Origin of the sequence: Pedomonas mirosovicensis (genome assembly GCF_022569295.1) — a bacterium.
Lineage (GTDB): Bacteria > Pseudomonadota > Alphaproteobacteria > Sphingomonadales > Sphingomonadaceae > Pedomonas > Pedomonas mirosovicensis.
The window spans coordinates 1,033,326-1,089,806 of sequence record NZ_JAKFIA010000001.1 but is presented as its reverse complement, the minus strand read 5'-3'; the positions used below and the strand labels follow the sequence as shown (position 1 = coordinate 1,089,806).

Here is a 56,481-nt window from a genome sequence, read left to right as displayed (position 1 = left end):
CCCTCAGGATCTCAATCATGCGCTCGAGCGGGCTGCGCGAAATCCGGTTCATGGAGATGCGCGCGTCTCGCCAGATATCATGTCCTTGCCGCAGCTCATGCTGCACCAGGCCGACGAGGGTCGAGAACGCCGGTCCGGTTGCAGCCTCCGGTAATCCCTCAAGTGGCCTAGGCGTCGCAATTTTTGTTTCCCTGCCGAACACGCCTGTGGCGAAATGCGCTATGCCGTTGAGGTCCGCAACGCCGCCCGTCATGACAACGGAACGGCCCACCGCGCGGCGGAAACCCAGCTCGTCGAGCCGCTGCGCCACCTCGGAGAGAATCGCCTCCACCCGCATGCGGATGACGCTGGAAAGCTGCGCCTTGGTGATCCACGAGGCCGGGCCGCCATCACGGAGAGGCAGCACCTCGACCAGATCGTGGTTGTCGCGGCTGGTGGTGATGAGCGTGCCATGGAGCGAGAGCATCCGCTCGGCATGGCTGCGCCGCGTGTTGAAGGCCGCCGCGATGTCATCGACGATGTCCGAGCCGCCCATGGGCACGCAGGCCATGCCCACGACCATGCCGCGCGCCAGCACCGAGACGTTGGTAACGCCCGCGCCCATCTCGACGAGGGCCACGCCCAGTTCGCGCTGCTCCGCCTCGAGGCAGGCCAGGCCGCTGGCCAGCGGCGAGGCGACGATCGCCTGCACGTCGAGGTGCGCCTGGCGCACGCACAGGTCGAGGTTCCGCAAGGGGGCCGTCTCGGCGGAGACGACGAGAATGTCCACCCCCAGCCGCTCGGCATGGAAGCCCAGCGGGTTCACGACGCCGGTCAGCCCGTCGATGGTGTAGATGGCCGGAATGGCGTGCAGAATGGTGCGCCCACCGGGGTCAATCCGCTCGCGGCCTTCGTTCAGCACGCGGTCGATATCCGCCCGCTCGATGCGGTGGCCGGCGATGTCCACGTCCACCTGATGAATCTGGTAGGCCAGCCCGCCCGAGGACATGCTGACGACCACCCGATCGACCGTGGTCTCGGCCATCTTCTCGGCTTGGTCCATGGCAGCGCGGATGGCCCGCTCGGTCGCTTCCATGTCCGCGACCATGCCCTTGCGGACGCCCGTGCACAGCTGATGGCCGAAGCCGAGGATGCGCGGTTCGCTGCCGGGCGTCAGCAGCGCGATCAGCGCCGCCACCTTGGAGGTGCCCACGTCAAGGGCCGCAACGATACGCTCCCCCTTGGAGAGAGCAAGCCTGGCCCCGCCTTTGCGCCGGTTCCCGCTCATATATCAACTCCCTGCGCCGCAACTTCGGCGCGTACGCTACGGGTGTCGCTGCTGTTTTTCATGGTGGCGGCCCGGCGCGTGTAAAGCCGGTCTTCCTGCCGCATGTCGAAGCGGGCGAAACCCCTGCCCAAGAGCCCCGTGTTGCGCTCCATCACCGAGAACCGCTCCAGCGCCTTGCGGCTGGCTTCCTCGCCCTCGGGCAGCATCAGGAGCTCGCCCGAGCGGAAGCGCAGGTCCCAGCGCCGGCCGCCGATCCAGGTGGCCGCGTCCATGCGCGAGCGCAGCTCCGGGTGGATGGAGAGCAGGGAGAACAGGCTCATGGCGTGCTGGTTGGCTTCTGCCCCCACAACGATGGGCAGCTTGGCGAACTGCTTCAACCGTTCGGTCTCCAGCACCCGGCCATAGACGTCGATGACGCTGAGACGGCCCTGGGTCTGCCAGAGGGCGACCGGCTTGCGCTCCTGAACGACGATGTTCAGCGTATCCGGCAGCCGCCGCGAGACGGAAACCTCCTGAATCCAGGGGTTCTCCAGCAGGCGCGCGCGCACATCGTCGAGGTCGATGGTGAGCATGGAATTGGTGCGGCCATCCAGCACGGCGCTGTAGACGGCAAGGCGCGGCGCATGCTTGAGGCCGGTGACATGAAGCGTCGTCACCTCGAAACCGAGGCTGGCCACCCCTTGGGCCAGGCTGAATTTCAGGCGCTGCGGCACGTCGAAATACCAGAGGCAAAGGCCCGCCACGGCACCGGCAGCCGCCAGTCCGCCGGCCAGCATCAGGCCACGGCGCAGGCTCCGCCAGAGCGCACCGGTTTGCTGCTTCTTCGATTTGGATGAGCGTTTGCTCATCGATTGCCCCCTGCCTCCTCAATCAGCATTCCGACCAACGCGTCGAAACTGATGCCCCGGTACGCCGCCTGCTCGGGCACCAACGACAGCGGGGTCATACCCGGCTGCGTGTTGACTTCAAGCAGGTACAGAATCCCCGGCTCGCCCTGAGTATCGTCATAGCGGAAATCGGAGCGGGATACACCCCGGCACCCAAGCGCATTATGCGCTGCAACCGCCATTTCCATCGCCTGCCGCGCTACGTCGGGGTGAATCTGCGCCGGTACGATATGGCGGGTCAGGCCATCGGTGTACTTGGCGTCGTAATCGTAGAAGCCTTGCGTCGGCTGAAGTTCGGTCACGGCCAGCGCTTCGCCCTTCAGCACCGAAACGGTCAGCTCCCGCCCCGGAATGAACGGCTCGGCCAGCAACTCCTCGAACTGCTGCCACGGGCCCTTGGCATCGCGGCGGATCGGGTTGCCGTAGTTGCAGGTGTCGGTGACGATGGCGACGCCGACCGACGACCCCTCGTTCACCGGCTTCAGCACATAGGGGCGCGGCAGCGGGTCGGCCTCGTAGATGCTCTCGGACTTTACGACTCCGCCGCCCGGCATGCGGATGCCCGCCTTCTCCAGCACAACCTTGGTGAGCTGCTTGTCGATGGCGACGGCCGAGGTCGTGAGCCCTGAATGGGTGTAGGCAATGCCCATAAGGTCGAGCATGCCCTGCACCGAACCATCCTCGCCCGGATGGCCGTGCAGCGCGTTGAACACCACGTCCGGCTTCAATTCGGCGAGGCGCTGGGCCACGTCGCGCTGCATGTCGAGGCGGGTGACGCGATAGCCCAGCCGCTCGCAGGCATCGGCCACGGCCTTGCCCGAGGTCAGCGAGACCTCCCGCTCGGCGGACCAGCCGCCCATCAACACAACAACATGACGGCTCATGCCTCATCCTTCCGTACGCTGGTCTTCTGATGACGCCCGATGCGCTGGATCTCCCAGTGGAGATCGACCCCGCTCGTCTCCTTCACGCGGGCACGCACTTCCTCGCCCAGTTCTTCCAGATCGGCGCTCGTCGCCCCGCCGGTGTTGAGGAGGAAATTGCAGTGCTTCTCGCTCACCTGCGCGCCCCCGCGCGTCAGCCCCCGGCAGCCGGCGGCATCAATCAGACGCCACGCCTTGTCGCCATCGGGGTTCTTGAAGGTGCTGCCGCCGGTGCGGGAGCGCAGCGGCTGGCTCGCCTCGCGTTCGCTAGCGATGCGGTCCATCTCCGCGCCCACCACCTTCGGGTCGGCGGGCACGCCCTTGAACACCGCCTCGACGACGATCGCCCCCTCCGGCAGTTCGGAGTGGCGGTAGGTGTAGCCGAGCGCGGAAGCAGGCAAGGTTTCCACCCGCCCGTCCCGATGGACGACCGTGCATTCCACCAGAATGTCCGCCGTCTCGCGCCCATAAGCGCCGGCGTTCATCCGCACGGCCCCGCCGACGGTGCCGGGAATGCCGCGCAGGAACTCCATGCCGCCCAGCCCCGCATCGCGCGCGGCGCTCGCCACGGTGATGCCCATGGCCGCCGCCCCGGCGCGCACGCGATTGTTCGGCTCGACAGCAACCTGCGCGAAGGTCTTCGGCAACCGCACCACCACGCCTTCGACGCCGCCATCCCGCACCAGGAGGTTCGAGCCAACGCCCACCGGCAGCACCGGCACGTCCGCCGGGCAGTTCTTCAGGAAATCCATCAGATCGTCGAGGTCTGCCGGACGGAACAGCACGTCCGCCGGGCCGCCGCAGCGGAACCAGATGAAGTCCGCCAGCGAGCCGCCAGCCTCCAGCGTGCCGCGCGCGGGCGGCAGCCGGTCGATCAGCGCGGGAATGGCCGTGGCCAGCGTCATGCGGCAGCGCCCTCCCGCCGGGATTTGATGGCGTCCGCAAGGCCCGCCGCCCATTTGGTGATATCGCCTGCGCCCAGGCACACCACCATGTCGCCGGGGTGGGCCATTTCGGCAAGCTGCTCGGCCAGATGCGCGGCATCGTCCGCCGCCAGCACGTGGCGGTGGCCGCTGGCGCGCAGGCCCTTGACCAGCGCATCGCGGTCCACACCCTCGATCGGGGCTTCGCCCGCCGCATAGACCGGCACCACGACCACCGTATCGGCGTCGTTGAAGCAGGTGCAGAACTCGCTCATCAGGTCGCGCAGACGGGTGTAGCGGTGCGGCTGGGCAACGGCGATGACGCGCCCCTCGCCGATGCCCTCGCGGGCGGCGGCCAGCACGGCTTTGATCTCGACCGGGTGGTGGCCGTAGTCGTCGATGATGGTGACGCCATCCACCTCGCCCACGCGGGTGAAGCGCCGCTTGACGCCGCCGAACCCGGCGAAGGCCGCCTTCAGCGCGTCATCGGAAATGCCCAGCTTCTGGGCGACCGCGATGGCGGAGAGCGCGTTCTGCACGTTGTGGCGGCCCGGCATGGCCAACTCCAGCCCCTCGATGGTGCGCTGCTCGCCGGTGCGGCGGTTGGTGATGACCGCGTTGAAGCGGTTGCCGCCGGGGAACGGCGTCACCTGATCGCCGCGCACGTCGGCCTGGGCGTTGAAGCCGTAGGTGATGATCGGCCGGTCGGTGACGTGCGGGATGATCGCCTGCACCTCCGGGTGGTCGAGGCACAGCACCGCCGCGCCATAGAACGGCACGTGCTCGATAAACTCGATGAAGGACTGCTTCACCTTCTCGAACGAGCCGTAGTGGTCCAGATGCTCGGGGTCGATGTTGGTGACGATGCCGATGGTCGGCGGCAGACGCAGGAAGGAGCCGTCGGACTCGTCCGCCTCCACCACCATCCACTGGCCCTCGCCCAGGCGCGCGTTGGTGCCGTAGGCGTTGATGATGCCGCCGTTGATGACGGTCGGGTCCAGCTCGGCCTGATCCAGCACGGCGGCGATGAGCGAGGTCGTCGTCGTCTTGCCGTGGGTTCCGGCCACGGCCACGGTATTCTTGAGGCGCATCAGCTCGGCCAGCATCTCGGCACGGCGGACGACGGGGATGAACTTCTCCCGCGCCAGATCCACCTCCGGGTTGCCGTTGCGGATGGCGGAGGAGACCACCACCACCGCCGCGTCGCCCAGATTCTCCGCCTTGTGGCCGATGGAAACCGGAATGCCCCGTTCGCGCAGGCGGGCGACGTTGTAGCTCTCCGCCACGTCCGAGCCCTGCACGCTGTAGCCCAGATTCTTCATCACCTCGGCGATGCCGGACATGCCGATGCCGCCGATGCCGACGAAGTGAATGGTGCCGATGTCGCGCTCGAGGCCACTCATACTGCTGCCTTTGCCTTGCTTGCGACGGCCTTGCCGCCTGTTGTCGTTGATGTGGGCGCGCCCGCCACGCGGGCGATCAGTTGCGCCAGTTCCGCCGCTGCCTCCGGCCTGCCCGCGGCCTTTGCCATGTTTGCCATCTCGACGAGACTGGAGGGAGTTTCGGCGAAGGCGCGGATGCTCGCCGCCAGCGCCTCGGGCGTGAACTCGCCTTGCGGGATCAGCAGCGCGCCGCCCGCGTCCGCCACGTCCCGCGCGTTGGCGGTCTGGTGGTCGTCCATGGCGGTCGGCAGCGGCACGAGGATTGACGGGCGGCCGACGGCCGTCAGTTCCGAAAGCGTCGAGGCTCCGGCGCGAGCGATGACCAGATGGGCAAGACGCAGCTTGTCCGCCATGTCGGTGATGTAGGCGCTGCATTCGGCCGAGACGCCGACGCGAACGTAGAGCTTACGCACCGTCTCCAGATCCGCCTCGCGGCACTGCTGGGTGATGCGGACGCGCCGCTTCAGCTCGGGCGGCAGCAGGTCGATGGCGGCGGGCACCACGTCGGCGAGGATCTTCGCCCCCTGGCTGCCGCCGATGACGAGGATGCGGAATGCCGACCGGTCGTTGAACTCGGGGTAAGGCAGGTCCCGCAGCGCCAGAATCTCCTGCCGCACCGGGTTGCCGGTGACATGCGTGCGGGCGTTGAGCCGCGCCTTCAGCCGCCGGGTGTGGCTGAAGGTGGTGGCGATGGCCGCCGTGAACCCCGCCAGCAGGCGGTTGACCCGCCCCAGCACCGCGTTCTGCTCGTGGATGATGACGGGAATGCCCAAGCTGATCGCCGCCAGCAGGGAGGGCAGCGCCGGATAGCCGCCGAAGCCCGCCACCACGGCGGGCCGGTCCGCCTGCATCAGGCGGCGGGCGGTCTTCGCGCCCTCGTAAATCTTGGTGAGCGCTGTCACCTTGCCTTTGAGGCCGCCACCCAGCGTGCCGGAGGCCAGCACGTGCCGGGGCATGCCCTCGAACAGGCCGGGGTAGCGCAGGCCGCGATCGTCCGTCATCAGCGCGACGCGGAAGCCGAGCGCCTCCAGCCGCTTGGCCACCGCATGGCCCGGCACCATGTGGCCGCCGGTGCCCCCGGCCGCCACCACGATGAGCGGTTTGTTCGGCAACGCGGTCATGCGGCCCTCCCCGCCACGAACGGGCTGGCATCGAGGAAGCGGTTGCGCCGCGTCAGCGCCAGCACCAGCCCCATGGTCATGGCCGTGGCGATGAACGAGGAACCGCCGTGGCTGATGAACGGCAGGGTCATGCCCTTGGAGGGCAGGAGGTGCAGGTTCACGCCCATGTTGATGAAGGCCTGCGCGCCGAACTGTGTGGTGAGCCCCGCCACCGACAGCACGATGAAGGGGTCGTCCTCGTTCACCAGCTGCAGCAGCACGCGCACGATGATGCCAAGGTAAAGGATCGCCAGCCCGAGGCAGGCGAGCATGCCGAACTCCTCGCCGATGACGGCGAAGATGTAGTCGGTGTGTGGCTCGGGCAGCTGCATCTTCACCAGTCCCTGCCCCGGCCCGGTGCCGAACAGGCCGCCCGCCTGGAAGCACTCCATGGCCTTGTCCGCCTGATAGGTGTCACCCTCGGAGAAGATGAACCGGTCGATACGCGACTGGACGTGCGGCACGAACAGATAGGCCAGCCCCATACCGGAGAGGCCCGCCACCGCCATGGTGCCGAAGGCATAGAGGTTCAGGCCCGCCAGCAGCGCCTGGGCGAACCACACGAACAGGATGAGCGCGCTCTGGCCGTAATCCGGCTGGATGACCAGAAAGCCGATGACGAGCACCAGGAGGCCCGCGGCCACCTGAAAGGCGGGCACCGTGCTGTCGTCATAGCGGGCGGAGAGAATCCACGCGGTCGTGACGATAAACGCGGGCTTGAGGAACTCCGACGGCTGGAACTGGAAGCCCCCCAGGCTGATCCAGCGCACCGCGCCGTTGGCGTCGGAGCCGACGAGCGGCACCGCCATCAGCGCCGCCAGGAAGAACAGGAACCCCACGACGCACAGCCGCCGGATCCACTGGATCGGCAGCAGGGAGGTCGCGATCATCACCGGAATGCCCAGCCCCACCCAGAACAGGTGGCGCTGGAAATACATCATATCGTTGAGGCGAACCGACCCGCCCGAGTAGCGGTGCGCCGCCGCCGGGCTGGCCGACATGACCGCCACGATGCCGATGGAGATGAGCAGCAGCAGCATCCCCAGCAGGATCCGGTCGATGGTCCAGAACCAGCGGCTGACGGCGGTGCGGTCGGTACGACGAAAGGGGATCATGCGCCGCCGTCCCCTTTCAGCGCAGCCACGGCTGCGCGGAAGGCGTCGCCACGGGCCTCGAAATCACGGAACTGGTCGTAGGACGCGCACGCCGGGGACAGCAGCACGACCTCGCCTGGGCGGGCGCGGGCAGCTGCCAGCTTCACCGCGTTCTCCAGTGTGCCCGCCTTTTCCACGGCGACATGCGGGGAGAGGAGGCGCGCGAACAGCTCTTCTGCGGCGCCAATGGTGTAGGCGGCGCGCACGTTGCGTAGGTGCGGCAGGCAGGCGTCCAGTTCGTCCGTCTTGGCCTTGCCGCCCGCAATCCAGTGAATGGCAGGATAAGCCGCCAGCGCCGGGGCCGTGGAGGTCGGGTTGGTCGCCTTGGAATCATTGAGGTAGGTGACGCCGCCGATCTCGGCCACGAATTCCATGCGGTGCGGCAAGCCGGGGTAGGTCTCGAACGCCGCCAGAGATCTTTGCAGGCTCCACGCCCAGCGCCCGCGTCGCGGCGAAGGCGGCGGCGGCGTTCTGGGCATTGTGCGGCCCTTGCAGGCGCGGCCACGCGGCTTGCGCGCCCAGCGTCTCGCCGTCCACGATCAGCTTGCCGCCAACAACGGCAACGCCACCCGGCTGCGCCGCCTCGATGGAAATGGGGCGCAGCTGCGCCGTCGCCGTGCGGGCGATGGCGCGGCAGTGGTCATCGTCCACCGAGATCACCGCCGTCTGCTCGGCCGTCTGCATGCGGAACAAACGCTCCTTGGCATGGGCATAGCCCGCCATGTCGCCGTGGCGGTCCAGATGGTCCGGCGTGATGTTGGTCAGCACCGCAACATCCGCCGAGAGGTTGTGAATGAGGTCGATCTGGAAGGAGGAAAGCTCCAGCACATAGACGCCGCCTGCGGGCAGGGGCTCCTCGCCCAGGATCGGCAGGCCGATGTTGCCGCCCAGCCGCGCCTCGATGCCGCTGTGCGTCAGCACGTGATGGATCAGCGCCGTTGTCGTTGATTTGCCGTTGGTGCCGGTGATGGCGATGACCCGGTGCGCCGGCAGCTCAGGCTGCGCCTGCGCGAACAGCTCGATATCGCCCATGATGGCAACGCCCGCCGCGCGCGCTTTCTCCGCCAGCGGATGCGGCACCGGCAGGTAGAGCGGCACGCCCGGCGACAGCAGCAGGCCGTCGAGCCCGGCGAAGTCCGTCTCATAGAGGTTGGCGAGCGTGATGCCTGCCGCCGCCGCCTTCTCGCGGGCGGCCTCGCCGTCGTCCCACGCCAGCACCTGCGCGCCGGACGCCAACAGCGCGCGCGCCGTCGCCAGCCCGGTGCGGGCCAGCCCGAAGACGGCGTAGCGTTTTCCCGTAAAGGCGCGGGCAGTAATCATCTTACCTCAGCTTCAGCGTCGAGAGGCCAATGAGGGCGAGCACGAGCGCGATGATCCAGAAGCGGACCACGACGGTCGATTCCGCCCAGCCTTTTTGTTCGAAATGGTGGTGAATGGGCGCCATGCGGAACACCCGTTTGCCGGTCATCTTAAAGCTGGCCACCTGAACGATGACTGAAACCGCCTCAAGAACGAACAGGCCGCCGACGATCGCCAGCACGATCTCGTGGTTGGTGACAACGGCGACCGCGCCCAGCGCGCCGCCCAGCGCCAGCGAGCCAGTGTCGCCCATGAACACCATGGCGGGCGGCGCATTGAACCACAGGAAGGCGAGCCCCGCCCCCATCAGCGCGCCGCAGAACACCGCCAGTTCGCCCGCGCCCGGCACGTGGCGCACCTGAAGGTAGTCGGCGAAGTTCACGTTGCCGATGAGGTAGGCGATGATGGCGAACGTCACCGCCGCGATGATGACCGGCATGATGGCAAGGCCGTCGAGCCCGTCCGTCAGGTTGACCGCATTGCCCGCGCCGACAACAACGAACGAGGCGACGATCAGGTAGCCCCAGCCGAGGTTGATCCCGGTGTCCTTGAAGAACGGCAGCCACAGGGTCGTGCCGGTGTGGTGGGAGACGTAGGCAACAGCCAGCCCTGCGATGGCGAACTCGATCAAGAGCCGCACCTTGCCCGACAGGCCGTCGTGGCTGGCCTTCGTTACCTTCTTGTAGTCGTCGTAGAAGCCGACCGCGCCGAAGCCCAGCGTCACGCCGAGGCACACCCAGATGTAGCCGTTGGTGAGGTCCGCCCACAGCAGGGTGGAGACGGTCATGGCGATGAGAATGAGGAACCCGCCCATGGTGGGCGTGCCCTTCTTGGTGAGCAGGTGCGACTGCGGCCCGTCCTCGCGGATCGGCTGGCCCTTGCCCTGCTTCAGGCGCAGGTGGGCGATCAGCCTCGGACCGGCGATGAGACCGATGAGCAAAGCCGTCAGAATCGCGCCGATGGTGCGAAACGTCAGATACCGGAAGACATTGATGCCAGGAATGTCGAGGTCGAGGTTGGCCAGCAAAGACAACATTGGAGTTTTATTACGCCCCCTGCCGGTTCAGCGACCGCACGACCCGCCCGAGTCCCACGCTGTTTGAACCCTTGACTAGAATGATATCGTCCGGCCGCACGAGGCCGCGCACCAGCGCCAGCGCCTCTTCGGCCGTGTTCACATGATGATGCGGAATGCGCGCAGGCAGGACCCGCGCCAGCACCGCCATTTCCGGGCCGACGAGAATGGCCTCGGCCACCCCCGCCGCCTCGATGGAACCGGCGAGATCGGCGTGCATCGCCTCGGTCTCGTCGCCCAGTTCTTTCATCGCGCCCAAGACCGCGATGCGCCGCCCGCGCCGCCGGGTTTCAAACCCACCCAGAACGCTGAGCGCCGCCGCCATGGAAGCCGGGTTGGCGTTGTAGCTCTCATCCAAGAGCATGGCCATGCCGCCACCCGCCTCGATGAGCGTGCGCTTGCCGCGCCCTTCCAGCCCCTGCATCTCGCCGAGCGCCAGGCCCGCCAGCCCTAGGTCCGCGCCCACGGCCTTGACGACCGCCAGCACGCCCAGCGCGTTCAGCGCCCAGTGCTCGCCCGGCATGCCGATCTTGAAGGTCAGCCGCTCGCCCTGCACGTCGGCGGTCATGGAGGTGCAGGTCTCGGAGGGCGCGATCTTCAGCGGCCGCACGTCCGCGTCCGCGCTCGCCACGCCGAAGGTGACGATCTGCGCCGCCCCGGCCGCTTCCGCTGCCGCGCGCAGGCGCGCGTAGTGCGGATTGTCCTTGTTGAGCACGGCGGTGCCGCCCGGCTGAAGCCCGGTGAAGATTTCTGCCTTAGCGTCGGCGATCGCCTCCTCGCTATCGAAGAAGGCGCGGTGCGCGCTGGCAATGGTGGTGATGATGGCCACGTGCGGGCGCACCAGGTCGGCGAGCGCCGTCAGCTCGCCCGGATGGTTCATGCCCATCTCGAACACGCCGTAAGTGGAGTCCTCGGGCATCCGCGCCAGCGACAGCGGCACGCCGGTATGGTTGTTGTAGGACTTAACGGACGCATGAACCCGGCCCGGCGCGGAACGCTCCAGGGCGAGGCGCAGCGCTTCCTTGACGCCGGTCTTGCCCGCGCTGCCGGTCACACCCACCACCTTGCCGTTCATGCGGCGGCGGGCGGCCCGCGCCAGATCGTTGAGCGCTTCAAAGGTGTCAGAAACCGCAACGTGCGGCGCGTCCGCGTCCGGCAGGCGCGCGGCATCGGCCACCAGCGCACCCGCCGCCCCGGCGGCGAACGCCTGCGGCAGGAACATGTGCCCGTCCATCTGCTCGCCCTTCAGCGCGATGAACAGGTCGCCCGGCATCACCTCACGGCTGTCGAACGTCACGCCGCCGACCGCAAAGTCGCCGAATGCCGCGCCGCCCGTGGCCATCGCCAATCCTGTGGAAGTCCACAAAGCGGTCATGCCGTCTGTCCTTGCCCTGCCATATCCCGAGCGTTCAGTTCCTGAGAGATCCGGGCCGCCACCTCCACATCATCGAAGGGATGGACGACGCCCTGCACGATCTGCCCCTGCTCGTGACCCTTGCCGGCAACGAGCACGAGATCGCCGGCCCGTGCCGCCTTGAGGGCAGCGCGGATCGCCTCGGCGCGATCACCGATTTCGATTGCCCGCGGCGTCGCGCTGAGAATTTCGGCGCGGATGGCCTTCGGGTCTTCCGAACGGGGGTTGTCGTCGGTCACATAAACCAAGTCCGAAAGACTTGCAGCAATCGCTCCCATCTGCGGCCGCTTGCCGCGGTCACGATCGCCGCCGCAGCCGAACACGGTGATGAGCCGCCCCTGGCAATGCGGGCGCAGCGCCTCGATGGCCGCGCGCAAACCGTCGGGCGTGTGGGCGTAGTCGATGAACACCGGCGCGCCCGCAGGCGTGGTTGCAGCCTTCTGCAACCGGCCCGGCACGCCCTTCACGGCGCCAAGCGCCTCGAACACGCGCATCGCCTGCTCGCCGCAGGCAATGGCGAGACCCGCCGCCACCAGCGCGTTGGCCGCCTGGTAGCCGCCCAGCAGCGGCAGGCGAATCTCGTGGGGCTTGCCCTGGTATTCAACCGTCAGCTTCTGTCCGTCCGGCAGGGCCTGCCGCTCCGTCATCCTGAGGCCCGCGATGGCGGTCGCCCCCGTGCCCACGGGCAAGATGCGGATGCCCCGGCTGGCCGCCACCTCCGCCATGAAGTCGGCAGCCGGATCGTCCATCCACAGCACCGCCGTCCCGTCCTTCGACAGGAGGTCGGAGAACAGGCGCGCCTTGGCGTCGCGGTAGGCCTCCATCGTGCCGTGGTAGTCCATGTGATCGCGGGTGAGGTTGGTGAAGGCGGCGGCCTTCACGTCCACCCCGTCCACCCGGTGCTGGTCGAGCCCGTGGGAGGAGGCCTCGAACACCACGTGGTTGATGCCCGCCCGTTCCATGCTGCTCATGGTGGAGAGGAAGGTGAGCACGTCCGGCGTCGTCATGCCGAGATCCCGCTTGCCGATGGCGGTGATGACGCCAAGCGTGCCCAGGCTCGCCGACGGGCGATTGAGCCGCGTCCAGATCTGGCGCAGGAGGTCAGCAACCGAGGTCTTGCCGTTGGTGCCGGTCACCGCCGCGATCGTGGCGGGAAGCGGCCCGTAAAGCTTAGCGGCGATTTCAGCGAAGCGCTGGCGCGGGTTGGCCGCCACGATGTGCACGGCGCGGCTGGTGTCCACCTTCGCCTCCGGCCGCGCGACGATGGCGACGGCCCCCGCCTCGATGGCGGCCTCGATGAAATCCTCGCCGTTGACCTTCACGCCCGGAAAGGCCCCGAAGATCGCGCCCGGCGTCACCTTGCGATGGTCGATCGCAAGGCCGCTCACCGGCGCCAGCCGCTCCGGGCCATTCCAACCTGTCAAATCGTGCAACGTAACCACCACGGCAACACATCCTACCCGGTTAGGTTCGCCTTCTCCGCGATGTACGGATACAGGGGGGACAGATCGACGTCCTTGCCCACGTTGGGCTCGATGCCGAGAATCGGCCCGACCCGCTGCACTACGGCCTTCACCGTCGGCGCGGCATTCCAGCCGGCCGTGGCGAAGCCGTAAGTCTCCTTGATGCCCTTGGGCTCATCCAGCGTCGCGATGACCACGTATTTCGGATTGTCCATCGGGAAGGCGGCGGCGAAGGTGGTAATCAGCGACTTGCGCTGATAGCCGCCGACGCCTGGCTTTTCCGCCGTGCCGGTCTTGCCGCCGATGCGGTAGCCCGGCGCGTCGCCCTGCTTGCCGGTGCCCGCCACTGCCACCAGGCGCATCAGCATCCGCATGGTACGGGAGGTCTCTTCGCTGAAGATGCGCTCGCCCGTCGCCGGCTCGGTGCCGGCCGGCACCTTCATCAGCGTTGTCGGTCGCCACACGCCGCCGTTGACCACCGTGGCGATGCCATTGGCCAGATGCAGCGGCGTGACCGCAATGCCGTGGCCGTAGCTGATGGTCATGGTGGAAATCTTGCCCCACGGGTTGGGGTAGAGCGGCTGGGCCGATTCCTTCAGCTCGATCTGCGCCGGCTCCAGGAAGCCCAGCTTCCGCATGTACGCCTGCTGCTTCTCCTCGCCCACATCGAGCGCGATCTGCGCCGTGCCGATGTTGGACGAATACATGAAGATTTCCGGCACCGTCAGCCAGCGGTTCTCCGGGTGATCGTCGCGGATGCGGAAGCGCCCGGCCTGGAGCGGCTTGGTGGCATCATACTTCTTCCCCAGCGTGATCGTGCCTTCCTCCAGCGCCATGGCCATGGTGAAGGTCTTGAAGGTGGACCCCAGCTCATAGACGCCCTGCGTCGCCCGGTTGAACCAGGCGCTCGACGGGCTGTGCGACACGGCGTTGGGGTCGAAGCTGGGCAAGGAAACCATCGCAAGCAGCTCGCCCGTGTGCACGTCCATGATGATGCCGGACGCGCCGAGGGCGTTGAACTTCTTCACGGCTGCGTTCAGTTCATATTCCAGCGCATGTTGCACGCGGACATCGATGGACAGTTGCAGCGGCTTGCTCAGCTGATCCTCGGCGCTCAAGCGGTCGTTGAACGCGCGCTCGATCCCGGCCATGCCCTTGCCGTCGATGTTGGTGTAGCCGAGCACATGCGAGGCCAGCTCGCCGTTGGGATAGACGCGCTCCGCCTCGTCCTCGAACTCCAGCCCCGGCTCGCCGATGGCATTGATCCGGCTCACCTGCTCGGGCGTCAGCCGCCGGGTGATGTAGCGGAACTTCGAATGGGAGTAGAGCTGGCGGCGCACGAACGCCAGGTCCAGATCCGGCAGCACGGCGACGATCCGGCGCGCCAGCTCCTCCTTGTCGCCGATGATCTTCTGCGGGCGCACGGCCAGCGCCTGCACCTTGAGGGTGGTCGCCAGCACCTCGCCGTTGCGGTCGATGATGTCGGCGCGCGGCGGCCGCACCGCCGCCAGGATATCCGTGCGACCCACATTCCGATCGATGGCCTTGAGCACCGCCAGATCCATGAGACGCAAGGCAAGAACGATCGCCACGGCCGCAAACAGCAGCACGCCAATCATCAAGCGCTGCCGCGACCGCTCCAGCGCCTGCTGGCGGTGGCCAGCAAGTTGAATCCTGAGCGAGCGCAGCGCGGCCTGGTTCATTGAGTCCCCGCCTCGATGGCAGCCAGGCGCTCGATCGACGCGATGGTCGAGGCATCAAGTCCGCTCAGCGGCGTCGCGCCCTTGGGGATAGCCGGCGCATAGGGCGCGGCAGCCGCCGGAACAGCCGGGGCGCGCATCGCCAGCTCGACATTGTCCTCGCGCGGCTCGGTCTTCGCCGCCACCGGCTTGGAGGCCACCTTGGGCTTCGGCTGCGCGGCAACCGCCGGCTCGGGCGACCACGAGGCCAACTGAACCCGGCCGGACTCCGCCGGGCCGGACCACGACGCCAGGTGCACCTTGGGCGCATCCGGGCCAAAGCCGGGCCGGGGCCGCTGCGCGGCGGCAATGGCCGAGGCGGACGGCAGGCGCATGGCCACCGCCGGCCCGTCGGAGGAAACGGCCACCAGATGCGCCTCGCCGCCCGTCGCCTTGGCGAGGTAGGTCTGGGGCATCTCGTACTGGTTGTCCTGCTGCTCAATGGCCGGCATCACCTGCGCCTTCTGCGGCACCGAGTTGGGATCGGCGGCGAAGGCCACATAGGCGTCGGCCGAGGCGAAATAGCGGTCCGCCGTCGGCGCGGTCAGGCCGAAGTAGGTATCGTTCAGCCGCTGCAACTGGGCCGGGCGCACTCGGATCTGCCATTCGGCCTGAAGGCGGCGCACCTCCCGCATGTCGCTGGCGATCTGCCGCTTCAGCGCCGTCACCTCGTCCCGGCGCTCACCCACTTCCAGGCTGACGGCAAAGCACACCACGGCGGAGACCGCGGTTGCCAGTGCCATGAGGATGCCTGTGTAGTAGCGCATTTCCTAGTTCTCCCAGGCCGGTGCTGACGTTCTGACGGCCGACCGCAAGGTTGCGGACCGGGCACGCGGATTACGGGCGGTTTCCTCGTCGGAGGGGCGAACCGCCTTGGCGATCTTCTCGAAGCTCGGGGCCTTCGTGGGCTGGGGGCGCTCCGGCAGGTGCCGGGAGCCGCCCGCGACCAGGCCGCCGCGCTCGCGCAGGAAGGTTTTGACCACGCGGTCCTCCAGGCTGTGGAAGCTGACGACCGCCAGCCGCCCGCCGGGGCGCAACAGCTTCTCGGCCGCGCGCAGGCCGTCCTTCAGCTGGTCCAGCTCCGCGTTCACATGGATGCGAAGGCCCTGGAAGCTGCGGGTCGCCGGGTCCTTGGGGCCGCGCCGTCCGCCCAGCGCCGCGCGGATCACATCCGCCAGCTGCTCGGTGCGCTCGAACGGCCGCTCCGCCCGCGCCTTCACGATCGCCTTGGCGACGCGCCGGGCCTTGGGCTCCTCGCCGAAGTAATAGAAGATGTCGGCCAGCTCTTCCTCGCTGGCGGTGTTCACCACATCCGCCGCGCTCGGCCCCTCAGCCTCCATCCGCATGTCGAGCGGGCCGTCGTTCTGGAAGGAGAAGCCCCGCTCCGCCTGGTCGAGCTGCATGGAGGAAACGCCGATATCAAAGGCGATAGCGTCCACCTGCGCGACGCCCCGTTCGGAGAGAAGGCGCTCCATCTCGCCGAAGCGGCCGTGAATCAGCGTCAGGCGGCCCTTCGCCTCCTCGACCAGCCCCTGCCCGCCCTGAATGGCGGTGGGGTCGCGGTCGAAGGCGTAAACCTGCGTTACCGGCCTGGCCAGAATCGCGCGGGTGTAGCCGCCCGCGCCGAAGGTGGCATCCACCGCCACGTCGCCCTCGCGCAAATCGAGAGCCGCCAGCACCTCATCGCGCAGAACGGGAATGTGCGGAGCCGTGATGTCGGGCAAGGCGTTCATCAGGCCTCCCCTTCCGGCAACGGCAGCTTCTTCTGCTTCAAGAGGTACATGACCTTGCGGCACAGGGCCTTCTGGTGGGCCTGGGCCTCGAGGAAGGTGTAGGGGTTCCAGATTTCGAAATACCCCTGCGCGCCGAGGAACAGCGCGGTCTTGTCGATGGATGCGTAGTCGATGAAGAAGCCGTCCAGCACGATGCGGCCGGCGTCGTCGAACTTCACCGAATCCGCGGCGCCGAACAGGCTGCGGCGCACGTCTTCCCGGTTGGCGGTGGGATCCTGCGCCAGCCGCGCCTCAGCTTCCTCGCGCAACTCCTTGAGATACGTATGATCGTAGGCCACGAGGCACGGCAGATCCTCGTGCTCGCGAATGAGGAACTCCTCGCCGCCGGTGCGCCCTTTGATGACAGCACGAAACTGTGCAGGAACCGAGACCCGGTTCTTGCTGTCAACGCTGTTCAAAGCGTTGCCATAAAACAGCTGTTCGCCCTGCTCGACCACGCGTGCGCCGTCCTCCACTCGAACAGCGCTCCTCTCTTCAAAGGCTCATGGTTGGCGCGAAATGCGCCCCGGCCCACGGTTTGAAAAAGAGAAGAAAACGCCGCCCACGGCCAAGGTGTACATGCCACTTTATGGGTTTTCAATGGGAAAAAGCCCCACTACGCCCCAAAATGGGGTGGTTTGCCGCCACTTCGCGGCCAAACGGACCCAGGCAGGATCGTTTCGCGGGCGCAAATGCGCCCGAGTGTTAATTTTGTGTTAATTTTCAAGACATTGTTCCGGACACATCAGGGCCGGAATGAACGGGAAATGAATGGAGGACAGAGGATCTGTAAGCCGGGTTCTGTGCGCGTGGGATGAAATCCCACGCCGACGACCATTCCTCTACGACAGACGTTACCGCCTGCCTCTAGCAACCAACCCGGACGGTCATGCCGGATCCGCATTGACAGCCCCAAGGGGCTGCCGCGCCGTCCCTACTCGGTTTTGCTCCCAGCGGGGTTTACCATGCCTGCGCCGTTGCCGGCCCAGCGGTGCGCTCTTACCGCACCTTTTCACCCTTACCGGCGGCAGACCACCGGCGGTTCGATCTCTGTGGCACTGTCCCTCGGGTCGCCCCGGCCGGGTGTTACCCGGCGCTGTTAATCCATGGAGCCCGGACTTTCCTCCCCCCGCTTCACGCGGGCGGCGGCCGTCCGATCCTCTGCCCTCGCGCCTTGATATGGGAATTCTTCGCGTCTTGCCAATGGAGAAACGCCCGCTCGTCTCATGCGTGACCCTTGCCAATTGGCAGGCTGCGCCTTACGGGTGCTTCTCAGCGAGGAGAAGGCAGCCATGCGCTTTGGACTTATTCTGGTTTCCGCAGCCCTCTTGCTGAGCGGTTGCAGCACTGTTCGCGGCATTTTCGGCGCGGCTGAGGAAACCATCGAAGCCAACCAGACCGAACAGGAGGCGGGCCCGCCCGATGCCGAGGCGTCCGAGCCCGGCGTGTTCGGCCGGCAGCAGGCCCAGCGCGCCGCCCCGATCACCGTGGCGGAAGACATCAAGAAGGCCGCCAAGCGCCTGCCGGATACCCTGGCCGGCGATTCGGCCAACAGCGCCCACCTGGGCGATCCCATCCCGCCCCAATAAGCCTGCCGCGCTGGCGCTGTTCTGACAGAGCAGGCTGGCCGATTCGCGCATCGAATCAGCCAGCGCCTGCAAGCGATTGTTCTTGCAGCGCTTATGCCTGAGCGCGCACCTGCGCCAGCAAAGCGGCGAGGCGCCCTTGCGTTTCCGCATCCGCGTGGCCGGTCACCCGTTCCGGGCGGAAATGGCGCTGGAAGGCAATGGTGACCGCCTCGGTTTCGGCATCGAAGGAGCCCGTTGCCGCCAGCCCGTAGCCCCAATCCGCCAACCGGGCCTGATAAAGGCGCACGGCCTCGCCCGACGCGCCCGGCCCCAGCGGGGCGTAGTCTTCCGCCCCCGCCTGCCCTGCCGGCCATACCCCGACGCCTGCCGCGGCCAGCCGCTTCCAGTCGAGCAGCTCGCCGGGGTCGAGCTTGCGCGCCGGCGCCACATCGGAGTGACCAACGATGTTGCGGGCTGGAATGGGATGGCGTCCCACGATCCTGCGCGCCAACTCCGTGAGCGCTTCCATCTGCGCCTGCGCGAACGGGCGGTAGCCGAACGCGTGGCCTGGGTTGACCAGCTCGATACCGATGGAGGCCGCATTCACGTCCGTCATGCCCCGCCACACGGAGACGCCCGCATGCCAGGCCCGCCGGTCTTCCGGCACATGGGCATAAACCGTGCCATCCTCGTCGATGGTGTAGTGGGCGGAAACCTTCGCTGCCGGATCGGTAAGCCGCGCCAGCGCCGCCTCGGCGGTCTCCATGCCGGTGTAGTGGATGACCAGCATGGAAACCGTCAGGCCGCGCCGGTCGTCGTGGTTCGGCGAGGGACGCTCGATGACCTTCATGCCCGCTTGGCCTCGCTCGCCTGCACCTGCTCTTCCTGCTTCTGGGCGCCGCGGAAGGTGATGATGGCAACGCCCACAAGCGCGATCACGCCGCCAATAATCATCTGCTCGGTGAGCACGTTGTCAAACACCCACACGCTGAACAGCACCGCCAGCAGCGGCGAAAGCAGGGTGAAGGGGGAGATGATCGTCACCGGATAGCGCTGGAGCAGCCAGGCCAGCCCCGCGTGACCGACAACGGAGGAGAAGCCCGCCGCGAACAGCAGATAGCCATAGACCCTGAGCGGAATATCCAGCGGGTGCGTGAGCGCCCCCGGCTCGTAGACGAGCGAGAGCAGCGCCAGCGGCGGGATGCTGGAAATCGAGATCCACGCCTGCAGGTTGAGCGGCGAGATGCCGGTCAGCCGGCGCACCATCACCGTTCCCAGCGCCGCCGCGAAGGAGGAAATGACCATCAGCGCCAGCGGCAGCCGCTCGCTGAACACGTGCGGATCGAACGAGAGGTAGGCGATGCCCGAGAAGGCCAGCGCGATACCGACGGTGCGGATCCAGCGGATGCGCTCGCCGAGCAGCGCGATGGCGAGGATGAGGCTGAACGGCACCCACAGCTGGGAGGAGATGGCCAGCGCACTCACGTTGGTGGCCATGCCGTAGGCCACGTTCATGAACGAGAACTGGAGCGCGCCCATGACGAGGCCGGTGGCGATGATCGCGCCCATGCGCCCCGGCACCCAGCGCAGGGCGGGCGAGCAGAGGATGAGCAGGAAGGCGAAGCGGATGACGGCCGCCGCCAGCGGGTCCAGCTCCATGAGCGCCAGCTTGATGGGCACGATGTTGAAGCCCCACGCCACGTTGATGAGCATGAGGAAAGCGAAATGCAACGGCTTCATGCAGCCTCTTCCTGGGCCAGGATTGTACGGTAGGCCGCGTTGATCGCCGCCATACGCTGCTCGGCGACGCGGATGAACTCGGGCGGCACGCCCGCCGCGATGTGGCGGTCCGGGTGGTGTTCCTTGACCATCTGGCGATAGGCCGCCCGCACCTCGGCAAGGTCGGCCCCCGGCTCAACGCCGAGAATCACGTAAGGATCGTCCGGGTGGCTGGGTAGGTGGCGGGAGCGGATGCGGGCGAACGCCCCGCCCCTGAAGCCGAGCAGGCGCGCGACCGTCTCCAGATAGGCCAGCTCCTCGTCGGTCACATAGCCGTCGGACTTGGCGATGAGGAACAGGGCATCGAGCAGGTCCTCCAGCACCGGCGAGCCCTCGCCGAACAGCTGGGCCGCCTGGCGCGCATAGGCCTCGAAGCCGTCGGTCGATCTCTGGGCGAGGCGGTAGAAGCGCACCACGTTGGCCTCTTCCTCCGGCTTCACCCGGAACAGGCGGCGGAAGGCGCAGAACTCGGCCTCGTCCACATGGCCGTCGGCCCTGGCCATCTTGGCGGCAAGGGCGATGGCGGCGATGGTAAAGGCCACCTGGCGGCGCTCCGTCTCGGGCGTGCGCCAGCGCTCCACCGGCACGTCGACCATGGCGTGGCCGATGACAATGCCGATCAACGCGCCGATCGGGCCGCCGATGGCCAGCCCTGCCGCGCCGCCGATGAGTTTACCCCAGATTGACATTCGTTCCGCCAGTGCCCTGCCATCGGCCGCCGGGGCCTTGTCCGGGCCACGGTCTGCCGGGTCCATCCGGACCTCAGGTGAATCCACCCTGTTGCGGGAGGAGAACCCGTTCTAAAAGTTGTTCTTAAGCTTTTCCAGCCACGCTTGGAACTGGCGGCTTGGGCGATGCGGCAAATCACGCCAGCCTAAGGGGCCGCCGCCTTTTCCTGCCCGCCGCAAGGCCGCCTTGCCATTCGTCCCTCGCCTTTTTTACAAGGGAACCCGCGCCATGACCACGCCTCCCCTTCCCCAAACGCCCAGGCTCACCCCGCCGTTCGATCCGCCCTACTATGCCGTTATCTTCGCCTCGGTTCGCACGCCCGTTGACGATGGCTACGGCGAGATGGCCGAGACGATGGTGACCCTGGCCGCGCAGCAGCCGGGCTATCTTGGGCACGATTCGGTGCGAGACCCGGCCACGGGCCTTGGCATTACTGTCAGCTACTGGCGCGACGAGGCGTCGATCGCCCACTGGCGCAGCCACGCCCAGCACCAGATGGCGCGGCATTTGGGGCGGGAGCAATGGTACGAAACCTTCGTCACCCACGTGGCGCGGGTGGAACGCAGCTACGGCTTCCATGCCGCCCGCAAACCGGCGGTTCCGGCCTAGCCGTTGGCGGCCAGCGCCGCCTCCCCGTCCGACGGCACGTAAAGCCCGCGCACGTCGCGCATGGGCTTGAAGGCCTTGGTGAGGCCGAGCACCGTCTCGGCCGCGCCGAGGAACAGGTTCCCGTCAGCGGGCATCTGCCGGCGGATCGCCTCCAGCACCTGGGTCTTGGTCGGCGCGTCGAAGTAGATCAGCACGTTGCGGCAGAACACCACGTCGAACGTTCCAAGCGACGTCAGCGGATGCAGCAGGTTGAAGGTGCGGAATTTCACCTTGCTCTGCAGGCTGGGGGCGATCTGCCACTGCTCACCCACCTTGTTGAAGTAGGTCATCAGGTTCTTGATCGGCAGGCCGCGTTGCACTTCGAACTGGGAGTAGAGGCCCGCCTGCGCCTTGGTGATGGCCTGGGACGACAGGTCGGTGGCGATGATCTCGATGTGCCAGTCCGCCCACAGCGCCCGTTGCTGGTCGAAGATCATGGCGATGGAATAGGGTTCCTGCCCGGTCGAGCAGGCGGCGCTCCAGATCCGCAGGCGCTTGCTGTTGGTGCGCGCGATCCGCAGCGCGGGCAGCACGTGCTGCGACAGGGTATCGAACGGCAGGTTGTCGCGGAAGAAAAACGATTCATTGATCGTCATTGCTTCCGAGATTTCGTGCAGCAGCGTCTCGTCCGGCTTCTGGCGCACCAGCTTCACCAGCTGCGCCAGGTCATCGAGCCCGCGCCGCCGCGCCACCGGTGTGAGGCGCGATTCCAGCAGATAGCCCTTCTCCGGTCCGAGAACGAAGCCGGAGCGCGACTTGAGCAAGTCGGCGAGGAACTGGAAATCCTGCGGCGCCAGAAGGGTCATGGGCAGCGGCCCTCCATGAGAGTGCCGATCGTCAGCCCCATCTTGCTCAGCGGCAAGACGAAACTGGCAAGACCGGCTTGGGTGACGGCGCCGGGCATACCCCAGACCACCGACGAATTTTCATCCTGGGCGATAACGGTGCCGCCGTGGGCCACCACCTCGGCGGCGCCGTCGCGGCCGTCGTGCCCCATGCCGGTCAGCACCACCGCAAGGCAGGCGCTGCTGTAGACCTGCGCGGCGGAGTTGAACAGCGGGTCGACCGCCGGACGGCAGAAGTTCACCGGCGGGTCGTCATCGATGCTGATGACGGGCTGGCTGGCGTTGCCGGCCACCCGCATGTGCAGGCCGCCCGGCGCGATATAGACCCGGCCCGCCCGGATGGGCTCGCCGTCGATCGCCTCGGCAGCCTGAAACCCGGTCTGGCGCTGGATGTGCTCCGCCAGAATCTTGGTGAAGGTGGGCGGCATGTGCTGGGTGATGAGGATGGGCAGCCTGAACGGCTTGGGCAGGCTGCTGAGCAGGCCGAACAGCGCCTGCGGCCCGCCGGTCGACGCGCCGATCGCCAGCACGCTGGGGCGCGACTTGGACGGCTGGGCGCGAACCGTCTTGCCTGCCGGCGGTTTGGCGGCCGCGCGGCTGGCCGGGGCCGGCTGGCCTTCGGGCGCGCGGGTTTCAAGGTCCACCGGCGGTTCGCCGCGCTTGCGGCGGGCCACCTGGCCCATGGCCCGCACCTTGTCCAGCAGCTCGCGCCGGAAATCGATGCCGTTGGTGATGATGCCGGTGCTTTGGGGCTTGGGAATGTAGTCCGCCGCGCCGAGGCCGAGGGCCTTGAGCGAAATGTCCGCGTTTCGCAGCGTCAGGGTCGAGGCCATGAGGATCTGCACGCCCGGCTGCGCGGCAAGCAGCAGCGGCAGGGCGGTCAGGCCGTCCATCTCCGGCATCTCGATGTCGAGAACGATGACGTCGTAGCGCTGATGCTGGGCCTGGCGCACGGCCTCCACGCCGTTGTGGGCGGTGGTGACGACGCGGATCGACTTGTCGTCCTCCAGCCAGCGGGCGAGAATGCCACGGATCATGGCGCTGTCATCCACCACCATGACCCGCACATAGTTCGGCGGGGTTGGTCTGCCCGCCTCGCCTGCCGCACCCAACGCTGATACGCCCATTCGTCAAATCCTCTGGCCGCTTGCGCGGCATCCAACTCGAAACGCTACCAAGCCACCACCAGCGCGGCGAGCCTAGATCAGGCCGACCTGCGAGAACTTCGCTTCGATGATTTCCCTGTCGAAGGGCTTCATGATGTATTCGTCCGCGCCCGCCTCGATGGCGGCGCGGATGTGCGCCATGTCGTTCTCGGTGGTGCAGAAGATGACCACCGGCTGCTTGTCCACGTCGGCCGAGCGCAGCGCCTTCAGGAAATCGAGACCGTTCATCACCGGCATGTTCCAGTCGAGCAGGACCACGTCCGGCATCTCGCTCTGGCACTGCTCCCAGGCATCCTGCCCGTCCACCGCTTCCGTGATCTCGAATTCCATATCCTCAAGGATGCGCCGGGCAACCTTGCGAATCACCTTCGAGTCATCAACAACCAAGCAGGACTTCATGAGTCTCGTTCCCTCAGAACCTAAGCGCCTCACAATAGGCGTGGAAAGCTTGCCGGGCGGTTAAGGCCCGCTAGGCCGTCACGCCGCCGCTGCCCGCTCCACATCGAGCACGCGGCGCACGTCCAGCACCACCAGCAGCTCGTCCTGGAGGCGATAGATGCCGTCCGACACCTCGCGCCACTTCTGGTCCAGCGTCACCGGGTTCTTCTCGTAGAGGGCATCGGGCAGGCTCAGCACCTCGCCCACGCTGTCGATGATGAGCGAGTAGGACTCGCCCTTGAAATCGACCACCACGCTCATCGCCTTCTCGCTGGCCATACGGACAGGCATGTCCAGCCGCGCGCGCAGATCGATGGCGGTGACGATGCGGCCGCGCAGGTTGAGCACGCCCGCCACCCACGGCGGCGCCAGCGGCACCCGCGTTACGTTCTGCAGCTTCAGCACGTCATGCACCAGCAGCACCGGGATGCCGAGCAGCTGCCCGGCCAGGCGAATGGTGACGAAGTCCTTGGAACCTTCCTTCATACGTCCTTACTCCCCGTCCCTCAGGCCGCCGCCGCCGCGGGCGAAATCCAGCTGCTCCTCAAGCACGCACAGGAGCGAATCCCGGTCATACTTGGCCACGTAGTCGTTGAACCCGGCCTGGCGGCCGCGCTCGAAGTCCGCCGGACTTGCCAGCGACGACAGGGCGACCATCGGCAGATGGGCCCAGCGCCCGCGCTGGCGCACCTCCTCGGCGAACTCGAAGCCGCTCCGGCCCGGCATCTCGATGTCGGAGATGATGAGGTCGAACTCCGCCCCGTCATCCTGCAGCTTGAGGGCATCCTCGGCACTGCTGACGCAAGTCACCTCGTAGCCGCCCGCCTTCAGCAGCGGCTTTAGCATGTTGCGGAAGAACGAGCTGTCATCCACCAGCAGCACGCGCGGCGCAACGCGCCCCTTGCCGCCGCTCTCCTGCGTCTTGGAGCGCAGGTAGTCCTTGAAGGCGACGCGCAGGTAGTGGCCCACGTCGATGATCTCGGTGATCTTGCCCGCAACGACGGCGGTGCCGAGGCGACCGTTCTGCACGTCGGCGGTCAGTTCGATGTCCAGCTGGGCCTCCACGATGTCGAGGATCTCGTCCACCGCCAGGCCCATCACATGGTCGCCGTCGGCGAACACCAGCACGAACTGCTTGCCCTCGGTCTTGAGCTGGAGGTGCGGATCGACCGTCAGCAGCGGCATCAGGCTGCCGCGATACTGCACCATCGGCCGGCCGTCGGCGTGCTCGATGGTCGAGGCGTCGATCTCCTCGAGGCGCGCCACCAGCGACAGCGGCACCGCCTTCGGGTTGGCGCTGCCGGCGCGGAACACCAGCATGGATTCCTGATCGGTGTCGGCGCTGCGGCCCTTGAGTTCCAGCGTATCGCTGGTTTCGTTGTCCTGCACGGCGGCGGTCGCGCGGGCGATGCCGTTGGGGTCGAGGATCATGATGACGCTGCCGTCGCCCAGAATGGTGTTGCCCGAATAGACGCTGAGGTCCTTGAGGATCGGGGCCATCGGCTTCACCACGATTTCCTCGGTATCGAACACCTCGTCGACCACGATGCCGAAGGTAAAGGCGCCCACTTGCGCCACCACCACGAAGCACTGGTCGTTGTCGTTGGCCGCGCCGTCCTCCTGCTTTTCCTCAAGGCCGAGGATCTTGCCCAGCCGCACCAGCGGCAGCAGCCGGTTCCGCAGGCGCAGGACGGGCGTGTTGCTGATGTGCTCGATGACGTGCTCACCGCCCGCCATCACGCGAACCAGCTCCAAGACGGAAATCTGCGGAATGGCGAAGCGCTCGGCGCCTGCGCCCACGATGAGCGAGGAGACGATGGCCAGCGTCAGCGGAATCTTGATGGCGAAGCGCGTGCCCTTGCCCACCTGCGAGTCGAGTTCGATGGTGCCGCCGATCTTCTCGATGTTGGAGCGCACCACGTCCATGCCGACGCCGCGGCCGGAAACGGAGGTGACCTTCTCCGCCGTCGACAGGCCGGGGTGGAAGATGAACTTCTGGATCTGCCCCTCGGACATGCCCTCCAGCTCGGCCTCGGTGACAAGGCCCGCCTCCAGCACCTTCTGGCGCAGCCGGTCGGTGTTGATGCCCCGGCCGTCGTCCACGATCTCGATGATGATGTGGCCGCCCTCGTGATAGGCGTTGAGGCGGATGTGCCCGGTCTCGGGCTTGCCGGCGGCCACGCGGTCGGCGGGCATCTCGATGCCGTGGTCGGCCGAGTTGCGGACCATGTGGGTGAGCGGGTCCTTGATCAGCTCCAGCACCTGACGGTCCAGTTCCGTCTCGGCGCCGCGCATGTCCAGCTCGATCTTCTTGTCCAGTTCGTGGCTGAGGTCGCGCACGATGCGCGGCAGCTTCTGCCAGGCGTTGCCCACCGGCTGCATGCGCGTCTTCATCACGCCTTCCTGCAACTCGGTGGTGCACTGCGACAGGCGCTGCAACGGCACGGTGAACTCGTTGTTCTCGTGGCGGCGCGCGGTCTGCAGCAACTGGTTGCGGGTCAGCACCAGCTCGGAGACCAGGTTCATCAGGTTCTCGAGCAGGTCTACCGACACGCGGATGGTCTGGTTGGCCGCCTTGGAGCCGGCGTCGTCCATGACGTTGGCCGTGCTCGCCGCCGCCTTGGCCGCGGCGGGCTTGGCGTCCGCCTTGGCAACCGGGGCCGTCTCCGGCTCCTCCGTCTCCTCGGGGCCGGGCGCGGCGGCGAAGGCCGCTTCCAGTTCCTCCAGCGACACCTCGCCCGGCTTCAGCGCGCGGCCCAGCATCTTTTCAGTCTCGGCGCGGGCGATGTCCGGGTCTTCCGCGGGCGCGGGCGCCGGGCCGGACAGCTTGCCGGCGGCGGCCTCGTCGAGCATGGCGATGAGCATGGCATCGTCGCCCTCGGGTTCCGTTCCGTTTTCCTCCAGCCCGCGCAGGATCACCTTGATGGTGTCCAGCGCCTGGAGAATCAGCGACACCAGCTCGGAGTTCACCGTCAGCTTGCCGTCGCGGAAGTTGCCGAGCACGTTCTCGGCGGCGTGCGCCACCGACTCGAGCCTTGGCAGGCCGAGGAAGCCGCAGGTGCCCTTGATGGTGTGAACAAGGCGGAAAATGTTGTCGAGAACGGCCTTGTCGTTGGGATTCTGCTCCAGACGGACCAGTTCGTTGTCGACCGTGTCGAGGCTCTCGTTGGTCTCAGTCAGAAACTCTGTGAGCAGATCATCCATGCTATCCGCCTCTCGCAATACAAGAAAACCTGTGGCGAGGGCGCACGGCCCCCATGCCGGAGGCGTAACTGTGCCGTCATTGGGGTTAAAAACCTCTAAATCATCAGCGCTTCAGGCGCGCCTTGCGGATGCGGAACGGCGGCGCGGACGGCAGGACGCGCCCGCGGCAAGGGCATCCGCCCCGCCGGGTTCCAGCCATTGCTGCGGGATGGAAGGCCCGGCGTCAGACCGGGCAGCGCACGCCGAGCAACAGCACGCCCGGCTCGGGTTCGGAAATCTGCAGTTTCGCGTCCACGTCCGCCAGCAGGGTCTGCACCAGGAGGGCGGGCGCAACGCGCGGGGTGATCTCGCTGTCCGCCGCCTCGCCCGAGAGAGCCTGGCGCAGGTCATCGCCCAGCAGCAGGCGCGGCCCCTCGGCGCGCACGGCGATGTCGAGCGCGTTGCCGGCCTGCTCCGCCGCCACCTGCAGCACGCCACCGCGCAGCAGCGTGTCGCCGGCGATGAGCGCCAGGTTCAGGAGCACCTTGATGGCCGTCTTGGGCAGCACGGACGGGCTGATAAGCCATTCCAGCCGCACCTTGTCGGCCGGGAACATGCCCTGGATGGCGGTCTGGGCCTCGCGCACGTCCACCTGCGCCGAGAAGCTGCCGCCACCGCCAAAGGCGAGGCGGAAGAACTTCAGCCGGTTGGCGGCCTGCCGCACACTGTCCGTCAGCAATTGCAGGCATTGGGCCTGCATTTCCGGATCGGTTTCGTCCGTGAGCAGTTCCACGCCATTGGAGAGCGCGCCGACCGGGCTCACCAGGTCATGACACAGCCGGGAGCACAGCAGGCTCGCAAAATCTACGGATTTCATATGCACGTCTCCCCCGGTCCCTGTTCTGCCATAGAGCAGCTCTCGAGCAGGGCGCACGCCCTGCGGTAAACAAAAGTGCGGCCTGCCAAAGAGCGAGGCCCGCTTACGGCCAGTTCCCGGAACTGCTATGCAACGAAACGGGTAAGCGCAAGGATTACGATGATCGCTCAGTTCCTGCCAGGAGAGTATGTCTGTTTGCCGGAGCGTCCAGACTGGGGGCTCGGTCAGGTGCAATCCGCCATCGGCGAACGGGTTACGGTGATGTTCGAGGAGGCGGGAAAGCAGACGCTGAACCTCCGCCACGCGCTCCTGGAGAAAGTGCCCGCTCCGGGTGCCGGGCGGCGGCGCTGAGCCTTTTTTCAGTCGAGTCCCGCCACCAGCGCCACCAGCCCGAACAGCAGCAGCACCACGGCCGAGGCGTGGTTGAACACCGCCAGGTGCCGGTCGCTCAGCCGCCCGCGCAGGCCGCGCGACAGCCCGGAGACCGCCACCCACCACAGCATGGAGCCCACGAACACCCCGCCCACCAGCCGGACGGAGTTGAGCAGCGCCGCGTGGCTGGCATGACCGATGTTCTTGAAGCCGATGGAGCCGAAGGTGGCGGCGAACCACAGCAGGGTCGCCGGGTTGGTCACGGTCATGAGAAACGTGGCCATGGCCAGGTGCCGGGCGCGCGGCAGCTTGCGGCCGGGGTCATTCAGATGCGGGGCCGAACGCCACACCGCGACGCCGAATCCGATCATGATGAGCCCGCCCACCAGCCGAATCGGGTCGTGGTGGTGGTTGATGAGCGCCTGGAGCGCCCTGAGGCCAAAGCCCGCTCCGGCCGCGAACAGCGCGTCACCGAGCGCCGCCCCCAGCCCCAGCATCAGCGCCGAGCCGATGCCCCGCTGAAGGCTGCGCTGGATGACGATGATGTTAACCGGGCCGATGGGCGCGGCGGCGGCAATGCCGATTCCGATGCCAACGGGGAAGTACCAGGTCGCCAGCCACCCCAGATCCATGTCGCCTGCCTTCCGATCCCCATACGCCCGGATGATGACCGCGATCCCTGCATGGCTCCGGTATCCTTAACGGGTTTTTTACCATCGCGACCGTAAATGGAACGCGGGGATTTATAGGAACGACAGGGGGCTTTTGGAAAGAGGCGGGTTCCATGGCCGATTCACAGAAGAGCTTTCCCCTCGATGAGTTGCTGCTGCCCTTCAACCGGCTGCCGCGCGAATACCAGTCCCACCTGTGGTATCGCGGCTACCGGCTGACCTCGGCCGAGATCGACGTGGAAATGCCCGATGCGCCGGGCGAGATTCGCACCCTTTACGGGCAGGAGCTGGACCTGGCTCCCGACTTCCCCGTGCTTCACGCCTATGTGGAGAACTTGAAGCGCACTCTTGGCTGTCGCGTGCGCGAAATCCGGGTCATGACCATTGATGGCGTGAAGCCCGATCAGCTGTCCCGGCAGAGCATCAGCCTTGCCGTTCACTGATTGCCGAGCCCCTTTTTAGTTAACCATGCTAATAGCGATTGCGGTCACAACGCCGCAGCTAGTCTTATTTTTATAGTTAATCAATAACTATTGATTTGGCATCTTTCTCATCCGGTGATATTGGCTTCAGAACGGTGGCGCAATTATTAGCGCGCCGATGATGGCGAGCCAAAAGCGGGGGCACGCTCGCTGTGCAGTTCTTTATCGGAACCAGGGTGGCTAAGAATGTCCCGGGGCACTTCTAAAAATCTTCTCGCGTCCCGCGTGAACTGTCTGCGCGGCGTTGCCGCATGCGCCATTGCGGCCGGCCTGCTGTGCGCGCCGGCAGCGCATGCCGCAACCCGCTCGCCCGAGATCATCGCCGCCGAGAATTGCGACCCCATCGTTATTCCGCAGCCTGCAAAGAAGAAGCCGGTGAAGAAGGCGGTCGCCGTTAAAAAGGCTGCTGCCAAACCGGCCCTGTCCAAGCCGGCCAAGCCGCTGCCGAAGCCGGCCGTCGTCAAGACCGCGGATACCGCCGTGGCGCAGGCCAAGCCGAAGCCGCGCCCCCGGCCGAAGCCAAAGCCGAAGGTGACCACCGTTGCGGCCAAGCCGATGGTCATTCCCGACGCCTGCCCCGGCGCGGGCTCGAATCCGGAGGATGTGGCCGGGCTGCCGACCAACCTCAAGGATCTCATGACCGAGACCACGCCCGAAGCGCTCGCCTCGATTTTCCCGGCGGCAGGCGGGCAATCGCCGCTCACCACTTCCCTCACCGATCTGGCGCCTTCGACCGGCCGAACGGCGGGCCCGGCCAACTATGGCCCCACCGTGCCGCTGATGCCGGGTGGCGGCAGTGTCGGCAGCGGTGGCGGGGGCGGCAGCGACGAGACGACGCCCACGGACCCGCCGGGCGACGATGGCACCCCGCCGACTAATGGAAACCCGCCGACTGATGGAAACCCGCCGACCGGCGGCAACCCTCCAACCGACGGGAACCCGCCAACGGACGGCAACCCTCCGGGCGGTAATCCGCCGGACGGCAATCCTCCGCCGGGCGGCAATCCGCCGGTGCAGGTGCCCGAACCCGGCACGCTCGGCATTGCGCTGGGCGGGCTTGCCGGCCTTGTCGCCTTCGCCCGGCGTCGCCGCCGCGCCTGAGGCGCAACCTGCCTCTTGAGGCCCAGCCCCTTGAGCATAGCCATACAGCCATTACTTAGGCAGCATGGCTGTACACCTCACTTCTCTGCCCGACCGCGCCGTCCTTGAGATCAAGGGGCCGGATGCCGTCCCCTTCTTGCAGGGGCTCGTCACCAATGATGTGACCAAGGTCTCGCCCGCAACGCCGGCGTGGGCGGCCCTGCTCTCCCCGCAGGGCAAGTACCTGTTCGATTTCCTGCTCTTCGCCAATGAAGGCGGCGACGGCTTCCTGCTCGATGCGGAAGCCGGACGCGCCGAGATGCTGGCCAAGCGCCTCACCATGTACCGCCTGCGCGCGCACGTTGAGATTACTCCCCGGCGGGACCTCGCCGTCTACGCCGCCTGGGGCGATGGCCCCATGCCTGAAAACGCGGTTGCCGACCCCCGCCTGCCCGCGCTTGGGACTCGCTGGATCGCCGCACCCGGCCTTGAGGCCACCGCCACGCCGGAGGATTATGACCACCACCGGCTGGCGCTGGGCGTGCCCGATGGCAGCCGCGACATCGCGGTCGACAAGATGCTGTGGCTGGAGGCGAACGCTGCCGAGCTGAACGGCGTTGATTTTCGCAAGGGCTGCTACGTGGGGCAGGAAAACACCGCCCGCATGTATCACCGCTCCAAGGTCCGCAAGCGGCTGTTGCCCGTCCGCCTGTCCGCCGAACCGGGCGAGGACCCCACCCTCCGCACGCCGGACGGCAAGGACGCGGGCGAGCTTCGCAGCCATCGCGATGGGCTGGGCCTTGCCTTCCTCCGCATGGAATATGTGGAGCAGCGCAGCCCTCTCGTCCTCGGCGGTACGCCGGTGGAGGTCGTCACGCCCGTCTGGCTGCCCGAGGTCCCCGACGCAGGCGCTTGACCGCAACAAGCCTTGCGGTAGCTTGGGCGCATGGCAAAGCGCAAATCCAAACCCGACCTGAAGCACGACAAGAAGCTGATCGGCCTCGTGGCCATCGCGCTTGGCGTCATCGTGGTGCTGTTTGTCCTCAGCGAGGTCACGGTCTGAACCGCGGCCCGCTGAGCAGCGATGAACACGGAAAAGCCCCGGCTGCGCGCCGCAACCGGGGCCTCTTCCATGGTGCGCTTCAGCAACTGGACGCGACTTTACGCAACCATCACTTCACGCAACGCGACTGTGTGAACGCAACACAACCTAAACGGGTTCATATACTGGCAGTATTCACCGCTTCTTCGATGCGAGCGCCGATGTCCGCATCGATGTTCCGCCAGTATTGGAAGGCGCGGGCGCGCACCGGCTCCTTCACGTCGAGCAGGCTGCCAGCCACGGTCTCCACCAGAGCCGCGCGCTGGGCGTCGTCCATCACCTCGCGCACCAGAATACCCGCCTGCGAGAAGTCATCATCACCCTCGCGCAGCGTATAGGCGCTGCGAACCATGGCGCCGTCCGCCTCCCAGCCGTTCTCAACGGGTCCGGTCTGGTCAGACCACGGGCGGCCGAAGCTGTTGGTGGCATAGACCGGGGCGCTGCCGGAGTGGTGGTAAGCCATCGGGCCGTCGAACATGTAGGTGTTCACCGGGCACTTGGGCTGGTTCACCGGCAGCTGGTGGAAGTTCGCGCCGATACGGTTGCGCTGGGCATCCGCATAGGCGAACGAGCGGGCCAGCAGCATCCGGTCCGGCGACAGGCCGATGCCCGGCACCGTGTTGCCCGGTGAGAACGCCGCCTGCTCTATTTGCGCGAAGAAGTTCTCCGGGTTGCGGTTCAGCGTCAGCACGCCCACCGGGATCAGCGGGAAGTCCTTCTTCGGCCAGGTCTTGGTGAGATCAAACGGGTTGATGCGGTAGGTCTTGGCCACCTCATAGGGCATCACCTGCACCGAGAGCGTCCACTTCGGGAACTCGCCCCGCTCGATCGCGTCGAACAGATCGCGGCGGTGGAAATCCGCATCCACGCCCGACATGGCCGTCGCTTCCTCGTTCGAGAAGAACTTCAGGCCCTGCTGGGTGTGGAAGTGGTACTTCACCCAGAACTTCTCGCCCTTGTCGTTCACCCACATGTAGGTGTGCGAGCCGTAGCCGTTCATGTGCCGCCAGGTGCGCGGCAGGCCGCGCTGGCCCATCACATAGGTCACCTGGTGGGCGGACTCGGGGTTATTGGTCCAGAAGTCCCACTGCATGGTGGCATCGCGCAGGCCCGAGGCAGGCAGGCGCTTCTGACTGCGGATGAAGTGGGGGAACTTCATCGGGTCGCGCAGGAAGAACACCGGCGTATTGTTGCCGACGAGGTCGTAGTTGCCCTCGCTGGTATAAAACTTCAGCGAGAAGCCGCGCACGTCCCGCCAAGTGTCCGGGCTGCCCTGCTCACCGGCCACCGTCGAGAAGCGCAGCAGCACCTCCGTCGTCACGCCCGGCTGGAACAGCGCCGCCTTGGTGTAGGCCGACACGTCCTCCGTCGTCTCGAACACGCCGAACGCGCCCGAACCCTTGGCATGCGGTTGCCGCTCGATGGTCTTCTCGCGGTTGAAGTGGGCCAGCTGCTCGATCAGGTGCACGTCGTGCAGCAAAATCGGGCCATCCGCGCCGAGGGTCAGCGAATTGCGGTCGTTGATGGCAGGCGCGCCGGCGCCGGTCGTGGAAGCGGCTGCGGCGGCATAGGGGCAGGTGCGCTGGTCAGACATGAATACTCTCCTCGAAAGGGGGCGCGGAAGGGAAACCATCAGGGGACCCAGCCCCCTCCGCCTCAAACTCTATAAATGGAATTTATCAATTAATGGCCCTCGAGCGCAACAGTCCTTGGCCGGAATTAATTTGATTTCTGTGATAGAAATGGCCGATTATCGGCCGTATTTGCCAAAAATCGAGCGACATAGGCGATTAAACCGCCCGCCAGCACGAAGCTGGACGATTATATAAATCGTATTATTCGATTAAAAAACAGAAGGTCCCGTGCGCGGAGGCGCCCAGAGTCTCAACACCCCCTGCACTCCCTTGCGCTTTTCGAGGTGCATCCGGCCTATCGGCCTCGCCTGCTGAAACATGGGTCGAAGGGCGCGACGGCCGATGACAGACACGGCCCGACGAATCGAATGGGATGCAGGGGTCCAAGCCCCCTGCAAAAAGTCGGTCTGAAACAGAAAAGCCCCGGCGGGATCTCTCCAGCCGGGGCCTGCCTGTTCCGTCAGCGGCAAGCCGTTAGATGTGGATCGGCTTGCCGTGGGCGGCCATGGCCGCTTCCTTCAGCGCTTCCGAGTGGGTCGGGTGCGCGTGGCAGGTGAGCGCAATGTCCTCGGAGGATGCGCCGAATTCCATCGCCTGCGCGGCCTGGGCGATCATGGTGCCCGCCAGCGAGCCGACGATGTGAACGCCAAGCACCCGGTCGGTCTGGGCATCGGCCAGCACCTTCACGAAGCCCAGCGTGTCGTGGTTGGCCTTGGCGCGGCTGTTGGCCATGAACGGGAACTTGCCCGCCTTGTACTTGATGCCCGCCGCCTTCAGCTCTTCTTCCGAGCGGCCGACGCTGGCCACTTCCGGCATGGTGTAGACGACCGACGGGATGACCTCGTGGTTCACGATGCCATTGAGACCGGCGAGGTTGTCGGCGCAGGCCACGCCCTCGTCTTCCGCCTTGTGGGCGAGCATCGGGCCGGGGATGGCATCGCCGATGGCATAGACGCCCGCCACGTTGGTGGAGAAGTCGTGGCCCACCTTCACGCGGCCGCGCTCATCGAGCGCCACGCCGATCTTGTCGAGGCCCAGGCCATCGAGGAATGGACGGCGGCCAATCGACATCAGCACCACGTCGCACTTGATCTCCTGCGCCTCGCCGCCCTTGGCCGGCTCCACGCGCACCACGGCGCCGCGGTTCTTGCCCTTGGCGTCCACCTCGACGGCGACGACCTTGGTCGAGGTGAGAATTTCCATGCCCTGCTTCTTGAGGATCTTGGCGGTTTCCTTGGAAACCTCGCCGTCCATGGTCGGCAGGATGCGGTCGAGGTATTCAACGACCGTCACCTTCGCGCCGAGGCGGCGCCACACCGAGCCCAGCTCCAGGCCGATGACGCCGCCGCCGATGACGACCATGTGCTCCGGCACCTTCGGCAGCGAAAGCGCCTCGGTCGAGCTGACGACGACTTCGCCGTCAATGGCGACGCCCGGCAGGCTGATGACGTCCGAGCCGGTGGCGATGATGGTGTTCTTGGTGGTGACGGTGCGCGTCACACCGTCAGCGGCTTCCACCTCGATGGTGTGGGCATCCTGGAAGCGGCCGTAGCCCTTGATCCACTCCACCTTGTTCTTCTTGAACAGGAACTCGATGCCGCCGGTCAGCTGCTTTACGGCGCTGTCCTTCTCGGCCAGCATGGCATCCAGATCGAACTTCGCGCCCTTCACCGAAATGCCGAGGGCCTTCAGGTGGTCGCCCGCCACTTCCTCGAACTTCTCGGAGGCGTGCAGCAGCGCCTTTGACGGAATGCAGCCGACATTGAGGCAGGTGCCGCCCAGCGTTTCGCGCTTTTCGATGCAGGCCACCTTCAGGCCGTTCTGCGCGGCCCGGATGGCGGCCACGTAACCGCCGGGACCTGCGCCAATCACCACCACGTCAAAGTCGTACGCCATGTTCTATCCTCGCTCACCAGCCGGAAAGGATGCCCCGTGCGGGGCCGGTCCACCGGCTCTTCTCAGAAAAGGCGGGCCTGTTCAATGCCGCAACAGCCGCATCAGGCCGCCTTGAGATCTTTCCAAAACGGAAGCGGCTCCGATCAGCAAGGACCGGAGCCGCCGCATGTTCAATGCCGCGTCCAGGCCCGCTTACATGTCGAGCAGCAGGCGGGTCGGGTCCTCGATCGCTTCCTTCACGCGCACCAGGAACGTCACGGCCTCGCGGCCGTCAATGATGCGGTGGTCGTAGGACAGCGCCAGGTACATCATCGGGCGGATGACGATCTGGCCGTCGCGCACAACCGGGCGTTCCTCGATGCGGTGCATGCCGAGGATGCCCGCCTGCGGCGGCGACAGGATCGGGGTGGACAGCATGGAGCCGAACACGCCGCCGTTGGTGATGGTGAAGGTGCCGCCCTGCATTTCCTCCAGCTTCAGCTGGCCGGTCTTGGAGCGCTTGCCGAAGTCGGCGATGGTGGTCTCCACGTCCGCGAACGACATCTTGTCGGCGTTCCGCAGGATGGGAACCACGAGGCCGTTCGGAGCAGAAACCGCAACGCCGACATCGGCGTAGTTGCGGTAGACCAGCTCGTCGCCCTCGATGGAGGCGTTGACCGCCGGCACTTCCTTCAGCGCCAGGGTGCAGGCCTTCACGAAGAAGCCCATGAAGCCGAGGCGGATGTTGTGCTTCTTCTCGAACAGGTCCTTGTACTTGGCGCGGGCTTCGATGACCGCCGACATGTCCACGTCGTTGAAGGTGGTCAGCATCGCAGCGGTGTTCTGCGATTCCTTCAGGCGGCGCGCGATGGTCTGGCGCATGCGGCTCATCTTCACGCGCTCTTCGACGCGCTCAGCGGCAGCCGGAGCTGCAGCAGCGGCCGGAGCCGCGCCGGCGGCGGCGCGCTGACGGGCGGTGCCCTTCTCGATCGCGCTCAGCACGTCTTCCTTGGTCAGGCGGCCGTCCTTGCCGGTGCCGGAAATGGACGCCGGATCGAGGTTGTAGTCCTCGATGATCTTGCGAACCGCAGGCGCGATGGCGACCAGGTCAGCCGCGGGAGCAGCAGCCGGAGCCGGAGTGGCGGCAGGCGCCGGAGCGGCGGCCGGGGCCGGCGCAGCTTCTGCCTTCGGCGCGGCGGCCGGAGCAGCAGCGGGTGCCGGAGCAGCGGCAGGGGCCGGGGCAGCGGCACCGGCCTTGGCGGTTTCGTCGATCTGGGCGACGACCGCGCCCACCTCGACCGTGGCGCCCGCATCCTGCGAGATCGCGGTCAGCACGCCGGCAACCGGCGCGTTCAGCTCGACCGCAACCTTGTCGGTCTCGAGGCTTGCAATGGGCTCGTCCTGGTTCACGTAATCGCCGGGCTTCTTGAGCCATTCGGCGATGGTGGCCTCAGTGATCGACTCGCCGAGCGTCGGGATCTTGACGTCCGTGGCCATGATGTACTCGCTCCTATACCAAATTTATGCGTCGAGGGCGTCGGCCACCAGACGGGCCTGTTCCTCGGCGTGACGTTTCGCAAAACCGGTCGCGGTTGCCGCCGCTGCCGCGCGGCCGGCATAAACCGGACGGTTCGGCTTCGCGCCCTGCTCGACCAGAACTTCTTCGATGAGCGGATTGATGAAGGACCAGGCCCCCATGTTCTTCGGCTCTTCCTGCGCCCACACCACCGTCTTCAGGCTCGGGAAGCGGGCCACCACTTCGCCGATGGCCTGCGCCGGGAACGGATAAAGCTGTTCCACGCGCAGGATATAGGTGTCGTCCTGACCGCGGCGGTCGCGCTCCTCCAGCAGGTCGTAGTAGACCTTGCCGGTGCACAGCACGAGGCGGGTGATCTGGTTGTCCGGCTTCAGCTTCAGATCGCTGACGCGGCCCAGCTCCGCATCGTCCGGCAGGACGCGGTGGAACTGGGTGCCGTCAAGGAAGTCCTCGACGCGCGAGATCGCCTTCTTGTGACGCAGCAGCGACTTGGGCGTCATCATCACCAGCGGCTTGCGGAAGGCGCGGTGCAGCTGACGCCGCAGGATGTGGAAGTAGTTGGCCGGCGTCGTGCAGTTGGCCACCTGCATGTTGTCCTCGGCGCACAGCTGGAGGTAGCGCTCCAGGCGGGCGGAGGAGTGCTCGGGGCCCTGGCCCTCGTAGCCGTGCGGCAGCAGCAGCACGAGGCCGCTGGCGCGCAGCCACTTCACTTCCGAGGACGACAGATACTGGTCGATGATGATCTGCGCGCCGTTGGCGAAGTCGCCGAACTGGGCTTCCCACAGGGTCAGCCAGTTGGGCTCGGCCAGCGAGAAGCCGTACTCGTAGCCCATGACGCCGTACTCGGAAAGGACGGACTCATAAACCTCGTAGTTCGGGCTGATCTGCGTCAGCGGGATGTACTTCTCTTCCGTCTCCTGATCGGTGAAGACCGCGTGACGGTGGGAGAAGGTGCCGCGGCCGACGTCCTGCCCCGAAAGGCGGACGCCGAAGCCTTCCTTCAAGAGCGTGCCGAAGGCCAGCTGCTCGGCGGTCGCCCAATCGATGCCGTCGCCGGTTTCCAGCGCCTGGGCGCGAGCCTTGATGACGCGTTCCAGCGTGCGGTGGATTTTGAAGCTCTCCGGCCAGGTGGTCATCACCTTGCCGACTTCCGCCAGCGCATTCTTCGCCACGCCGGTGTCGGCGCTGCGGCGGCCGTTCACGCCCTCGACCGGGCGATGCAGGCCCGACCAGCGGCCTTCGAACCAGTCCGCCTTGTTGGGCTTGTAGCCCTTGGCGGCCTCGAACTCATCCTCCAGACGGGAGACATAGGCGTCTTCCATCGCCTTAGCCTGCTCGTCGGTGACGACGCCCTGCCCCTTCAGCCGCTCGGTATAGACGGCCGAGACGAACGGATGGCTCTTGATGGCGGCGTACATCTTCGGCTGGGTGAAGCCCGGCTCGTCGGCCTCGTTGTGGCCGAAGCGGCGGTAGCACCACATGTCGATGACAACGTCGCGCTTGAAGGTCTGGCGGAACTCGGTGGCGATCTTGGTGGCGTAGACCACCGCTTCCGGATCGTCGCCGTTCACGTGGAAGATCGGCGCCTGCACCATCTTCGCCACATCCGAGGGATACGGCGAGGAACGGGCGAACTTCGGCGAGGTGGTGAAGCCCACCTGGTTGTTCACGATGAAGTGGATGGTGCCGCCGGTGTTGTAGCCCGGCACGCCCGACATGGCGAAGCACTCGGCCACCACGCCCTGGCCTGCGAAGGCGGCATCGCCGTGCAGCAGCACCGGCAGAACCTTGGTGCGCTCCTTGTCGCCGCGCTGGGTCTGCTTGGCGCGCACGCGGCCCAGCACCACCGGATTGACGGTTTCCAGGTGCGACGGGTTCGGCGTCAGCGACAGGTGAACCATGTTGCCGTCGAAGCCGCGGTCGGTGGAGGTGCCGAGGTGATACTTCACGTCGCCCGAGCCGCCCACTTCGTCCGGCTGCGAGGAGCCGCCCGCGAATTCGTGGAACAGCTGGCGGAACGGCTTCTGCATCACGTTGGTGAGCACGTTGAGACGGCCGCGGTGCGGCATGCCGATCACGATTTCCTCAACGCCGAGCGCGCCGCCCACCTTGATGACGGATTCCATCGCCGGGATCAGCGACTCGCCGCCGTCCAGGCCGAAGCGCTTGGTGCCGACGTACTTGCGGGCGAGGAACTTCTCGAAGCTCTCGGCCTCGATCAGCTTGTTGAGAATGGCGAGCTTGCCCTCGGCCGTGAAGTACACGTCCTTTTCCGGGCCCTCGAAGCGCTCCTGCAGCCAACGACGCTCTTCGATGTCGTTGATGTGCATGTATTCGAGCGCGATGTTGCCGCAGTAATTGCGGCACAGCGTCTGGTGGATCTGGCGAATCGTCGCCGTCTCGAAGCCAAGGAGGCCGCCGATGTAGATCGGGCGGTCCATGTCGTTCGGGCCGAAGCCGTAGAAGCTCGGCTGGAGTTCCGGGTGCTCCGCGCGCATCTCGATGCCGAGCGGATCGAGCGTTGCCGCCAGGTGGCCGCGCACGCGGTAGACGCGGATGAAGGTGAAGGCCTGCAGCGTGTCGTGCGCCGCGCGGCGGATATCCTCGGCGGAAACACCGGCAGCAGGAGCTGCCACGGCGGCCGGGGCCTCTTTACCCTTGCCCTTGGCCGGCTTCGGCTCCAGGGCCATCTGGGTGGGATCGAGCGCCTGCGTCAGCGAGTCGTTGGGCTGGAGCGGCCAGTTGCTGCGCTGCCAGGACGGCCCGGCCTTGGTTGCGCCTGCCGCCAGCTCGAGGCCGGCGAAGTAACGCTGCCAGCTCGGATCAACCGAATTCCGGTCAGCCTGGTACTTTTCGTACAAGGCTTCAATGAAGGCTGCACTGGCACCTTCGATGCCTTGGGGAAGATCGCCTTCGTAACCCATTGCGACTCTGCTCCTTAATCCGGTGCGCGTACATCCGGCGCACCAAAACGAGCCTATCGTGAAATTGGGCCGTTCGCGACCGACAGGCGCATCGCGAACGGCCAAGCCGGTCTGTTCCGGTCCGATCTCCCCCCAATCGAACCGGAACAGTGTTAATTTAGCCCTTCAGCACCTCGAGAAGCGTGGTGCCGAGCTGCGACGGGCTGTCGGCGACAACGATGCCAGCGGAACGCATGGCCTCGATCTTGTCTTCCGCCTTGCCCTTGCCGCCGGAGACGATGGCGCCGGCGTGGCCCATGCGGCGGCCCGGAGGCGCCGTGCGGCCCGCGATGAAGCCCACCGTCGGCTTCTTGATCTTGGACGACTTGAGGAGGGCAGCGCCCTGCTCTTCCGCGTCGCCGCCGATCTCGCCGATCATGATGATGGACTCGGTTTCCGGGTCGGCCAGGAACATCTCCAGCACGTCAACGAAGTTGGTGCCGTTGACCGGGTCGCCGCCGATGCCGACTGCGGTCGACTGGCCGAGGCCAACCGCCGAGGTCTGGAACACGGCTTCGTAGGTCAGCGTGCCCGAACGGGAGACGACGCCCACCTTGCCCTTCTTGAAGATGTTGCCCGGCATGATGCCGATCTTGCACTCGTCCGGGGTCAGGAGACCCGGGCAGTTCGGGCCGATCAGGCGGGTCTTGGAGCCGGCCAGGGCGCGCTTCACGCGCACCATGTCGAGCACCGGAATGCCCTCGGTGATGCAGACGACGAGGGGGATCTCGGCGTCGATCGCCTCGAGGATCGCGTCGGCCGCGCCGGCGGGCGGCACGTAGATCACGGAGGCGTCAGCGCCGGTCACGTCCTTGGCCTCGGCCACGGTGTTGAACACCGGCAGGCCGAGGTGCGTGGTGCCGCCCTTGCCCGGCGCGGTGCCACCGACCATCCGCGTACCATAGGCAATCGCCGCCTCGGAGTGGAAGGTGCCCTGCTTGCCGGTGAAGCCCTGGCAGATGACCTTCGTCTCTTTATTGATGAGAATTGCCATGGTTTACGCCGCCTTCTTTACTGCTGCCACGATCTTCTGGGCGGCATCGCCCAGGTCGTCGGCCGGAATGATCGGCAGGCCGGAATCGCGCATGATCTGCTTGCCGAGTTCAACGTTGGTGCCCTCGAGGCGCACCACCAGCGGCACGGAGAGGCTCACTTCGCGAGCCGCCGCCACCACGCCTTCCGCGATGATGTCGCAGCGCATGATGCCGCCGAAGATGTTGACCAGAATGCCCTTCACCTGCGGGTCGGACAGAATGATCTTGAACGCCGCCGTCACCTTCTCCTTGGAAGCGCCGCCGCCAACGTCAAGGAAGTTGGCCGGTTCGCCGCCGGAGAGCTTGATGATGTCCATGGTCGCCATGGCGAGGCCCGCGCCGTTCACCATGCAGCCGATGTTGCCGTCGAGCGCGATGTAGGAGAGATCGAACTTGGAAGCCTCGACTTCCTTCGGATCCTCTTCCGTCAGGTCGCGCAGGGCAACGACTTCCGGGTGCCGGAACAGGGCGTTGGAGTCGAAGCTCATCTTCGCGTCCAGCACCTTGATCTGGTTGTCGGCGGTGATGACCAGCGGGTTGACCTCGAGCATGGAGCTGTCGGTCGCAACGAAGGCGTTGTACAGCTTCGTCACCACGTCGACGCCCTGCTTGAACAGGTCGCCGGAGAGGCCGAGAGCGAACGCCACCTTGCGGGCGTGGAAGCCCTGCATGCCCATCACCGGGTCGATATCGACGGTGACGATCTTCTCCGGGGTGTGCTCGGCCACCTCTTCGATGTCCATGCCGCCCTCGGTCGAGGCGATGACGGCGACGTGGCCGGTCGCGCGGTCGACCAGCATGGAGAGATAGAGTTCCTTGGCGATGTCGACGCCGTCGGTGATGTAGACGCGGCCGACTTCCTTGCCGGCGGGGCCCGTCTGCACGGTGACGAGGGTCTTGCCCAGCATCTCGGAGGCGTGCTGGCGGACCTCGTCGATCGAACGGGCCAGGCGCACGCCGCCCTTGGCGTCCGGGGCCGCGCCCACGAACTTGCCCTTGCCGCGGCCGCCCGCGTGGATCTGCGCTTTCACCACATAGATCGGCCCAGGCAGTTTCTCGGCTGCAGCTGCGGCTTCGTCAGCGGTGAAGGCGGCATAACCCGCCGGAACCGGCACGCCGAATTTGGCGAGCAGTTCCTTCGCCTGATACTCATGAATGTTCATCGATGCTTACGCCTTCTTCTTGGGACGACCACGTTTTTTCGGAGCTTCGGCGACGGGCGCCGGGGCAACCGCCGCCTTCACTGCCTTAGCGGGACGGCCTCGTTTGGCCAAAGCCTTGGGCTGGGCCGGAGCCGCCGCCTGCGCGGGGGCTTCGACTGTCGCGGGAGCCTTGGCCTTTACAACTCTGGCGGCCTTGCCGCCATTCAGGGCCTTGGCCGGCTTGCCGTTGTTCAGGGATTTGACGGCCTTGCCGCCGGCCAGGGTCGGATCGATCTGCTTGCACGACGCCACCAGGCTACGCACGGCGTTGACCGAGTTCTGGAACATCTTCCGCTCGGCAGCCTTCAGTTCGATCTCGACAATTCTCTCGACGCCGCCCTCGCCAATGATGACCGGCACGCCGACGTACAGTCCGTCCTGGCCGTACTGGCCATCGATATAGGCGGCGCAGGGCAGCAGCCGCTTCTTGTCCTTGAGGTAGCTCTCGGCCATCTGCACGGCGGAGGCCGCCGGAGCGTAGTAGGCCGAGCCGGTCTTGAGCAGGCCGACGATCTCGGCGCCGCCATCGCGGGTGCGCTGCACGATCTGGTCCAGGCGCTCCTGGGTGGTCCAGCCCATCTTCACGAGATCGGGCACCGGAATGCCGGCAACGGTCGAATAGCGGGTCAGCGGCACCATGGTGTCGCCGTGGCCGCCCAGCACGAAGGCGGTCACGTCCTCGACCGACACGTTGAATTCCTCGGCGAGGAAATAGCGGAAGCGGGCCGAGTCCAGCACGCCCGCCATGCCCACCACCTTGTTGTGCGGCAGGCCGGAGAATTCGCGCAGCGCCCACACCATCGCATCGAGCGGGTTGGTGATGCAGATGACGAACGCCTTGGGCGCATAGCGGCGGATGCCCTCGCCCACCGCCTTCATCACCTTGAGGTTGATGCCGAGCAGATCGTCGCGGCTCATGCCGGGCTTGCGCGGCACGCCGGCGGTCACGATGCAGACATCGGCGCCCTTGATGGCCTTGTAGTCGTTGGCGCCGACCAGTTTCACGTCGAAGCCGTCAACCGGGGACGACTCGGCAATATCGAGGGACTTTCCTTGGGGCAGGCCTTCGGCAATGTCGAACATCACCACATCGCCCAGCTCTTTCAGGCCGATCAGATGGGCGAGCGTGCCGCCAATCATGCCGCTGCCTATCAGCGCAATTTTTTTGCGTGCCATGAAAGCCCCTATCATGACTGCCATACAAACAGACGGGCCAAACGTAACGTTTGCCCAAACGGCCGTGGGAATAGACCGAAAATCCACTGGTCGCAAGGGCGCGAAGTCAGATTCAATGTTTACCCGAACGCATAAAAGCTATGCCCTGTGCAACACGGATGATGCGCCGGCCTTTGGCGTTGCGCCGCCGCTCAGCCGCTCGAGATCGCTGCGGATGGCGGGGCACTCGGGATTGAGCGTCAGGGCGCGCTCGTAGGCCTCCCGCGCCTCGTCCGCGTGGTGCAGCTTGGTCTCCAGAAACGTGCCAAGCTGATGCCAGGCGGCATAGTCGTCCGGGGCGAGTTCAACGGCCCGCCGCAATGCGGCCACCGCCTCCTCATTCCGGCCCAGGCCATCGGCCAGCACTTCCGCCAGCCTGCGCCACAGCCAGGCCGTCTGCGGCTCGCGCGCCACCGCTTCCCGCAACGCCAGTTCCGCGGACTGGGGCTGCTGCATCCGCGGGAACAGCATCATCCCCAGCTGCGCCCAGGTCCAGGCATGGTCCGGGTCCAATTCCAGCGCGCGCCGGAAGGCGGCCTCCGCCTCCGTCTCGCGGCCCGGCAGCTGGGCCAGCAGCCGGCCCAGCTCGCTCCACACCCAGCGGTAGTCCGGCCGCAGCGCCAGGGCTTCCCGAAACGCCGACTCCGCCTCGCCTGAACGAGCCAGATCGGTTTGGGCAATCAGCGCACCGAGCTGGCCCCAGTTCCACGGCTCCTTCGGCGCCAGCTCCAGGGCGCGCCGGTAGGCGGCCTCGGCCTCGGCGGGCTGGCCCAGCCATTCATGAAATGCCTGCCCCAGGTGCGCCCACGCCCATTCGTAATTCGGGTTGACCTTCAGCGCCTCCTGAAAGGCCACCGCGCCCTCGGCCGGGCGCCGCATCTTGAAGGCCAGCAGATGGCCCAGCTGCGCCCAGGCCCAGGCGTTGTTCGGCTCGCCCTCCAGCACGCGGCGATAGCCGGCCTCCGCCTCGTCCAGCTTATCCAGGTGCAGGTGCCGCACATGGGCCAGCTGCCCCTCGGCCCACCAGTAGTCGGGCCGCTCGGCCAGCGCGCGCACGAACAAAGCCTCCGCCTCCTCCGGCGCGTCCATGGCATCGGCGAGGAACCGCCCGTAGTGGGCCAGCGCCCAGGCGTAGTCCGGGGCCCGCTCGATGGCGCGGCGAAAGGCTTCGTCCGCCTCTTCCTCCCGGCCCGGCTGGTGGGAGAGCAATTCGCCCAGCTGCGCCCAGTCCCAGTCGTCTTCCGGGTCGAGGCTGATGGCCTGGCGCAGCGCCTCCTCCGCCTCGGCCGGGCGCTTCAGCTCCTGCGCCAGCAGGTGGCCCAGCTGGCCCCACGCCCAGGCGTAGCCGGGGTTCTCCTCGATCGCGCGGCGATAGGCCTGCTCGGCATCGCGGGTGCGGCCCAGCTCCTCCTGATAGAGCAGCCCCAGCTGCGCCCAAGCCCAGGGGTAGCTGCGGCTGAGCGCGATGGCACGGCGGTAGCCCTCCTCGGCCTCCTTGATGCGCTCGCCCGCCGTGTGCAGCACCCGCGCCTTCCAGGCCCAGGCGGTGGCATAGTTCCAGTCGAGCGCAAGGGCGTTGTCCAGCGCCTCTTCCGCCTCGGCAAGGTCGCCGTCCCGGTCGTGGATCACCCGGCCGAGATAGGCCCAGGCCATCTCGCTGTGATCGTCGATGGAGACGGCGCGGCGCAGCACCGCCTCGGCATCCTCGTCGCGGGCCATGTGGTCGGCCAGCAGGCGGCCCAGGTTCACCCAGGCATCCACGTCGTCCGGGCGGGCGGCGATGATTCGCTCCCACACCGCGCAGGCATCCAGATACCGCCCGGCGCGCTCCAGCCAGCCCGCCTCTGCGTGGTCGTCGGTAATGGTCGCGCCCAGCGCGCGGGGCGGCAGGTGCGGCAGGTCGGGCTGGTTTGCCGCCGGCGCGGGATTTTGGTGGCGCAGGGACTCGGCCCGCGCTCGCGCTTCCTGCGCCTCGCCCTCGCGGGCGGGGTCGAGCGCCAGCAGGCGGGCCAGGTGGTGCCAGGCCTCGGGGCGCCTTTCCTCCAGCGTCGTTGCGATCTCCAGCGCCTGGATTGCCTCCGCGAGACGCCCCTGCCCTTCCGCCAGGGTCGCCCGGATCATGTATTGCCGGTAGGCCTGCTCGGTTGAGATGGCCACGCCACGCTCCTCAAAGTGCCGCCGAAAATTGCAAGGCGACGACGGAGCCGGCGATCCAGCCCCGTCGCTCGCCGAATGTATTTAACTTATCGGCTGCGCCCGTAGGCGCGCAAGAAGGTGGCAACGGTTGCCGTGATCCGCCGCTCGTGGGCCTCGGGTTCGATCGCGCTTGGGCCATGGAGCATCACCTTCAGAAAATAATTCCCCTTGAGCATTCCCATGAAATGCTCGGCGGCCAGGTCCGGGTCCTCCATGTCCAGAACGCCCCGTTCAGCCTGACGGCGCAAATATTCCGACAGAAGGCGCTTGGCGCGGGCGGAACCGGCCCCGAAATAGGCAGGCCCATGCTGCTCCTGGCTGCTCAGCACCAGCCGCAGCAGCGCAAAGCCCGCCGGATCGAGAAGGGACTTCAGATAAGCGCGGGCGAGCACGGTCAGCGTCTCGGCCACGTCCGAGTCCTCTGCCGCCTGCAGGAGCGGGCGCATGATGTCGTCGACGCCGCGCTCGATCACGGCGGCCAGCAGCTGCTCCTTGCTGGGCCAGTTGTTGTAGATGGTCTGGCGCGACACCTTCGCCGCCTCCGCCACCTCCTCCAGCGTCACGCCGGGGCCGCGCTGCTGCAGGAGGCGGCGCGTCGCCTGCAGGATCGCGTCCCGCTTGGCCATATCGACCGGACGCCCCGGCCCCTGCCGCCCCGAACCCTGCCGTCGCGACTTCTTGGCGCCCGCCGAGGCCGGGTCCGGTTTGCTCAATGCGCGTCTCCTGCAGGCGCGTTCCGGCCTGATTTCAGCAGCAGCGGGATAATGACCACCGCGAAGAACATGGCGCCCAGCAGCGCCAGGCAATCCGCATAGCTCATCACCGTCACCTCGCGCTGGAACAGAAGGCCCAGCTGCTTGATGGCCGCGCCCGAGGGGTCGGCCAGGCCCGCATCCATCATGCGCTGCTCGGCGCCGCTCAGCCACGCGTCCACCTCCGGCCGCCCCCGGCTTACCTGCTCACCCAGCCGCGACCAATGGAAGTTCTCCCGCCATTGGAGCACGGTGTTGATGAAGGCAAGGCCGAACGCGCCGCCCAGGTTCCGGCAGAGGGTATAAAGGCCGCCCGCGTCCTTGATCTTGTCCAGCGGCAGGGTGCCGAACGACACCGAACTGACGGCCGACAGGCACATGATGAGGCCGAAGCCGCGCAGCAGCTGGGGGATCACCAGTTCATGGAAGCGCCACTCCGCCGTCAGCGTGTGGGTCATCCAGGTGGCGTAGGCCAGCATCAGCACGCCGATTGCGGAAATGGCGCGCAGGTCCAGATGCTTTTGCAAAAACCCGGTCAACGGCGCGCCCGCGATCATGGCCATGCCGCTGACCGACAGGATGCCGCCGATCTGCATGCTCGACAGGCCCGCCACCCGCCCGAGGAACAGCGGGAAGATATAGACGAGGCCGAACAGGCCGATGCCGACCAGCGCGCCGAGGATCGAGCCCATGGTAAAGTTGTAGTTGCCGAAGATCCGCAGGTTGACGATCGGCTCCTTCACCGTGAGCGTGCGGACGATGAACCCCACGCCCGCCACCGTCGAGATCACCGACAGCCAGAAGATGTGCGAGTCCTCGAACCACTGGTCCTTGGCGCCCTCTTCCAGCACATACTCAAGGCAGCCGAGGAACACGGCCATCAGCGCCAGGCCCGCCACGTCGATGCGCTTCAGCAGCGAATAGTCCGGCTTGTCCAGCCCCTCGACGCACAGCCACACGCCCGTCGCCACGATGATGCCGGGGATGACGTTGACGAGAAACAGCCAGTGCCAGCCGAAGGCATCGCTGATCCAGCCGCCCAGCGTCGGGCCGATGGTCGGGGCCATGGTGACGACGAGGCTCACCGCCACCATCATGGACTTCTGCCGGGTGCGGCCGAACACCATCATCATGCTGGAGTAGATGGAGGGAATCATGCCGCCGCCGAGGAAACCCTGCAGCGCGCGGTAGATAATCATCTCCTCCATGGTGGTGGCGGTGGCGCACAGGATGCTGGCCAGCGTGAAGCCCGTCGCCGCCAGGCTGAACATCACCCTGGTCGAGAGGGCGCGGGAGAGGTAGCCCGAGAGCGGAATCATGATGATTTCCGCGATCAGGTACGAACCCTGCACCCAGCTTGCCTCATCCGGGCTGGCGGCAAGGCCTGCCTGGATGTCGCCGATGGAAGCCGCCACGATCTGGATGTCCAGCACGGCCATGAACATGCCGAACACCATGAGGAAGAAGCCGACCAGCAGCCGGGCGGGCGGCCACAGCGGCCCGTCGTAGCCCGGATACCACTTCTCCTCCGCCGGGGCGGCGCCCGGCCCGGCCGTGGCGGCCGCCGGAGTCGCCTCACTCATGGGCAGCGCCCGCCGGAGCGGCAAGACCCGACTGACCGGCAGGGCCCGTCGGGGCCGCCGCCAGATGCGTCTCGGCCGGGTTCTTCGGCGCCTGCCGCGCGCCGCTGCGCGTATCGATGGTGGCCACGACCGACATGCCGGGCGTCAGCCGCACGTTCTTGGGCAGCGGCCCCTCCAGCACGATCTTGACGGGCAGGCGCTGCACGATCTTGGTGAAGTTGCCGGTGGCGTTCTCCGGCGGCAGCAGCGAGAAGCGCGAGCCGCTCGCCGGCGCGATGCTCTCCACCCGGCCGTGAATCTCCGCATCCGGGAAGGCATCCACTTCCAGCGTCACCTTCTGCCCCACCGCCACGCGGGTCAGCTGCGTTTCCTTGAAGTTGGCCACCACATACACATCCCGCAGCGGCACCAGCGCCATCACCGTGGTGCCGGGGCGCACGAACTGGCCCTCGCGCGCCGAGCGGTTGCCGATCACGCCGTCACGCGGCGCGCGGATCTCGGTGTAGGATACCGACAGCTTGGCCTCGTCCACCTGGGCCTGCGCCTGGGCGATGTTGCCGGAGACCGCCTCGGCCTGGGCCCGCAGCACGTTCAGCTGCTGCATGCTGGCATCGAGCGCGGCCTGCTTCTCCGCAACGCTTGCCTGCGCCTGCGAGGCGGTCGCGACCGCAGACTCCAGTCGTTGCGCGGAGACCCACTTGGCGCCGGCCAGTTCAGCGTAGCGCTTGCGATCCTTCTCGGCGCGCAGCGCCTCGGCCCGGGCGCTGGCGAGCGACGCCTCCGCCTCGCGCACGCTGAGGTGCTGGGCCTTCAGCGACTCCTTGATGGTCTGGGCGATGGCCAGCCGGGAGGAGAGCGTCGCCTCCGCCTCGGCCAGCTTGGTGCGATAGTCCTTGTCTTCCAGGCGCAGCAGCAGGTCGCCCTGCTTGACCGGCTGATTGTCCTCCACGGCCACCTCGGCCACGTAGCCCTCGACCTTCGGCGCGATGTGGACGATCTCGGCTTCCACATAGGCATTGTCGGTGGTCTGGAAATAACGGCCGGTGGTCATCCACCAGGTGCCAAAGCCCACAACGCCGATAGCAACCACGACGCACAGGGTCAGAAGCAACCGTTTACGGTTCAAGTCTCGCATGTTTTGGAAAACCTTCGGGGGAAAGGATCAAATCGGAGCCGGTGCGCCACGGCGCAGCCGGGTCCGTTGGCGGGCCGGTATCATTTCTAGACGCCCCTGTCCATTATTTTATTGCGGAGCGGCGGGCGCGGCAAACCGCCGCCGTTTCAGGATGATAGCGGGAATTTGTCCGGATTTTCACGAATGCCGGGCCGCGCCGTCAGGCGGCAATGCCATGCCCTTCGGCCAGATAGTCGGCGGATTGCATTTCCATCAGCCGCGAGACTGTCCGCTCGAACTCGAACGCCCCGTCGCCTTCGGTGTAAAGCTCCTGCGGCGGCGCGTCGGCGGCGCACAGCAGCTTGACGCGGTATTCATAAAGCGCATCGATCAGCGTTACGAAGCGCTTGGCCTCGTTGCGCTTTTCGGGGCCGAGCTTCGGGATGCCCACAATGATGACCGTGTGATACCGCTGGGCGATGGCAAGGTAATCCGCCGGACCCAGCGGGTTGGCGCACAGGCGCTTGAACGAGAACACCGCCACGCCCTTCAGCGCCTTGGGCACGAGGATTTCCCGCCCCTGCACCGTCAGGGTTTCGGAGGGCACCTTCTGCCGGTCCTCCACCGCATAGTCGGTGAGGCGGAAGAAGGCTTCGGAGAGTTTCGCCGTCGCCTCCGGCCCGTTCGGCACGTAGTAGACCGGCATTCCGCCCAGCCGGTCGAGCCGGTAGTCGGTGGGGCCGTTCAGCGTCTCCACGTCCAGCGTTTCCTCCAGCAGGTCGATGAACGGCAGGAAGAGCTGGCGGTTGAGGCCGTTCTTGTAGAGGTCCCGCGGCGGCCGGTTGGAGGTGGTGACAACCACCACGCCGCTGCGGAACAACTCGGTGAACAGGCGACCGAGGATCATGGCGTCGGCCACGTCCGTCACCTGCATCTCGTCAAAGCACAGCAGCCGCGCGCCCTCGGCGATCTTTGCGGCAACCGGCGGAATGGGATCATCGCCCACGTTCCGGCCAAACGCCTCGCGCCGCCCGGCCTCGTCCATCTGCCGGAAGTTATGGATGGCGGCGTGCGCCTCCAGCATGAACTCGTGGAAATGCACCCGGCGCTTCGGGCTGATCTTCACGTTGTCGTGAAACAGGTCCATCAGCATGGACTTGCCCCGCCCCACCGAGCCCCACATGTAGAGCCCGCGCGGTGGCTGGCTTTCCTCCCTGCCGCCGCCGAACAGCCGCCCGAACCATGAGCTGGACGACTGCGGCCGCCAGGCCTCCAGCGCGCGGGCCAGCCCGTCGAGCCGGGCGGCAATCCGCGCCTGGTCGGGATCGGGACGCAACTCCGAGCGGGCGACCAAATCCTGATACGCTGCAATGACGCTCATAACCACCGGCCCATAAAGCATTTCCCGCCCGCCCGAAAGCCGGCGGCGAACCGGGAGACGCATCCGCAGGAACCGCCCGCGGCATCGCCCGGTTTCTCGTGGCCTGACGCTGTAGAGACAAGTCGCCCGGATGAAAAGACCGGCTGCGTTCCAGCATATGCTCGGGCCGCCACCTTTTCCAACCTTGTGCGTTCTAGGGTTTCACGACTGGGGCAATCGCAGGATCGGTGAAATAAAAAATAGATGTTTCTAGACACCAACACCCTGCTCGTTGCCATTGCCTGTGCCAGTCTTTTCAGCGCGGCGCTGCTCATTGGCATTTACCGGCTTAATCCCGGCGAGCCCGCCATTATTGCCTGGGCCATCGGCAACACGCTGATCGGCCTCGGCTCGGTGCTGAACTCCATGCATGGGAGCCTCGATTCCACGCTCACGCTCATCCTGCCCAACTTCGTCCTCACGCTCGGCAACGTGCTGCTGGTCACCGGGCTGATGCGTTTCGTGGGCAGCCCGCAGCGGTCGGGGCTGCTGGCGATACTGATCGCCATCGAGTTCTGCATCCATTGCTACTTCGTCTATGCCCAGCCGCTGCTGTGGGTGCGGCTGCTCAACACCTCCATCTTCATGACGCTCCTGGCGATCTGGCCCCTCGTCGTCCTGCGGCGGCTGAGCGCCAGCGACAGCACCTATTCGGTGGCAATTCCCTTCCTGCTGCTGGGGTTCGCCCTCGAGTGCGTCGCCTACGTTCTGTGGATGATCTATGCGCTGCGGGCCATGCCGGTCGAGCCTTACGTCAATTCCCAGTCCCCCACCGCCAGCGTGGCCCTGCTGCAAATCCTGTGCACCAGCTTCATCCTCAACATCAGCTTCGTGCTGCTGGTGATGGAGCGGATTCACCGCCTGCTGCGCCACCGGGCCGCCGTTGACGATCTGACCGGCGTGTTCAACCGCCGCGCCTTTCACCAGATCGCCGATGTGGAGCTGGCCCGGGCCGACCGCTCCCATGTCTGGCCGGCGCTGCTCGTGCTTGATCTCGACCATTTCAAGCAGATCAACGATTGCTACGGCCACCATGCGGGCGATGAAGTGCTGCGCCGGTTTGGCGCGCTCATCAAGTCCTGCACCCGCGCGGGCGATATCGTCGCGCGCATGGGCGGCGAGGAGTTCGCCGCTCTCCTGCCCACCACCGATCTGGACCGCGCCAGCAGCGTGGCCGAGCGCATCCGCGCAACGCTGGAGCAGGAGGCGTTCTGCGTCGACCAGCACCAGTTCCGCGTGACCACCAGCATCGGCCTGACCATCATCCGGCCGGAGGACACGCTGCATTCCGCCTTCGTCCGGGCGGACCATGCGCTCTATGAGGCCAAGGAGCAGGGCCGCAACCGGGTCATCGCCCGCACCACCCCCACGTCCATCAACGAGGCCGAGCCGCCATCCGCGCCGCCCAGGGCGCCAGCGGAGCCTGCTGCTGAGCCGCCGGCCATTCACGGCACGGCAGCGGTGGCGCTGGCGGCGTCCCCCTTTCCTGCCGCATTCCCGGCAGCCTCCCCAACCTCCACGTCGTCCCTCTTCTAATTTCAATTTGCCGGACCGCACGGCTGCGCCCGCCGATCCGGCGCGTCCCCGCCCGCCCAGGGGAGTCCCGGCCAAGGAAAAAGGGCCGCGCTATCCAGCACGGCCCTTCCAGGATTTCCGGGTTTTCCGGCGCGTGCGGCGCGGAAAATTTAGAGCTGGCGCTCCACCATCATCTTCTTGATCTCGGCGATCGCCTTGGCCGGGTTCAGGCCCTTGGGGCAGACGTTGGCGCAATTCATAATGGTGTGGCAGCGATAGAGACGGAACGGGTCCTCCAGCGCGTCGAGGCGCTCGCCGGTCATCTCGTCGCGGCTGTCGGCCAGCCAGCGATAGGCCTGCAGCAGCACGGCCGGGCCCAGGTACTTCTCGCCGTTCCACCAGTAGCTGGGGCAGGAGGTCGAGCAGCAGGCGCACAGGATGCACTCGTAAAGGCCGTCCAGCTTGGCGCGATCTTCCTTCGACTGCAGCCGCTCCGCACCCGAGGGGGCCGGAGTCGCGGTCTGCAGCCACGGCTTGATCGAAGCATACTGGGCGTAGAAGGTCTTGAAGTCCGGCACCAGGTCCTTGATGACTTCCATGTGCGGCAGCGGGGTGATCTTCACGTCCGCGCCCTTGCAGTCTTCAATGGCGGTGGTGCAGGCCAGGCCGTTCTGGCCGTTAATGTTCATCGAGCACGAGCCGCACACGCCTTCGCGGCAGGACCGGCGGAAGGTCAGCGTCGGGTCGATCTCGTTCTTGATCTTGATGAGAGCGTCGAGGACCATCGGGCCGCATTCCGCCAGATCCACCTCGTAGGTGTCCATGTGCGGGTTCTGGCCATCGTCGGGGTTCCAGCGGTAGATGCTGAACTTCCTGACCTTCGCAGCGCCCTGCGGGGCCGGATAGGTCTTGCCCTTCTTCACCTTCGAATTCGCTGGCAATGCAAACTCTGCCATGGCCGCGGTCCTCACTTATTATTTGTTCAACGGCCTTATAGCGCGCGCACCGGCTGCTGCAACCTATCTGTCACTCTCCGGCAGGCTTGCGCGACGGGCGATCGGCGGACAGCGACCAACCTTCACCAAGCCGCCGTCCGTCCCGGCAAACGGCGGCTTGCAGCTTTCCGCGATCCGGAATTTACGCCTTGAAGGCGGCCGTCGGCCCTGGGCTCGGCGTGGGCTGGGGCGTATCCGGCTGCGGCAGCGGCTCGGGCTCGTGGCTCGGCCCAGGCATCGGCCCCGGACTCGGCGTCTCCCGTGATGGCTGCACTTCCGGATAGGTGGGCACTTCCGGCTCGCCCCCGGCCGATGGCCGGGGTCGGTATCAGGCTGCGCGCCGGGGTGAGTCTCCGGCGGCGTGGTCGGCTGAATCTCGGGCGGCGCGCCGGGTTGCGGATCGGTCGGCGACGTCGGCTGGATCTCAGGCCCGCGCTGGGGCTGCTGGTTGGCCATCAAAAGCCTCCCTCGCTATGGTCCATGCCACACATATGGGCGCATCTGGCCCTATGGCGAGCCTGACCGTTTGGATGACCTTTCGCCGCCATCTACGACCATAAAGCTTGCCAGCCGGGAACGGTTGCGGATTGTCGAGTGTCCACCGCCCTGGTAATTTACCGATCCCGGAGGAAGGGATGCGACCCCTTCCTCCGGCGTTCGAGATTAGAACTGGATCCCGAGTCTCACTCGGATCCGTTTCCACTCGAACCGAAAGAACATCTTCATAGATGTCTCCTCGGTAAAAATCGGCGGGGCCCATCCCCGCCGATCTTCCGAGAATAGTTTCGGCCCTAACGCGGGCCAAATCGTTTCCGGCCTAACACGTTGTAATTATGGTCGAATATGAAAAAGGGCCGCCTGTAGCGCCCCTTCTCAAGCCCGGCAATTGCTTCGCTGATCCCTGCCCCCTACCGCTCCCGGCCCTTCGCCTTCCCCCACTGACGGGCGGCGGTGTAGCCAAGGTAACCGGTGCCAAACAGCACGTAGAGCGGCTCGGGGATCGCCTGCAGATAGCCGGTCATGCCCTCGGCGATGCGCTTCGCCACCTCCGCGTCCCAGGCGCTCACCAGCCCCATGGGGATGGAGAACAGCAGCAGCGCATACATCACGTAGAGAAAGCTGGGCCGGGCCCGGCTGGTCCACGGGTCGCTGGATTGCGCCTCGGCAATGATGGCCGAAAGCTGCGCTTTCACTTGCTCCAGCTCCTGCGAGCCCTCCAGCTTCAGCAACTCCAGCTTGGCCCGGTCCCGCGCTTCCGGGTCCGGGATCACCTTGTCGATCACCCGCACCAGCGGCCCCACAATCGCATCCACAACACCCATCGCCCCCTCCCCGTTTGTCGTTGTGTTGGACCAGCCGGCTTACGTCAGGCGGCTCACCTGTTCGCCGATGCCCACCCGCGTTCGCAGCCAGCCGTAGACGAAGCTTTCGTTGGCGCCGCGCTGCTCGGCCAGCGAGATGTACCGCTCGCCCTTCAGGCAGCTGAGCGCCGTCAGCAGCACGGCCTCTCCCTCGCGCCCCCGCACCAGCAGGTAGCGGGACAACGCCGTCAGGGTCTGCGGGCCAATCGCGCCATCCACCAGCACGTCCGGAAAGTCCCGCTCCTGCCGGTTGAGCGCATTCAGCGCCCGCTGGAGAAAGCGCCCGGCCACCATCGGCCCCATGTTGACGCCCGTGTCGAACAGCTCCTCGGCCACGGGGACGCTGAGGCCCGCCACCCGCTCGAACCCCGGCGCGACCCAGTAGCGCTGACGATAGATTTCCATGGCCACGGCCTCGGGCATGGCCTGCATCGGCCCGTCGTAACCATATTGACGCGCCACCGCCTCGGTAATGCCGAAGTTGGTTTCGCCGCCCCGGTCGTCACGGTGATACACGTACCCGCCTTCCCGCCGCAGCAGATTGGCCATCAGTCGCTCGAACACCGTCATCATCGCCTCGTCTCCCCTCGCCTGCCGATGAACCTTAAGCCAAGGCTGCACCGATTGTCAATAGGTTTTTGACGATTGTTATTTGACGATTGCAACACAACGACCGAGTCAAGCGGCTCCCCCGCTCGTCAGTTCCCTATTTCTCGGAATTTCAGCCCTGCGGGCGCTGCCGCAGCAACCCTCTGCGGCGCAGCACGGCCCGCTCCAGCGCCGCGAGCAGCGCATATTGCGCCAGCCCCATGGCGGAGAGCAGCACCAGGCAGGCGAACATGGTGTCCACCTCCAGCCGGTTGCCCGCCTCGATGAGTCGCCAGGCAAGCCCCTGGCTCGTGCCCGCCCCGGCGGCGAACTCGGCCACCACCGCGCCGATCAGCGCCAGGCCGCTCGCCACCTTGAGGCTGGAAACCAGCGCGGGCAGGCAAGCGGGCAGCTCCAGTCGCCACAGCCTTGCCCACGGCCCCGCGCCGTAGAGGCGGAACAGGTCGCGCAAGGCCGGGTCGATGGCCTTCAGCGCCGAGAGGAGGCCGGAGAGCACGGGAAAGAACGCCACGATCCAGGCGATGATGACCAGCGCCCGCGCCGGCTTCTCAACGCCCGTCCAGATGAGGATGATCGGGGCGATGGCGACGATGGGCGTTACCTGCAGCATCACCGCGAACGGCAGGATGGCTGCTTCCGCCAGCCTTGAGCGGTGGATGGCGAAGGCCAGCACCACACCCGAGCCGAGCGCCAGCCCCAGCGCGATCCACGTCACCTTGAGGGTGTAGAGGAAAGCCACCATCAGCGACTCGCCCTTGGTCGCCAGTGCCGCCGCAATGGCGCTGGGCGCGGGCAGCACGAACGGGTCCACCTCCAACGCCCGCACCAGCCCTTCCCACAGCGCGATCAGCAGCGCCGTCACAATGATGGGGGCCAGCCGCTCACGCATCATCCGCCTCCCCCCGCATGGTGCGGGCCAGCGCCTCGGCCAGCCGGGCGCAGGTGGCGAAATAGGCTTCGCTCGTGCGGTCCCGCAGCCCCGTGTCCGGCAGGTCGATAATGGTGGAAATCCGCCCCGGCGTTCGCTCCAGCACCACGGCGCGGGTGGCATGGAACGCCGCCTCGCGGGTGGAGTGGGTGACGAACACCACCGTCAGCCCCTCCTCCCGCCACAGCTTCTGCACCAGCGCGCCCAGCCGGTCGCGGGTGATCTCGTCCAGCGCCGCGAAGGGCTCGTCCAGCAGCAGGAGCCGTGGCCGCCCCACCAGCGCGCGGGCGATGGAGACGCGCATCTGCATGCCGCCCGAAAGCTCGGCCGGGCGGGCATCCGCCCGCTCGCCCAGCCCCACGGCCGCCAGCGCGCGCGTCACCGCGCCGTCGTCGCGCCTGCCCTTAAGGGTGAGCGGCAGGGCGACATTCTCGGCCACCGTCGCCCACGGCAGCAGGGTCGGGCTCTGGAACACGTAGCCGAGCGACGGCGGCGCGCCATCGCGCCAGCGAATCTGCCCGTCCGTCGGCTGGTCGAGCCCGGCGATCAGGCGCAAGAGCGTGGTCTTGCCCGAGCCGGACGCGCCAAGCAGGGTCACGAACGCGCCCGAAGCCACGTCGAGGCTCACGCCATCGACCGCCGTGACGCCGCCCGCGAACCGGCGACTGACGGCCTCCAGCCGCAGGAGAGGACCGCCGGCGTTCATCACTTCAGGAATTCAAGGGTATAGGCTTTTTTGGGGTCGAGCCCGGCCGGAATGAGCTTGAGGCTCGACATGTCCTTATGGAAGGCCGCCCACCGCGCCGGGGTCATCGCGCCGATGCCCTGCCGCTTGGCGTCGCCCGAGATCACGACGCCATACTCGATCATCTTGCCCCGCGCATACGCCAGCAGCTCCGGCGTCATCTCCGGATTGTCCTTGAGGATGAGCCTGTTCCCAGGGGTGGGGTCTCCGGTCAGGTAGCTCTCCCAGCCCTCGCGGGTCGCCTCGACGAACGCGCGCACCACCTCGGGCTCCTTGGCAATTACC

The 56,481-nt window shown here is 66.6% G+C and carries 49 protein-coding genes, 1 other RNA gene and 2 pseudogenes (2 of these 52 running past the window's edge); 7 read left to right on the top strand and 45 right to left on the bottom strand.

Features of this window, described 5'->3' with window-relative positions:
- The 16 genes and pseudogenes from ftsA to rnpB form a co-directional block, all read right to left on the bottom strand.
- Positions 1-1,267: the 5' portion of a cell division protein FtsA gene (ftsA, locus tag L0C21_RS05145; RefSeq protein ID WP_259277337.1), read on the bottom strand. 11 nt of this gene lie to the left of the window's left edge; only the first 1,267 of its 1,278 coding nucleotides appear in the window; its start codon is at positions 1,265-1,267; its stop codon lies off the left edge, out of view.
- Positions 1,264-2,115 (bottom strand): cell division protein FtsQ/DivIB, encoded by an 852-nt coding sequence (locus L0C21_RS05140; protein WP_259277336.1) that lies wholly within the window; start codon positions 2,113-2,115, stop codon positions 1,264-1,266. The genes ftsA and L0C21_RS05140 overlap by 4 nt, the downstream gene beginning before the upstream one ends.
- Positions 2,112-3,038, bottom strand: a complete 927-nt coding sequence (locus tag L0C21_RS05135) for a D-alanine--D-alanine ligase (RefSeq protein WP_259277335.1) — start codon at positions 3,036-3,038, stop codon at positions 2,112-2,114. The genes L0C21_RS05140 and L0C21_RS05135 overlap by 4 nt, the downstream gene beginning before the upstream one ends.
- Positions 3,035-3,982: a UDP-N-acetylmuramate dehydrogenase gene (gene murB / locus L0C21_RS05130; protein ID WP_259277334.1), complete on the bottom strand. Its 948-nt coding sequence runs from the start codon at positions 3,980-3,982 to the stop codon at positions 3,035-3,037. Before murB ends, L0C21_RS05135 begins: the two co-directional genes overlap by 4 nt.
- A complete protein-coding gene (gene murC, locus L0C21_RS05125) occupies positions 3,979-5,403 on the bottom strand; it encodes a UDP-N-acetylmuramate--L-alanine ligase (RefSeq protein WP_259277333.1) in 1,425 nt (474 codons plus the stop codon). Before murC ends, murB begins: the two co-directional genes overlap by 4 nt.
- Complete coding sequence (gene murG, locus L0C21_RS05120) at positions 5,400-6,563, bottom strand: undecaprenyldiphospho-muramoylpentapeptide beta-N-acetylglucosaminyltransferase (RefSeq protein ID WP_259277332.1); 1,164 nt, start codon at positions 6,561-6,563, stop codon at positions 5,400-5,402. The genes murC and murG overlap by 4 nt, the downstream gene beginning before the upstream one ends.
- Positions 6,560-7,717, bottom strand: coding sequence for an FtsW/RodA/SpoVE family cell cycle protein (locus L0C21_RS05115; RefSeq protein ID WP_259277331.1), 1,158 nt, complete (start codon positions 7,715-7,717; stop codon positions 6,560-6,562). The genes murG and L0C21_RS05115 overlap by 4 nt, the downstream gene beginning before the upstream one ends.
- Positions 7,714-9,076: pseudogene (gene murD, locus L0C21_RS05110) on the bottom strand (UDP-N-acetylmuramoyl-L-alanine--D-glutamate ligase). The gene L0C21_RS05115 and the pseudogene murD overlap by 4 nt, the downstream one beginning before the upstream one ends.
- A gap of 1 nt (position 9,077) precedes the next feature.
- Positions 9,078-10,151 (bottom strand): phospho-N-acetylmuramoyl-pentapeptide-transferase, encoded by a 1,074-nt coding sequence (mraY, locus tag L0C21_RS05105; RefSeq protein ID WP_259277330.1) that lies wholly within the window; start codon positions 10,149-10,151, stop codon positions 9,078-9,080.
- A 10-nt stretch (positions 10,152-10,161) separates the two neighbouring features.
- A complete protein-coding gene (locus L0C21_RS05100) occupies positions 10,162-11,565 on the bottom strand; it encodes a UDP-N-acetylmuramoyl-tripeptide--D-alanyl-D-alanine ligase (RefSeq protein ID WP_259277329.1) in 1,404 nt (467 codons plus the stop codon).
- Entirely contained in the window at positions 11,562-13,049 is a 1,488-nt protein-coding gene (locus L0C21_RS05095) for a UDP-N-acetylmuramoyl-L-alanyl-D-glutamate--2,6-diaminopimelate ligase (RefSeq protein ID WP_259277328.1), read from the bottom strand. The genes L0C21_RS05100 and L0C21_RS05095 overlap by 4 nt, the downstream gene beginning before the upstream one ends.
- Before the next feature lie 11 nt (positions 13,050-13,060).
- On the bottom strand, positions 13,061-14,770 hold the full coding sequence (locus L0C21_RS05090) for a peptidoglycan D,D-transpeptidase FtsI family protein (RefSeq protein WP_259277327.1): 1,710 nt from the start codon (positions 14,768-14,770) through the stop codon (positions 13,061-13,063).
- A complete protein-coding gene (ftsL, locus tag L0C21_RS05085; RefSeq protein WP_259277326.1) occupies positions 14,767-15,573 on the bottom strand; it encodes a cell division protein FtsL in 807 nt (268 codons plus the stop codon). Before ftsL ends, L0C21_RS05090 begins: the two co-directional genes overlap by 4 nt.
- Positions 15,574-15,576: 3 nt before the next feature.
- A complete protein-coding gene (gene rsmH / locus L0C21_RS05080; protein WP_259277325.1) occupies positions 15,577-16,539 on the bottom strand; it encodes a 16S rRNA (cytosine(1402)-N(4))-methyltransferase RsmH in 963 nt (320 codons plus the stop codon).
- On the bottom strand, positions 16,539-17,054 hold the full coding sequence (locus L0C21_RS05075; protein WP_259277324.1) for a division/cell wall cluster transcriptional repressor MraZ: 516 nt from the start codon (positions 17,052-17,054) through the stop codon (positions 16,539-16,541). Before L0C21_RS05075 ends, rsmH begins: the two co-directional genes overlap by 1 nt.
- A gap of 298 nt (positions 17,055-17,352) precedes the next feature.
- Positions 17,353-17,743, bottom strand: an RNA gene (gene rnpB, locus L0C21_RS05070) — RNase P RNA component class A.
- A gap of 127 nt (positions 17,744-17,870) precedes the next feature.
- On the opposite strand from rnpB, the gene L0C21_RS05065 reads away from it, so the two are divergent.
- The gene (locus L0C21_RS05065; RefSeq protein ID WP_259277323.1) at positions 17,871-18,167 is read left to right on the top strand and encodes a hypothetical protein; all 297 of its coding nucleotides are present in this window, start codon (positions 17,871-17,873) and stop codon (positions 18,165-18,167) included.
- A gap of 91 nt (positions 18,168-18,258) precedes the next feature.
- On the opposite strand, the gene L0C21_RS05060 is transcribed toward L0C21_RS05065, so the two are convergent.
- The 3 genes from L0C21_RS05060 to L0C21_RS05050 are packed head-to-tail and all read right to left on the bottom strand — an operon-like array spanning position 18,259 to position 20,614.
- Positions 18,259-18,996, bottom strand: coding sequence for a peptidoglycan recognition protein family protein (locus L0C21_RS05060; protein ID WP_259277322.1), 738 nt, complete (start codon positions 18,994-18,996; stop codon positions 18,259-18,261).
- Entirely contained in the window at positions 18,993-19,886 is an 894-nt protein-coding gene (locus tag L0C21_RS05055) for a DMT family transporter (protein WP_259277321.1), read from the bottom strand. Before L0C21_RS05055 ends, L0C21_RS05060 begins: the two co-directional genes overlap by 4 nt.
- Positions 19,883-20,614 (bottom strand): J domain-containing protein, encoded by a 732-nt coding sequence (locus L0C21_RS05050; protein WP_259277320.1) that lies wholly within the window; start codon positions 20,612-20,614, stop codon positions 19,883-19,885. Before L0C21_RS05050 ends, L0C21_RS05055 begins: the two co-directional genes overlap by 4 nt.
- A gap of 268 nt (positions 20,615-20,882) precedes the next feature.
- On the opposite strand from L0C21_RS05050, the gene L0C21_RS05045 reads away from it, so the two are divergent.
- A complete protein-coding gene (locus tag L0C21_RS05045) occupies positions 20,883-21,263 on the top strand; it encodes an antibiotic biosynthesis monooxygenase family protein (protein ID WP_259277319.1) in 381 nt (126 codons plus the stop codon).
- Here the strand turns inward: L0C21_RS05045 and L0C21_RS05040 are convergent.
- The 6 genes from L0C21_RS05040 to L0C21_RS05015 all read right to left on the bottom strand — a co-directional run bounded on the left by L0C21_RS05040 (position 21,260) and on the right by L0C21_RS05015 (position 27,811).
- Positions 21,260-22,108 carry a CheR family methyltransferase gene (locus L0C21_RS05040; protein ID WP_259277318.1) on the bottom strand — a complete coding sequence of 283 codons (849 nt, stop codon included), beginning with the start codon at positions 22,106-22,108 and terminating at the stop codon, positions 21,260-21,262. The genes L0C21_RS05045 and L0C21_RS05040 overlap by 4 nt on opposite strands.
- Positions 22,105-23,274 carry a protein-glutamate methylesterase/protein-glutamine glutaminase gene (locus L0C21_RS05035; protein ID WP_259277317.1) on the bottom strand — a complete coding sequence of 390 codons (1,170 nt, stop codon included), beginning with the start codon at positions 23,272-23,274 and terminating at the stop codon, positions 22,105-22,107. The genes L0C21_RS05040 and L0C21_RS05035 overlap by 4 nt, the downstream gene beginning before the upstream one ends.
- A 72-nt stretch (positions 23,275-23,346) precedes the next feature.
- Positions 23,347-23,712 carry a response regulator gene (locus L0C21_RS05030; protein WP_259277316.1) on the bottom strand — a complete coding sequence of 122 codons (366 nt, stop codon included), beginning with the start codon at positions 23,710-23,712 and terminating at the stop codon, positions 23,347-23,349.
- A gap of 78 nt (positions 23,713-23,790) precedes the next feature.
- Positions 23,791-24,237, bottom strand: a complete 447-nt coding sequence (locus L0C21_RS05025; protein WP_259277315.1) for a chemotaxis protein CheW — start codon at positions 24,235-24,237, stop codon at positions 23,791-23,793.
- 6 nt (positions 24,238-24,243) lie between these two features.
- Positions 24,244-26,955: a hybrid sensor histidine kinase/response regulator gene (locus L0C21_RS05020; protein WP_259277314.1), complete on the bottom strand. Its 2,712-nt coding sequence runs from the start codon at positions 26,953-26,955 to the stop codon at positions 24,244-24,246.
- A 223-nt stretch (positions 26,956-27,178) separates the two neighbouring features.
- Positions 27,179-27,811, bottom strand: a complete 633-nt coding sequence (locus tag L0C21_RS05015; protein WP_259277313.1) for a histidine phosphotransferase family protein — start codon at positions 27,809-27,811, stop codon at positions 27,179-27,181.
- A gap of 159 nt (positions 27,812-27,970) precedes the next feature.
- Here L0C21_RS05015 and L0C21_RS05010 point away from each other — a divergent pair, with 159 nt between their 5' ends.
- A complete protein-coding gene (locus tag L0C21_RS05010; protein ID WP_259277312.1) occupies positions 27,971-28,162 on the top strand; it encodes a DUF3553 domain-containing protein in 192 nt (63 codons plus the stop codon).
- An 8-nt stretch (positions 28,163-28,170) separates the two neighbouring features.
- Here the strand turns inward: L0C21_RS05010 and L0C21_RS05005 are convergent, their stop codons facing one another.
- The gene (locus L0C21_RS05005) at positions 28,171-28,815 is read right to left on the bottom strand and encodes a LysE family translocator (RefSeq protein WP_259277311.1); all 645 of its coding nucleotides are present in this window, start codon (positions 28,813-28,815) and stop codon (positions 28,171-28,173) included.
- Positions 28,816-28,967: 152 nt separating this feature from the next.
- Here L0C21_RS05005 and L0C21_RS05000 point away from each other — a divergent pair, with 152 nt between their 5' ends.
- The 3 genes from L0C21_RS05000 (at position 28,968) to ygfZ (ending at position 31,332) form a co-directional block, all read left to right on the top strand.
- Positions 28,968-29,297: a hypothetical protein gene (locus tag L0C21_RS05000; protein ID WP_259277310.1), complete on the top strand. Its 330-nt coding sequence runs from the start codon at positions 28,968-28,970 to the stop codon at positions 29,295-29,297.
- 225 nt (positions 29,298-29,522) lie between these two features.
- On the top strand, positions 29,523-30,437 hold the full coding sequence (locus tag L0C21_RS04995; protein WP_259277309.1) for a PEP-CTERM sorting domain-containing protein: 915 nt from the start codon (positions 29,523-29,525) through the stop codon (positions 30,435-30,437).
- A 64-nt stretch (positions 30,438-30,501) separates the two neighbouring features.
- Entirely contained in the window at positions 30,502-31,332 is an 831-nt protein-coding gene (ygfZ, locus tag L0C21_RS04990) for a CAF17-like 4Fe-4S cluster assembly/insertion protein YgfZ (RefSeq protein WP_259277308.1), read from the top strand.
- A gap of 304 nt (positions 31,333-31,636) precedes the next feature.
- Here the strand turns inward: ygfZ and L0C21_RS04985 are convergent, their stop codons facing one another.
- From L0C21_RS04985 to zapE, 12 genes and pseudogenes are all read right to left on the bottom strand, one after another.
- Entirely contained in the window at positions 31,637-33,112 is a 1,476-nt protein-coding gene (locus tag L0C21_RS04985; protein ID WP_259277307.1) for a catalase, read from the bottom strand.
- A 514-nt stretch (positions 33,113-33,626) separates the two neighbouring features.
- Complete coding sequence (gene lpdA / locus L0C21_RS04980) at positions 33,627-35,048, bottom strand: dihydrolipoyl dehydrogenase (RefSeq protein WP_259277306.1); 1,422 nt, start codon at positions 35,046-35,048, stop codon at positions 33,627-33,629.
- 192 nt (positions 35,049-35,240) lie between these two features.
- Complete coding sequence (gene odhB / locus L0C21_RS04975) at positions 35,241-36,524, bottom strand: 2-oxoglutarate dehydrogenase complex dihydrolipoyllysine-residue succinyltransferase (protein ID WP_259277305.1); 1,284 nt, start codon at positions 36,522-36,524, stop codon at positions 35,241-35,243.
- 24 nt (positions 36,525-36,548) lie between these two features.
- Positions 36,549-39,488, bottom strand: coding sequence for a 2-oxoglutarate dehydrogenase E1 component (locus L0C21_RS04970; protein ID WP_259277304.1), 2,940 nt, complete (start codon positions 39,486-39,488; stop codon positions 36,549-36,551).
- A gap of 157 nt (positions 39,489-39,645) precedes the next feature.
- Entirely contained in the window at positions 39,646-40,521 is an 876-nt protein-coding gene (gene sucD / locus L0C21_RS04965; protein WP_259277303.1) for a succinate--CoA ligase subunit alpha, read from the bottom strand.
- A 3-nt stretch (positions 40,522-40,524) separates the two neighbouring features.
- Entirely contained in the window at positions 40,525-41,724 is a 1,200-nt protein-coding gene (sucC, locus tag L0C21_RS04960) for an ADP-forming succinate--CoA ligase subunit beta (RefSeq protein ID WP_259277302.1), read from the bottom strand.
- 255 nt (positions 41,725-41,979) lie between these two features.
- Positions 41,980-42,939: pseudogene (gene mdh / locus L0C21_RS04955) on the bottom strand (malate dehydrogenase); the annotation flags it as partial.
- Between the two features lie 138 nt (positions 42,940-43,077).
- Complete coding sequence (locus tag L0C21_RS04950) at positions 43,078-45,135, bottom strand: tetratricopeptide repeat protein (RefSeq protein ID WP_259277301.1); 2,058 nt, start codon at positions 45,133-45,135, stop codon at positions 43,078-43,080.
- Between the two features lie 86 nt (positions 45,136-45,221).
- Entirely contained in the window at positions 45,222-45,887 is a 666-nt protein-coding gene (locus tag L0C21_RS04945; RefSeq protein WP_259277300.1) for a TetR/AcrR family transcriptional regulator, read from the bottom strand.
- Positions 45,884-47,509, bottom strand: a complete 1,626-nt coding sequence (locus L0C21_RS04940; protein ID WP_259277299.1) for a DHA2 family efflux MFS transporter permease subunit — start codon at positions 47,507-47,509, stop codon at positions 45,884-45,886. Before L0C21_RS04940 ends, L0C21_RS04945 begins: the two co-directional genes overlap by 4 nt.
- A complete protein-coding gene (locus L0C21_RS04935; protein ID WP_259277298.1) occupies positions 47,502-48,644 on the bottom strand; it encodes an HlyD family secretion protein in 1,143 nt (380 codons plus the stop codon). The genes L0C21_RS04940 and L0C21_RS04935 overlap by 8 nt, the downstream gene beginning before the upstream one ends.
- 199 nt (positions 48,645-48,843) lie before the next feature.
- On the bottom strand, positions 48,844-50,004 hold the full coding sequence (gene zapE, locus L0C21_RS04930; RefSeq protein ID WP_259277297.1) for a cell division protein ZapE: 1,161 nt from the start codon (positions 50,002-50,004) through the stop codon (positions 48,844-48,846).
- A 243-nt stretch (positions 50,005-50,247) separates the two neighbouring features.
- On the opposite strand from zapE, the gene L0C21_RS04925 reads away from it, so the two are divergent.
- The gene (locus L0C21_RS04925; protein WP_259277296.1) at positions 50,248-51,579 is read left to right on the top strand and encodes a GGDEF domain-containing protein; all 1,332 of its coding nucleotides are present in this window, start codon (positions 50,248-50,250) and stop codon (positions 51,577-51,579) included.
- 149 nt (positions 51,580-51,728) lie between these two features.
- On the opposite strand, the gene L0C21_RS04920 is transcribed toward L0C21_RS04925, so the two are convergent.
- The 7 genes from L0C21_RS04920 to L0C21_RS04890 form a co-directional block, all read right to left on the bottom strand.
- A complete protein-coding gene (locus L0C21_RS04920; RefSeq protein ID WP_259277295.1) occupies positions 51,729-52,514 on the bottom strand; it encodes a succinate dehydrogenase iron-sulfur subunit in 786 nt (261 codons plus the stop codon).
- Between the two features lie 181 nt (positions 52,515-52,695).
- On the bottom strand, positions 52,696-52,845 hold the full coding sequence (locus L0C21_RS04915; protein WP_259277294.1) for a hypothetical protein: 150 nt from the start codon (positions 52,843-52,845) through the stop codon (positions 52,696-52,698).
- A gap of 616 nt (positions 52,846-53,461) precedes the next feature.
- Positions 53,462-53,875: a holin family protein gene (locus tag L0C21_RS04910; protein ID WP_259277293.1), complete on the bottom strand. Its 414-nt coding sequence runs from the start codon at positions 53,873-53,875 to the stop codon at positions 53,462-53,464.
- A gap of 39 nt (positions 53,876-53,914) precedes the next feature.
- Positions 53,915-54,484 (bottom strand): glycoside hydrolase family 108 protein, encoded by a 570-nt coding sequence (locus L0C21_RS04905; protein WP_259278824.1) that lies wholly within the window; start codon positions 54,482-54,484, stop codon positions 53,915-53,917.
- Positions 54,485-54,635: 151 nt separating this feature from the next.
- Positions 54,636-55,412 (bottom strand): ABC transporter permease, encoded by a 777-nt coding sequence (locus L0C21_RS04900; protein WP_259277292.1) that lies wholly within the window; start codon positions 55,410-55,412, stop codon positions 54,636-54,638.
- Entirely contained in the window at positions 55,405-56,157 is a 753-nt protein-coding gene (locus tag L0C21_RS04895) for an ABC transporter ATP-binding protein (RefSeq protein WP_259278823.1), read from the bottom strand. The genes L0C21_RS04900 and L0C21_RS04895 overlap by 8 nt, the downstream gene beginning before the upstream one ends.
- Positions 56,157-56,481: the 3' end of an ABC transporter substrate-binding protein gene (locus L0C21_RS04890; RefSeq protein WP_259277291.1), read on the bottom strand. The gene runs 662 nt beyond the window's last position; 325 of the gene's 987 nt are visible here — the last part of the coding sequence; its start codon lies off the right edge, out of view — the gene reads right to left on this strand; it ends in the stop codon at positions 56,157-56,159. Before L0C21_RS04890 ends, L0C21_RS04895 begins: the two co-directional genes overlap by 1 nt.

What these genes read in the sequence shown, in the direction of transcription:
- L0C21_RS05005 (WP_259277311.1), bottom strand. Translation starts at nt 28,815, where the DNA reads ATGGATCTGGGGTGGCTGGCGACCTGGTACTTCCCCGTTGGCATCGGA.
- L0C21_RS04910 (WP_259277293.1), bottom strand. Translation starts at nt 53,875, where the DNA reads ATGGGTGTTGTGGATGCGATTGTGGGGCCGCTGGTGCGGGTGATCGAC.
- L0C21_RS05030 (WP_259277316.1), bottom strand. Translation starts at nt 23,712, where the DNA reads ATGAAGTCCTGCTTGGTTGTTGATGACTCGAAGGTGATTCGCAAGGTT.
- L0C21_RS04985 (WP_259277307.1), bottom strand. Translation starts at nt 33,112, where the DNA reads ATGTCTGACCAGCGCACCTGCCCCTATGCCGCCGCAGCCGCTTCCACG.
- mraY (WP_259277330.1), bottom strand. Translation starts at nt 10,151, where the DNA reads ATGTTGTCTTTGCTGGCCAACCTCGACCTCGACATTCCTGGCATCAAT.
- ftsL (WP_259277326.1), bottom strand. Translation starts at nt 15,573, where the DNA reads ATGCGCTACTACACAGGCATCCTCATGGCACTGGCAACCGCGGTCTCC.
- L0C21_RS05035 (WP_259277317.1), bottom strand. Translation starts at nt 23,274, where the DNA reads ATGGGCGTATCAGCGTTGGGTGCGGCAGGCGAGGCGGGCAGACCAACC.
- L0C21_RS04940 (WP_259277299.1), bottom strand. Translation starts at nt 47,509, where the DNA reads ATGAGTGAGGCGACTCCGGCGGCCGCCACGGCCGGGCCGGGCGCCGCC.
- L0C21_RS04925 (WP_259277296.1), top strand. Translation starts at nt 50,248, where the DNA reads ATGTTTCTAGACACCAACACCCTGCTCGTTGCCATTGCCTGTGCCAGT.
- lpdA (WP_259277306.1), bottom strand. Translation starts at nt 35,048, where the DNA reads ATGGCGTACGACTTTGACGTGGTGGTGATTGGCGCAGGTCCCGGCGGT.
- L0C21_RS04895 (WP_259278823.1), bottom strand. Translation starts at nt 56,157, where the DNA reads ATGAACGCCGGCGGTCCTCTCCTGCGGCTGGAGGCCGTCAGTCGCCGG.
- L0C21_RS04905 (WP_259278824.1), bottom strand. Translation starts at nt 54,484, where the DNA reads ATGACGGTGTTCGAGCGACTGATGGCCAATCTGCTGCGGCGGGAAGGC.
- L0C21_RS05135 (WP_259277335.1), bottom strand. Translation starts at nt 3,038, where the DNA reads ATGAGCCGTCATGTTGTTGTGTTGATGGGCGGCTGGTCCGCCGAGCGG.
- L0C21_RS05055 (WP_259277321.1), bottom strand. Translation starts at nt 19,886, where the DNA reads ATGAAGCCGTTGCATTTCGCTTTCCTCATGCTCATCAACGTGGCGTGG.
- L0C21_RS05025 (WP_259277315.1), bottom strand. Translation starts at nt 24,237, where the DNA reads ATGAAGGAAGGTTCCAAGGACTTCGTCACCATTCGCCTGGCCGGGCAG.
- ygfZ (WP_259277308.1), top strand. Translation starts at nt 30,502, where the DNA reads ATGGCTGTACACCTCACTTCTCTGCCCGACCGCGCCGTCCTTGAGATC.
- L0C21_RS05100 (WP_259277329.1), bottom strand. Translation starts at nt 11,565, where the DNA reads ATGACCGCTTTGTGGACTTCCACAGGATTGGCGATGGCCACGGGCGGC.
- zapE (WP_259277297.1), bottom strand. Translation starts at nt 50,004, where the DNA reads ATGAGCGTCATTGCAGCGTATCAGGATTTGGTCGCCCGCTCGGAGTTG.
- odhB (WP_259277305.1), bottom strand. Translation starts at nt 36,524, where the DNA reads ATGGCCACGGACGTCAAGATCCCGACGCTCGGCGAGTCGATCACTGAG.
- L0C21_RS04920 (WP_259277295.1), bottom strand. Translation starts at nt 52,514, where the DNA reads ATGGCAGAGTTTGCATTGCCAGCGAATTCGAAGGTGAAGAAGGGCAAG.
- L0C21_RS05050 (WP_259277320.1), bottom strand. Translation starts at nt 20,614, where the DNA reads ATGTCAATCTGGGGTAAACTCATCGGCGGCGCGGCAGGGCTGGCCATC.
- L0C21_RS05045 (WP_259277319.1), top strand. Translation starts at nt 20,883, where the DNA reads ATGACCACGCCTCCCCTTCCCCAAACGCCCAGGCTCACCCCGCCGTTC.
- L0C21_RS05010 (WP_259277312.1), top strand. Translation starts at nt 27,971, where the DNA reads ATGATCGCTCAGTTCCTGCCAGGAGAGTATGTCTGTTTGCCGGAGCGT.
- sucC (WP_259277302.1), bottom strand. Translation starts at nt 41,724, where the DNA reads ATGAACATTCATGAGTATCAGGCGAAGGAACTGCTCGCCAAATTCGGC.
- murG (WP_259277332.1), bottom strand. Translation starts at nt 6,563, where the DNA reads ATGACCGCGTTGCCGAACAAACCGCTCATCGTGGTGGCGGCCGGGGGC.
- L0C21_RS04995 (WP_259277309.1), top strand. Translation starts at nt 29,523, where the DNA reads ATGTCCCGGGGCACTTCTAAAAATCTTCTCGCGTCCCGCGTGAACTGT.
- L0C21_RS05000 (WP_259277310.1), top strand. Translation starts at nt 28,968, where the DNA reads ATGGCCGATTCACAGAAGAGCTTTCCCCTCGATGAGTTGCTGCTGCCC.
- L0C21_RS05140 (WP_259277336.1), bottom strand. Translation starts at nt 2,115, where the DNA reads ATGAGCAAACGCTCATCCAAATCGAAGAAGCAGCAAACCGGTGCGCTC.
- rsmH (WP_259277325.1), bottom strand. Translation starts at nt 16,539, where the DNA reads ATGAACGCCTTGCCCGACATCACGGCTCCGCACATTCCCGTTCTGCGC.
- L0C21_RS04935 (WP_259277298.1), bottom strand. Translation starts at nt 48,644, where the DNA reads ATGCGAGACTTGAACCGTAAACGGTTGCTTCTGACCCTGTGCGTCGTG.
- L0C21_RS05040 (WP_259277318.1), bottom strand. Translation starts at nt 22,108, where the DNA reads ATGACCCTTCTGGCGCCGCAGGATTTCCAGTTCCTCGCCGACTTGCTC.
- L0C21_RS05115 (WP_259277331.1), bottom strand. Translation starts at nt 7,717, where the DNA reads ATGATCCCCTTTCGTCGTACCGACCGCACCGCCGTCAGCCGCTGGTTC.
- L0C21_RS04970 (WP_259277304.1), bottom strand. Translation starts at nt 39,488, where the DNA reads ATGGGTTACGAAGGCGATCTTCCCCAAGGCATCGAAGGTGCCAGTGCA.
- murB (WP_259277334.1), bottom strand. Translation starts at nt 3,982, where the DNA reads ATGACGCTGGCCACGGCCATTCCCGCGCTGATCGACCGGCTGCCGCCC.
- L0C21_RS04900 (WP_259277292.1), bottom strand. Translation starts at nt 55,412, where the DNA reads ATGCGTGAGCGGCTGGCCCCCATCATTGTGACGGCGCTGCTGATCGCG.
- L0C21_RS05060 (WP_259277322.1), bottom strand. Translation starts at nt 18,996, where the DNA reads ATGAAGGTCATCGAGCGTCCCTCGCCGAACCACGACGACCGGCGCGGC.
- L0C21_RS05065 (WP_259277323.1), top strand. Translation starts at nt 17,871, where the DNA reads ATGCGCTTTGGACTTATTCTGGTTTCCGCAGCCCTCTTGCTGAGCGGT.
- L0C21_RS05015 (WP_259277313.1), bottom strand. Translation starts at nt 27,811, where the DNA reads ATGAAATCCGTAGATTTTGCGAGCCTGCTGTGCTCCCGGCTGTGTCAT.
- L0C21_RS05090 (WP_259277327.1), bottom strand. Translation starts at nt 14,770, where the DNA reads ATGAACCAGGCCGCGCTGCGCTCGCTCAGGATTCAACTTGCTGGCCAC.
- L0C21_RS05020 (WP_259277314.1), bottom strand. Translation starts at nt 26,955, where the DNA reads ATGGATGATCTGCTCACAGAGTTTCTGACTGAGACCAACGAGAGCCTC.
- sucD (WP_259277303.1), bottom strand. Translation starts at nt 40,521, where the DNA reads ATGGCAATTCTCATCAATAAAGAGACGAAGGTCATCTGCCAGGGCTTC.
- murC (WP_259277333.1), bottom strand. Translation starts at nt 5,403, where the DNA reads ATGAGTGGCCTCGAGCGCGACATCGGCACCATTCACTTCGTCGGCATC.